The 57,671-nt window shown below is 45.8% G+C and carries 41 protein-coding genes (2 of these 41 cut by a window edge); 29 read left to right on the top strand and 12 right to left on the bottom strand.

From position 1 onward, the window contains the following. Together lpxK and sppA are read right to left on the bottom strand one after the other, a co-directional pair. A protein-coding gene (gene lpxK / locus CIK89_RS03965; protein ID WP_094390141.1) for a tetraacyldisaccharide 4'-kinase crosses the window boundary here: on the bottom strand, positions 1–654 show its 5' portion. 534 nt of this gene lie to the left of the window's left edge; only the first 654 of its 1,188 coding nucleotides appear in the window; the start codon lies at positions 652–654; the stop codon falls past the left edge of the window. 18 nt (positions 655–672) lie between these two features. Next, complete coding sequence (gene sppA, locus CIK89_RS03960) at positions 673–2,451, bottom strand: signal peptide peptidase SppA (protein WP_094390140.1); 1,779 nt, start codon at positions 2,449–2,451, stop codon at positions 673–675. A gap of 496 nt (positions 2,452–2,947) precedes the next feature. On the opposite strand from sppA, the gene CIK89_RS13460 reads away from it, so the two are divergent. The 7 genes from CIK89_RS13460 (at position 2,948) to CIK89_RS03930 (ending at position 11,095) form a co-directional block, all read left to right on the top strand. Continuing rightward, on the top strand, positions 2,948–3,109 hold the full coding sequence (locus CIK89_RS13460; protein WP_158214967.1) for a hypothetical protein: 162 nt from the start codon (positions 2,948–2,950) through the stop codon (positions 3,107–3,109). A gap of 85 nt (positions 3,110–3,194) precedes the next feature. Beyond that, on the top strand, positions 3,195–3,467 hold the full coding sequence (locus tag CIK89_RS03955) for a co-chaperone GroES (protein WP_094390191.1): 273 nt from the start codon (positions 3,195–3,197) through the stop codon (positions 3,465–3,467). A 37-nt stretch (positions 3,468–3,504) separates the two neighbouring features. After that, entirely contained in the window at positions 3,505–5,136 is a 1,632-nt protein-coding gene (gene groL, locus CIK89_RS03950; RefSeq protein WP_094390139.1) for a chaperonin GroEL, read from the top strand. 345 nt (positions 5,137–5,481) lie between these two features. Further along, positions 5,482–5,688 carry a hypothetical protein gene (locus CIK89_RS03945; RefSeq protein WP_094390138.1) on the top strand — a complete coding sequence of 69 codons (207 nt, stop codon included), beginning with the start codon at positions 5,482–5,484 and terminating at the stop codon, positions 5,686–5,688. Next, positions 5,678–8,527 (top strand): DUF4450 domain-containing protein, encoded by a 2,850-nt coding sequence (locus CIK89_RS03940; protein ID WP_094390190.1) that lies wholly within the window; start codon positions 5,678–5,680, stop codon positions 8,525–8,527. The genes CIK89_RS03945 and CIK89_RS03940 overlap by 11 nt, the downstream gene beginning before the upstream one ends. Before the next feature lie 20 nt (positions 8,528–8,547). Then, positions 8,548–10,080 (top strand): phosphotransferase, encoded by a 1,533-nt coding sequence (locus tag CIK89_RS03935; RefSeq protein ID WP_094390137.1) that lies wholly within the window; start codon positions 8,548–8,550, stop codon positions 10,078–10,080. A 49-nt stretch (positions 10,081–10,129) separates the two neighbouring features. Then, positions 10,130–11,095 (top strand): YitT family protein, encoded by a 966-nt coding sequence (locus CIK89_RS03930; protein WP_094390136.1) that lies wholly within the window; start codon positions 10,130–10,132, stop codon positions 11,093–11,095. A 1,096-nt stretch (positions 11,096–12,191) separates the two neighbouring features. On the opposite strand, the gene CIK89_RS03925 is transcribed toward CIK89_RS03930, so the two are convergent. The 3 genes from CIK89_RS03925 to CIK89_RS03915 are packed head-to-tail and all read right to left on the bottom strand — an operon-like array spanning position 12,192 to position 16,911. Beyond that, positions 12,192–13,634, bottom strand: coding sequence for a glycoside hydrolase family 57 protein (locus CIK89_RS03925; RefSeq protein WP_094390135.1), 1,443 nt, complete (start codon positions 13,632–13,634; stop codon positions 12,192–12,194). Positions 13,635–13,673: 39 nt separating this feature from the next. Beyond that, positions 13,674–14,942 carry a glycosyltransferase family 4 protein gene (locus CIK89_RS03920; RefSeq protein ID WP_094390134.1) on the bottom strand — a complete coding sequence of 423 codons (1,269 nt, stop codon included), beginning with the start codon at positions 14,940–14,942 and terminating at the stop codon, positions 13,674–13,676. 19 nt (positions 14,943–14,961) lie between these two features. Next, positions 14,962–16,911 (bottom strand): glycogen debranching enzyme N-terminal domain-containing protein, encoded by a 1,950-nt coding sequence (locus CIK89_RS03915; RefSeq protein WP_094390133.1) that lies wholly within the window; start codon positions 16,909–16,911, stop codon positions 14,962–14,964. A gap of 270 nt (positions 16,912–17,181) precedes the next feature. Between CIK89_RS03915 and CIK89_RS03910 the strand changes: the two genes are divergently transcribed. Further along, a complete protein-coding gene (locus CIK89_RS03910) occupies positions 17,182–17,889 on the top strand; it encodes a Crp/Fnr family transcriptional regulator (RefSeq protein WP_371593226.1) in 708 nt (235 codons plus the stop codon). 37 nt (positions 17,890–17,926) lie between these two features. On the opposite strand, the gene CIK89_RS03905 is transcribed toward CIK89_RS03910, so the two are convergent. The 3 genes from CIK89_RS03905 to gap form a co-directional block, all read right to left on the bottom strand. Then, positions 17,927–18,853, bottom strand: coding sequence for a diacylglycerol kinase family protein (locus tag CIK89_RS03905; protein ID WP_094390132.1), 927 nt, complete (start codon positions 18,851–18,853; stop codon positions 17,927–17,929). A 44-nt stretch (positions 18,854–18,897) separates the two neighbouring features. Next, positions 18,898–19,821, bottom strand: coding sequence for a tRNA (adenosine(37)-N6)-dimethylallyltransferase MiaA (gene miaA / locus CIK89_RS03900; RefSeq protein ID WP_094390188.1), 924 nt, complete (start codon positions 19,819–19,821; stop codon positions 18,898–18,900). 130 nt (positions 19,822–19,951) lie between these two features. Beyond that, entirely contained in the window at positions 19,952–20,980 is a 1,029-nt protein-coding gene (gene gap / locus CIK89_RS03895; protein ID WP_094390131.1) for a type I glyceraldehyde-3-phosphate dehydrogenase, read from the bottom strand. Between the two features lie 270 nt (positions 20,981–21,250). Between gap and mscL the strand changes: the two genes are divergently transcribed. From mscL to xyl3A, 8 genes are all read left to right on the top strand, one after another. Continuing rightward, the gene (mscL, locus tag CIK89_RS03890; protein ID WP_094390130.1) at positions 21,251–21,634 is read left to right on the top strand and encodes a large-conductance mechanosensitive channel protein MscL; all 384 of its coding nucleotides are present in this window, start codon (positions 21,251–21,253) and stop codon (positions 21,632–21,634) included. An 80-nt stretch (positions 21,635–21,714) separates the two neighbouring features. Beyond that, the gene (locus CIK89_RS03885; protein WP_094390187.1) at positions 21,715–23,391 is read left to right on the top strand and encodes a SulP family inorganic anion transporter; all 1,677 of its coding nucleotides are present in this window, start codon (positions 21,715–21,717) and stop codon (positions 23,389–23,391) included. Between the two features lie 99 nt (positions 23,392–23,490). Beyond that, positions 23,491–24,834 carry a D-alanyl-D-alanine carboxypeptidase gene (locus CIK89_RS03880; RefSeq protein WP_094390129.1) on the top strand — a complete coding sequence of 448 codons (1,344 nt, stop codon included), beginning with the start codon at positions 23,491–23,493 and terminating at the stop codon, positions 24,832–24,834. A 1,559-nt stretch (positions 24,835–26,393) separates the two neighbouring features. Next, a complete protein-coding gene (locus CIK89_RS03875) occupies positions 26,394–29,690 on the top strand; it encodes a TonB-dependent receptor (protein ID WP_254046609.1) in 3,297 nt (1,098 codons plus the stop codon). Positions 29,691–29,719: 29 nt separating this feature from the next. After that, the gene (locus tag CIK89_RS03870) at positions 29,720–31,852 is read left to right on the top strand and encodes a RagB/SusD family nutrient uptake outer membrane protein (RefSeq protein ID WP_094390127.1); all 2,133 of its coding nucleotides are present in this window, start codon (positions 29,720–29,722) and stop codon (positions 31,850–31,852) included. Between the two features lie 39 nt (positions 31,853–31,891). Further along, complete coding sequence (locus tag CIK89_RS03865; RefSeq protein ID WP_094390126.1) at positions 31,892–34,210, top strand: hypothetical protein; 2,319 nt, start codon at positions 31,892–31,894, stop codon at positions 34,208–34,210. A gap of 26 nt (positions 34,211–34,236) precedes the next feature. Beyond that, a complete protein-coding gene (locus CIK89_RS03860; protein WP_144007300.1) occupies positions 34,237–34,701 on the top strand; it encodes a hypothetical protein in 465 nt (154 codons plus the stop codon). 222 nt (positions 34,702–34,923) lie between these two features. Further along, positions 34,924–37,506 carry a xylan 1,4-beta-xylosidase gene (gene xyl3A / locus CIK89_RS03855; protein WP_094390124.1) on the top strand — a complete coding sequence of 861 codons (2,583 nt, stop codon included), beginning with the start codon at positions 34,924–34,926 and terminating at the stop codon, positions 37,504–37,506. A gap of 34 nt (positions 37,507–37,540) precedes the next feature. Here xyl3A and CIK89_RS13905 read toward each other — a convergent pair whose 3' ends face one another. Next, the gene (locus CIK89_RS13905) at positions 37,541–37,675 is read right to left on the bottom strand and encodes a hypothetical protein (RefSeq protein WP_256387815.1); all 135 of its coding nucleotides are present in this window, start codon (positions 37,673–37,675) and stop codon (positions 37,541–37,543) included. 217 nt (positions 37,676–37,892) lie between these two features. Here CIK89_RS13905 and CIK89_RS13455 point away from each other — a divergent pair, with 217 nt between their 5' ends. The 4 genes from CIK89_RS13455 to ettA all read left to right on the top strand — a co-directional run bounded on the left by CIK89_RS13455 (position 37,893) and on the right by ettA (position 42,303). Continuing rightward, on the top strand, positions 37,893–38,084 hold the full coding sequence (locus CIK89_RS13455) for a hypothetical protein (RefSeq protein ID WP_094390123.1): 192 nt from the start codon (positions 37,893–37,895) through the stop codon (positions 38,082–38,084). A gap of 94 nt (positions 38,085–38,178) precedes the next feature. Continuing rightward, positions 38,179–38,937, top strand: coding sequence for a nucleotidyltransferase family protein (locus tag CIK89_RS03845; protein WP_094390122.1), 759 nt, complete (start codon positions 38,179–38,181; stop codon positions 38,935–38,937). Positions 38,938–38,943: 6 nt separating this feature from the next. Further along, the gene (gene guaA, locus CIK89_RS03840) at positions 38,944–40,584 is read left to right on the top strand and encodes a glutamine-hydrolyzing GMP synthase (RefSeq protein WP_094390121.1); all 1,641 of its coding nucleotides are present in this window, start codon (positions 38,944–38,946) and stop codon (positions 40,582–40,584) included. 21 nt (positions 40,585–40,605) lie between these two features. Beyond that, entirely contained in the window at positions 40,606–42,303 is a 1,698-nt protein-coding gene (gene ettA / locus CIK89_RS03835; RefSeq protein ID WP_094390120.1) for an energy-dependent translational throttle protein EttA, read from the top strand. A gap of 157 nt (positions 42,304–42,460) precedes the next feature. Here ettA and CIK89_RS03830 read toward each other — a convergent pair whose 3' ends face one another. Further along, a complete protein-coding gene (locus tag CIK89_RS03830; RefSeq protein ID WP_094390119.1) occupies positions 42,461–43,492 on the bottom strand; it encodes a TerC/Alx family metal homeostasis membrane protein in 1,032 nt (343 codons plus the stop codon). Between the two features lie 566 nt (positions 43,493–44,058). Between CIK89_RS03830 and CIK89_RS03825 the strand changes: the two genes are divergently transcribed. The 4 genes from CIK89_RS03825 (at position 44,059) to CIK89_RS03810 (ending at position 47,548) form a co-directional block, all read left to right on the top strand. Continuing rightward, positions 44,059–45,135 carry an adenine-specific methyltransferase EcoRI family protein gene (locus CIK89_RS03825; RefSeq protein WP_094390118.1) on the top strand — a complete coding sequence of 359 codons (1,077 nt, stop codon included), beginning with the start codon at positions 44,059–44,061 and terminating at the stop codon, positions 45,133–45,135. Beyond that, positions 45,132–46,256 carry a DUF262 domain-containing protein gene (locus tag CIK89_RS03820; RefSeq protein ID WP_254046608.1) on the top strand — a complete coding sequence of 375 codons (1,125 nt, stop codon included), beginning with the start codon at positions 45,132–45,134 and terminating at the stop codon, positions 46,254–46,256. The genes CIK89_RS03825 and CIK89_RS03820 overlap by 4 nt, the downstream gene beginning before the upstream one ends. Positions 46,257–46,357: 101 nt before the next feature. Continuing rightward, a complete protein-coding gene (locus CIK89_RS03815; RefSeq protein WP_094390117.1) occupies positions 46,358–46,786 on the top strand; it encodes a hypothetical protein in 429 nt (142 codons plus the stop codon). 33 nt (positions 46,787–46,819) lie between these two features. After that, entirely contained in the window at positions 46,820–47,548 is a 729-nt protein-coding gene (locus tag CIK89_RS03810; protein ID WP_094390116.1) for a hypothetical protein, read from the top strand. Between the two features lie 1,203 nt (positions 47,549–48,751). Here the strand turns inward: CIK89_RS03810 and CIK89_RS14015 are convergent. Continuing rightward, a complete protein-coding gene (locus CIK89_RS14015; protein ID WP_094390115.1) occupies positions 48,752–53,425 on the bottom strand; it encodes a glycoside hydrolase family 88 protein in 4,674 nt (1,557 codons plus the stop codon). Between the two features lie 101 nt (positions 53,426–53,526). Here CIK89_RS14015 and CIK89_RS03800 point away from each other — a divergent pair, with 101 nt between their 5' ends. Next, the gene (locus tag CIK89_RS03800; RefSeq protein ID WP_094390114.1) at positions 53,527–53,934 is read left to right on the top strand and encodes a PaaI family thioesterase; all 408 of its coding nucleotides are present in this window, start codon (positions 53,527–53,529) and stop codon (positions 53,932–53,934) included. A gap of 14 nt (positions 53,935–53,948) precedes the next feature. On the opposite strand, the gene CIK89_RS03795 is transcribed toward CIK89_RS03800, so the two are convergent. Next, positions 53,949–54,500: a DUF6359 domain-containing protein gene (locus CIK89_RS03795; RefSeq protein ID WP_094390113.1), complete on the bottom strand. Its 552-nt coding sequence runs from the start codon at positions 54,498–54,500 to the stop codon at positions 53,949–53,951. 327 nt (positions 54,501–54,827) lie between these two features. On the opposite strand from CIK89_RS03795, the gene CIK89_RS03790 reads away from it, so the two are divergent. The 4 genes from CIK89_RS03790 to rny all read left to right on the top strand — a co-directional run. Then, entirely contained in the window at positions 54,828–55,457 is a 630-nt protein-coding gene (locus CIK89_RS03790) for a hypothetical protein (protein WP_094390112.1), read from the top strand. Between the two features lie 151 nt (positions 55,458–55,608). Further along, complete coding sequence (locus tag CIK89_RS03785) at positions 55,609–55,908, top strand: hypothetical protein (protein ID WP_094390111.1); 300 nt, start codon at positions 55,609–55,611, stop codon at positions 55,906–55,908. Between the two features lie 13 nt (positions 55,909–55,921). Further along, positions 55,922–56,227 (top strand): cell division protein ZapA, encoded by a 306-nt coding sequence (locus CIK89_RS03780; protein ID WP_094390110.1) that lies wholly within the window; start codon positions 55,922–55,924, stop codon positions 56,225–56,227. Positions 56,228–56,271: 44 nt separating this feature from the next. Continuing rightward, positions 56,272–57,671, top strand: partial view of a ribonuclease Y gene (gene rny / locus CIK89_RS03775; protein ID WP_094390109.1) — the 5' portion only. It continues 139 nt past the right edge of the window; only the first 1,400 of its 1,539 coding nucleotides appear in the window; its start codon is at positions 56,272–56,274; its stop codon lies off the right edge, out of view.

The raw sequence follows: 57,671 nt of genomic DNA, 5'->3' as shown, positions 1-57,671 counted from the left end.
CGACTGGTAGGCATAGAGCTGCATCATCTTGTTGGTCACGCGATACTCCATCGGTTTCATGTCTTTAGGACATTTTGTCACGATGACAACATCAGCGCGGTCTTTGGCAGACAACGGTTCGCGCAGTCTGCCTGCAGGCAAGAGGCAGTCGTCGATAATCAGACGATGGTAATCCACCAAGAGGATATTGATGCCTGGTTGCACGTAACGGTGCTGGAACGCATCGTCGAGCAGGATGACATCAGCCTTGTTGAGCTCTGTCAGTTGGTCGATGCCGTGGCAACGCTTTTTGTCAACTGCCACGGTGATGTCGGGATATTTCCTTTTCATCTGAAACGGTTCGTCGCCGATGCGCTTCATCGGTGTGTCGTTGTCTGCCAAGACAAATCCTTTGCTCTTACGCTTGTATCCACGACTGAGTACTGCCACCTTGCAATGGTCTTTCAGCAGTTCGATAAGATATTCCACGTGAGGGGTTTTTCCTGTACCGCCAACAGTGATATTGCCCACCGAGATGACGGGTATGTCAAACGATCGGCTTTTCAGCAGATTCATCTCAAAGGCCATGTTGCGAAGCTTCACACCGAGTCCGTAAAGCCAGCTCAGCGGAAGTAGCCATTTGTTGATGCGGATGAAATTCCCTCTTGCGTTCATATATTATATTAGGTGTAATTATCGAATAGTAAGGAAATAGGGCAGACGAGCCTGTATCTTACTCATGTTTTCCACCTGCTTGATGTAGCGGAGCGGCTCGTAGAGTTCGCCGAAAGTGGCTTGCATTTGTTCGTCGAGATAGCTGCCGCTATTGCCACTTGCCGATGCCAGAAGGGTTTCATACCAACTGCTTGGAGTCTGATACTCGCTGGCGTAATATTCGTCGAGCTTTGCCAGTTGGGCGGCTTTCTTGACAGCGTCGTCGAGCGAACCGATTCCATCTACGAGATGAATCTTCAGGGCGTCGTTGCCCAGCCATACACGGCCTTGTGCAATCTGCTCCACTTGGGCTACGGACATCTTGCGTCCGTCAGCCACACGTTTGCGGAAGAGTTCGTAGCCTTTGCCGATATATTTGTCGAGGATAGCCATCTCTTCTGCGTTAAAGAATCGTGAACGTGTGCCGAAGTTGGCATGTTTGTTGGTTTTTACCTCGTCAAACTTGATGCCGAGCTTGTCTTTCATCAGTTCGCTATAGTTGAGGAACATGCCGAAGATACCGATAGAGCCGGTAATGGTAGTGGGATCGGAGTAGATATAGTTGGCTGCACAACTGATGTAATAGCCTCCCGATGCTGCGTATCCGCCCATGGAAACCACTACGGGTTTCTTGGCTTTCAACTTGGTAACTGCGTGCCAGATTTGTTCTGAAGCATAGGCAGAACCACCAGGTGAGTTGACTCGGAGCACTACTGCTTTCACATCGTCGTCGTCGGCCAGTTCTTCCAAGTCCTTACACATATCTTTTCCCACGATACAGGTTTGTGGATTCATGGGATTGCTGTTGTCTTCATCTACAATATCTCCATAAGCATAATAGACAGCAACCTTGTCGCCACGATTTTTCTTATCCTCCACATTGAGCATATCGCCCAGGCTGAGTTGTGGAATGTCGGTGTCGGTATCGATGTCGAGGCGTTTCTTGATGACGTTTTTCACTTCATCAGCATACATGGTCTTGTCGATGAGGCGCAGTTTGATGAGCTCCTGTGCATCGGCCAAATCCATGAAACGATCGGCGTATGCGTTGAGCGAGTCGGTAGAAATCTTACGGCTGGCAGATACGTCTTTGAGCATTACCTTCCATATGCCTGTCACATAGGCAGTCACCTGTTCGCGGTTAGCTTCGCTCATGCCGTCGGCAGTCACTTGCTCTGGTGCGCTCTTGTATTTACCTACTTTGCAGAGTTCAAACTTAACGCCAAACTTAGCGAGCAAATCTTTGTAGAATACGGGTTCGGCAGCCAGTCCGTGCCAACCAATCTGACCTTGTGGGTTGAGCAGAATCTGGTCAGCCACCGAGCAGAGGTAGTATTCGCTCTGGCTGTATCCGTCGGAGTAACTGATGATCCATTTACCACTCTTCTTGAAGTCGAGTAATGCCTCGCGAATGGCATGGAGTGATGCTGGCGAGTCTGTTGCCATTCCGTCTGCCTGAATGTAGATACCTTTGATGTTCTCGTTGTCTTTTGCTTTATGGATAGCACTTATAATGTCGTTGAGTCCGTCGATAGTGGTATCGCTGCCATTCAGAAATCCTATCGGATTGTCTGTGCCGCGTTCATCAATGTTGTTCTTGAGCACAAGGGTGAATACTGAACCGTCTTTCACCTGAACGGTTGATGCGGTGCTTGCGGCAAGGCCGACCAGCGAGATAACACCCAATATGCCTACGATAACAGAAAGCATGACGATTCCGGTTATGGTTGCGCCTACGTATTTAATAAAATCTTTCATAATTTATTGTTTTGATATGGTTTGTTGTCTTTTGAATAAAATCCGATAGTACACATTTCGTTGCAAAGGTAGTGCAAACCGAGCGAAATACAAAGAAAAACCCCGTTTTTCTTTTATTTCCGAGGTGCCGCCTACCTAAGGTGCTTTGCATCAAAGGTAGTGCAAACCGAGCGAAATACAAAGAAAAACCCCGTTTTTCTTTTATTTCCGAGGTGCCGCCTACCTAAGGTGCTTTGCATCAAAGGTAGTGCAAACCGAGCGAAATACAAAGAAAAACCCCGTTTTTCTTTTATTTCCGAGGTGCCGCCTACCTAAGGTGCTTTGCATCAAAGGTAGTGCAAACCGAGCGAAATACAAAGAAAAACCCCGTTTTTCTTTTATTTCCCCTTTTGTTCTCCCATCTATTTCCCATTATTGTCTGTCAGTTTTGGGGACTCACTTGAGACTTACTTGGGACTTACATCGGACTTACTTAATAATCTCGCTACATATAAAGATGGCAACATCCCGAACGCATCCCGAACGCATCCCGAACATCAAAAATGTCATAAGCATCATTAAAAATTGTGGCAGAAGTTGTGCTCACATCAGTCTTACACCTTATTTATATATGATTCCCTGCTTCTTTGTGGCAGTCATACACGGAGTGGAAGTGTGACAATGTGTCAGTCTTTGACGAATGGCACACTTTTGGCATATTGACTGACAGAAGAAATTTAACTTTAAAACAGATAAAGATTATGATGAACATTAAACCATTAGGTGACCGCGTGCTGGTATTGCCCGCACCCGCAGAAGAAAAGATTGGTGGAATTATCATTCCTGATACAGCTAAAGAGAAACCTCTCCACGGTAAAATTGTTGCTGCTGGACAAGGCACTAAGGACGAAGAGATGATTCTGAAAGCCGGCGACGAAGTGCTTTATGGCAAATATAGTGGTACCGAACTTGAGTTTGAAGGTGAAAAATATCTGATGATGCGCCAGAGCGATGTGCTCGCCATTATCGAAAAATAAGCAATTGATAATAATAAAAGAATAAGGAATAAACATTATGGCAAAAGATATTAAATTCAATATTGAAGCTCGTGACCTGTTGAAAAACGGTGTCGATCAGTTGGCTAATGCAGTAAAGGTAACCCTCGGTCCTAAAGGACGCAACGTGGTTATCGAGAAGAAGTTTGGCGCTCCACAGATCACCAAGGACGGTGTTACGGTAGCTAAGGAAATCGAACTCGAAGATAAATTTGAGAACACAGGTGCTCAGCTGGTAAAGAGTGTTGCTTCTAAGACTGGTGACGATGCCGGTGATGGAACAACTACTGCCACCATTCTCACTCAGGCTATTGTGACCGAAGGTCTGAAAAACGTGACCGCAGGTGCCAATCCTATGGATTTGAAACGCGGTATTGACAAGGCTGTGAAAGCCGTGGTTGACCACATCAAGGAGAGCGCTGAGCAGGTTGGCGACAACTACGACAAGATTGAACAGGTTGCCACAGTAAGTGCTAACAACGATGAGGAAATCGGTAAACTCCTTGCCGACGCTATGCGCAAAGTATCTAAAGATGGTGTCATCACCATTGAAGAGTCTAAGAGTCGCGATACCCACATCGGTGTTGTAGAGGGAATGCAGTTCGACCGCGGTTACCTCTCAGGCTATTTCGTAACCGATTCAGACAAGATGGAGTGTATCATGGAGAATCCTTACGTGCTCATCTACGATAAGAAGATCAGCAATATCAAGGATTTCTTGCCCATCCTGCAGCCTGCTGCTGAAAGCGGACGACCCTTGCTCGTTATTGCCGAGGATGTCGATTCAGAGGCTTTGACCACATTGGTTGTAAACCGTCTGCGTGGTGGCTTGAAGATTTGCGCTGTCAAGGCTCCTGGCTTTGGCGACCGTCGTAAGGCTATGCTCGAAGATATTGCCATTCTGACAGGTGGTGTCGTTATCAGCGAAGAGAAAGGTTTGAAACTGGAGCAGGCTACCCTCGACATGCTGGGTACTTGCGATAAGGTTACCGTATCTAAAGACAATACAACTATTGTCAATGGTGCTGGCGACAAAGAGAATATCAAGGATCGTATTGCACAGATCAAAAAAGAAATCGAACTCACTACCAGCAGCTACGATAAAGAGAAACTGCAGGAGCGTCTGGCCAAATTGGCAGGTGGCGTAGCCGTTCTTTACGTCGGCGCTAATAGTGAAGTTGAGATGAAAGAGAAGAAAGACCGTGTTGACGATGCACTCTGCGCTACACGTGCTGCCATTGAGGAAGGCGTTGTAGTGGGTGGCGGTACTACCTACATCCGTGCACTCGACGTACTGAAAGACGTGAAGGGTGTGAATGCCGACGAGCAGACCGGTATCAATATTGTAGAGCGTGCCATCGAAGAACCACTTCGCCAGATTGTACGCAATGCAGGCGGTGAAGGTGCTGTGGTTGTTCAGAAAGTACGCGAAGGCAAGGGCGACTTCGGTTACAATGCCCGTACTGACAAGTATGAAGACCTGCGTGCTGCCGGTATTGTTGACCCAGCCAAGGTTGCTCGCGTAGCTTTGGAGAATGCAGCCTCTATCGCTGGCATGTTCCTGACTACTGAGTGTCTTATCGTTGACAAACCAGAAGAGCATCCTGCTATGCCAATGGGCGGCAACCCAGGAATGGGCGGAATGATGTAATAATTTGTAAACCAAACATATCAAAAATCGGGAGATTGAACGTTGTTTCAGTCTCCCGGTTTGATTTATATCAATTTAAAGTGTTTTTTTATCTAAATAATTTGCATCGTGTTTATAAAACACTTATCTTTGCAACGTTGAAAGTTAAAATCAACGCAAAATGATATGATTATTAGAAAATAAGAGATATTTTTTTGATTTGTTTTAGTAGATTAGTTTTTAAGTAGTTTGTTTTGAAACCGGCTGTCGAGATGACAGCCGGTTTTTTAATGTCATCAGGTGGGGTTAAAATAAAACGGCTTTTATTTTGTTTTTCGCCCACTTCATAGTATCTTTGTACCCAATATGAATAAGAGTAATTGGCTAATATGGATACTCAAGGCTATAGTAGCCTATGGTATATATCTCATAGTGTATGGACAGACCACTTCACGTCTGTCGGCTTTCTGCATGTCGCTTGGCATTATGATATTGCTGGTGTTTGCGGAATATGCCGTAGAACAATGGGTGGAGCGTCGTCGTGAACGTAAAGAGAAAGAAAATGAGGAATAGATGGTTGGCGCTTGTCGCATCTTGGTTGTGCCTGTTGCCGATGGTTGCCCAACAAAACTATCGGCCCGAAGGACGTGCCTTTGTCTGCGAGAATGGCAACAACCGTTATACTCGTGCCCTATATGGTGGCCCTACCGACTATCGCATAGAGACCAGCGATCGCCCTGTCTTTGCTATTGCCAAGAAGGGGCATCATCGCCATGTGGCTTTCAAAGTCAATGGTATCGACCTTGAAAATGTTGCTTATTGCAAAGCATGGTATGTTGATGGTATGCGCAGTTATCGCTTGCGCGACAAGAGGTTAGGAAAAACTGATGTGCTGGTGGATGTTGTGGCGCTACACAACCGAGAGGGTGCCGTGTGGCGACTGATGTCTGGCGACAATTCTCTTGATGTGACTTGTACGCTGAGCGGCGTGAAACAACCGAAGCTGCATCGTAACGGCGACCTGGGTGTGGATAGTCGTGACTGCTTCGATGCAGCCCAGAATGATGCCGACCGACAGGTGGTGAAATGTCCCAATTCCTCTCCCGTATATGTTGTGGTGATGCTTGACAAAGTGGTCAACATGTCGCCCGACCAACAAGCACAACTCTTTGCCGAAGCCGTAGCTTATAATCAGAAGATGGCTTCGCGTGTGACGTTCGACACTCCTGATCCTTATATCAATACTTTGGGTGGCGCACTTGTGATGGCTGCCGATGGTGATTGGGATGGACAAACATGGTTGCATGGCTGTGTAGGCTGGCGAATGCCGCTGGCAGGATGGCGTGCCGGATACCTCGGCGATGTGCTGGGATGGAATGATCGTGCACGCTCACATTTTGATGCTTATGCCCGTAGTCAGGTTAACAAAGTATCAGCAACGCAATCGCACCCTGCACAAGATGAGAAACAACATCTTGCACGTGCAGAAAAACGATGGGGAACACCCATGTATAGCAATGGTTACATCTGTCGGAATCCGAATCGCAACGATCAGATGCACCATTATGACATGAATCTTAACTATATCGACGAACTGCTCTGGCACTTCCAATATAATGCCGATATAGCCTATATACGAAAGATGTGGCCTGTGGTGGAACGACATCTCGAATGGGAGAAACGCAACTTTGACCCCGACGGAGACCACCTCTATGATGCCTATTGCTGCATCTGGGCTTCAGATGCCTTATATTATAATGGTGGTGCAGTCACCCATTCCTCGGCCTATAACTATCGCGCCAACCTATTGGCTGCCCGTATGGCAGAACTCATAGGGCGCGATCCAAAACCGTATCAGCAGGAAGCGGCTGCCATTCTCGATGCCATGAACAGTCGCCTTTGGCTTGAAGACAAAGGACATTGGGCTGAATATGAAGACTTGATGGGACTGAAGCGCAAGCATGAGAGTGCTGCCGTATGGTCCATCTATACACCTATCGACTGTGGCGCATGCTCGCCCGAACAAGCCTATCGGGCCACTCGCTATGTGGATCATGCCATTCCACATATTCCTGTGCGTGGTGATTATGCTACTATTGCCACCACCAACTGGCAACCTTACGACTGGAGTATCAATAATGTAGCGGCTGCCGAGGTGATGCATACGGCGTTGGCCTACTATCAAGCCGGCAGGACAGATGCTGCCTATCGACTGATGATGGGCAATATTATCGACCAAATGTACGAGGGACAAAGTCCTGCCAACTTCGGACAAATCAGTAAATATGATGCTGCACGAGGTGAGTGTTACCGCGATTTCGGCGATTGTATCGGTATTTCCTCGCGCACGCTGTTACAGGGACTTTTCGGCATACAGCCACAAGCTCTCTTCGGAAAATGTATCATCCGTCCGGGCTTTCCCTCATCGTGGGATCATGCTTCGGTCAATACACCTTATCTCTCCTATACCTACCGCCGTATGGGTAGAAAAGTGATGATAGAGGTTGATCAGCATTTCAGCAAACCCTTGAAGATTGTGCTGCGAGTGAATATGGGTGGGGGGCTCTATCGCGATGTAGAGGGCACTACCGAACAGCATCAGGTGCTGACCGTGGAAGAACCGGTTCGGTTGCCCGATGTAGAACTTCATGAAGCAGTCACAATTCCCGATGCAACACCCATTGACGAACCAACCTTTGACCGTAAGTTTGTCAAGCAGCGGCTGACTCCATATTATAATGCCAATGTCACAGACATATTCCGTCAGGAGTATCGCACACCTCGTCCGCCATATACTACCTTGCAGATACCTGTGCAGGGAGTGGGAGAGTGGTGTCATCCAGATTATTGTCCGGAAATAGTAGATACCGCCTTCCGTGCAAGTATTGTTAATGACGAATTTGTGATGATGGGCGTACCTTTTGCCACTCCTGCCGAAGGACAGAACATCGTGTTTACTTCGCTTTGGGACAACTATCCTGATAGTGTCACCATTCCGTTGAAGGGACGTGCAGCCAAGGCATGGTTGCTGATGGCAGGTTCGACCAATCACATGCAATCCCATATCACCAATGCAGAGATAGTGGTGCATTATGCAGATGGTACGACCGACACGCTGCCGCTGGTCAATCCCGACAACTGGTGTCCTATAGATCAGGACTATTATATCGACGGTAAGGCCTTCCGTGCTCCCATGCCGCGACCATATCGCGTTTCACTTGCCACAGGTACTGTGAGTCGCAACCTGGGCAAGGCTCTACATCTCGGAGGTCCCGCCCAACGTAACATTCCCGGAGGGGCTGCCCAAATGCTCTGCATGCCGCTGAAATCCCACAAACCGCTGGCTTCCATCACGCTCCGCACTTGTTCTAATGATGTGGTTGTCGGACTGATGGGCCTCACCTTGCAATAATATTTATCTATTGAATCATCATGCAACAACTCATATCTCTCTATAGTAAATGGTGCGGAGAAGAACCCGCACAGGTGGAAAAACTGCCCGGTGCAGGCAGCAATCGCGAGTATTACCGTATGACAGCTGCCGACGGCACATCGGTGGTGGGATGCATCGGCACCAGTCGCGATGAGAATCATGCCTTCGTTTATCTTTGCCAGCACTTTACCCAGCGCCAATTGCCAGTACCTAAACTTCTGGCAGTTAGCGATGACGAACTCCGATACTTGCAGTCCGACTTAGGTAGTGTGTCGCTTTTCGATGCCGTTCGTGGCGGACGTGAGGCTGGTGGCAGATATACGTTGAAGGAGCAGGAACTGCTGAAACGTACCATTCGACAGTTGCCCAACATCCAAATGCGGGGTGCCAGAGGACTCGATTTCACCAATTGTTATCCTCAGGCAGAATTCAATGTGGATAGTGTGTTGTTTGATCTCAATTATTTCAAGTATTGTTTTCTCAAGGCTACCGAACTGGATTTTCATGAGTTAAAGCTTGAGGCTGACTTCCGTCTGCTTGCCAAAGACCTGACAGCTGAGCGTTGTGATGCATTCCTTTATCGTGATTTCCAGGCACGCAACGTGATGCTCGACAGCGAGGGCAATCCTTATTTTATTGATTTCCAGGGCGGACGTCGTGGACCGTATTATTATGATTTGGCATCGTTTCTGTGGCAGGCGTCAGCCAAATATCCCTATAAGCTGCGCCGCGAAATGGTCTATGAATACTACAACGCGCTGAAGCAGTTTACCGAGGTACCCACACCACACCACTTTGTAGAGCGACTCTCTCTCTTCGTGCTGTTCCGCATTCTGCAAGTGTTGGGAGCCTATGGATTCCGCGGCTATTTTGAGCGCAAACAGCATTTCATCAGTAGCATACCGCCCGCTATACAGAATCTTCGAGAACTGTTGGAAGTGGCACATTTCCCCTATCCCTATCTCATCGACCTGCTCCAGCGCCTGATAGAATTGCCGCAGTTCCAGCAGATAGAACTTACAGCCAGTAGAGCCGATGGCTACAAGACTACTGCGCATAACCCTTACCGCCAGCATCCACAAGACGGTCCTGCCACTTTCTCCAAATACGATTCTCAGGGACCATTGGTGGTCAAGGTCTATAGTTTCTCTTACCGCAAAGGCATACCAGAAGACGAGAGTGGCAATGGTGGCGGCTATGTGTTTGACTGTAGAAGTACTCACAATCCCGGTCGCTATGAACCCTACAAACAGTTGACAGGACTCGACGAACCGGTCATCCGTTTCTTGGAAGACGATGGTGAGATACTGACATTCCTCGACTCCGTCTATCGGCTTGCCGATGCCCATGTGCGCCGTTACATGCAGCGTGGCTTCACATCATTGATGTTTTGTTTCGGTTGCACAGGTGGACAGCACCGTAGTGTATATTCAGCACAACATCTGGCTGAGCATCTTCACGACAAGTTTGGCATAGAGGTGCGCATCTGTCATCGTGAGCAGCACATCACGCAAACCTTGCCAGCGCGTTGAGGCATGCGAGTAAAAAAAGCATAACCAATCTAAAAAACTGCTATTGCTTATGTATTCTAAAAGTAATAAAGGGAAATTCTTGCGCCAACTGCGCGACTATTGTGTGCTCACCCTTGCTATGATATTGGGAGCCGTTGGTGTGGAACTCTTTCTGTTGCCTAATGAAATCACAACAGGTGGTATCATTGGTGTAGCATCGATTGTTTATTGGGGGACGGGTATTCCAGCCCACGAAACATTCTTTGTGCTTAATGCCTTGTTGCTCGTTGTGGCGCTGAAGATCTTGGGATGGCGTTTCTGTGCTAAAACGATCTATGGTGTTGTAATCTTTACCGTGGCCTCTACGGTATTGCAAAATATCATGCCACCCGATTTTCATCTGCTTGCCGATCAGAAGTTTATGGCCTGTATGGTGGGAGCCGTATTCCTTGGCACATGTGTGGGATTGGGACTTTCTGCCGGAGGTTCTACTGGAGGATCGGATGTGATAGCCGCCATGATACATAAGTATCGTGATGTGTCGCTTGGACAAATCATCTTGTTCTGCGACCTCACCATCATCACATCTTCCTATGTGGTGTTGCAAGACTGGGAAAAGGTACTCTATGGCTATGTATTACTCTTTGTCATATCGTTTGTTGTTGACCACATGGTCAACTCACTACGTCAGAGTGTGCAGTTTTTCATCATTTCCGACAAGTATCAAGAGATTGGTGAGGCTATCAATCAGATAGCCGACCGCGGATGCTCGGTGCTCAACGGTAGTGGTTTCTTTACGAAGAAAGACATCAAGGTGATTTTTTGTATCGCTAAAAAGAGCGAGTCGCGTTTCATTTTCGACCTCATCGATGAGATAGATCCCAATGCCTTTGTGGCTCAATCGGCTGTGGTTGGTGTATATGGCCAGGGCTTTGACCGAGTGAAATCACACCACAAAATCAATCTCACGGAACTTCGTGAGAAGTTGGCAAAAGAGCGTGAATTATATCCAGAAACTACTTCGTCTGGACATTAATTTCCGGTTGGTTGCTTGATAGAACAGGTGGGGACTTACTAAAGAGATGGTTCAAAGAACATACTAAACCCAAATCGATTATTAAGGTTTGGGTGGAATTTGGATTTGTATTTGGTATTTCTTATAAAACTGGATTTGTAATACTTTGAATGAAACATCATGGACTATGGCGATTTGAAACGCAGAAATTTTTGACTGATCAAAAAAAGACTCAAACCGCGGTAAATGATATTTACAGACCATTCGGTAATAGATTCTGCCTTATTAACGGCAAAAGATATGTTGTCTTATTGATCGATTATTGATTTCTCATCAAAAGTGTTTAGTGTGACTGCGTACAGAATTTGTATAAAAAGTATATAAATGAGTTAAATAAAATTAAAAAATAGCTCAAAGAGTGACAAAGAGTGACAAAGATGGACATTTGGGTTTTGTGATGTTGTATCTTTGCAGCCCTACCTGAGGATGATTTCCTAAACAAGATGGTAGCTTTGCAACAAACCATTTAACGAATAACCAAAACTGCGCATTTATGTTTACAAACAGTACATTCAGCAACCCCAACTGGTTACAACAGAAGGATCATGAGTCTTCATTTGACACCCGACCCGTTATCGTTCGGTTCTCGTTAACTTCTCGTTCGGTTCTCGTTAGGTCCTCGTTCGTCTCTCGTTCGTCTCTCGTTGGTTATTCGTTAGTCTATCGAAGACCGAACGAGGACCGAACGAGGAACAAGCAAAAAACGAACGAAAGAGCAACGAACGTCGATCGAGAAGCCGACGGGAAACTATCGAAGTCACGACGAGAAACTGCCAAACTTGATGAGAATGGCAGACTTCGGTTGATTTATCCCATGGCGAGAAAAGTTGCCATGTAATGGAGCTAACGAAACACGAACTGTCAGCGGTGATGCTTGAAAAGTGCGTATGAAAGCGTTGTGCCTTACGAAGGATGAAGCAAATGCTAATGACCGATTTGTGTTTATCTATAGCAACAAGAAAAACTCGTTGCACATCACGATCTGTACGTGCAACGAGTTTGGCTTTTTATGAGTTAGAATACACCAACTATGTGGGAAATATAATCCCTCACGCTATTACTTCTTTGATGTAGTCTTTGTGGCTGCCTTTTTAGCGGTAGCGGTTTTTGCTTTAGAAGTCTTCTTTGCAGTAGTCTTAGCAGCCGGCTTTTTAGCTGGTGCCTTTTTGGCAGCTGGCTTAGCAGCAGGCTTTTCGCTACCATCTTCATACTTTGCGAGCAGTGTGTGCAAGCGTGCAATCTCCTTGTCTTTATATACGATTTCATCTCCTTGATTGCGGATGGTGGTCAACAAAGCATTCAATTCCTCATTGTCGATTTCGGCAGGATAGAGTGCATTGACGCGGTTGATGAAGTCGCCAAGTATATTCATATAGTTGGTGAAAGCATCAAATGGTCCGCTATAGAAACCACGGTCCAGTCCAACGTTGGATGGTTTGGTGGTCATGAAACGGAAGTTGTTGCTTGCCTGGAGGTAGTCCCAGTCCTGATTGATGCCTGGATCGTCGGCAATGCGCAGGCGGTCTGCCACGCTATAGAGCTTATTGAAGGCTTCGCGCTGCAAAGCGTTGCCAAGCCATGAGCTTACATCGCGCTCTTCATCTACCCATGAGAGCGTATCGGGTACATCGAGTGCACCAACACTCTTCACCTTCATGCAGATTTCTGTAGGTGTAGAGAAGGTGATGCCTTTGTCTTTCGCACAGGCGGGCAATGCCTTGATGAACTCCAGAATGTTGCTTGACAGTGGTTGTGCGATGCCAAGTGCCGAGAGTTCCATGAAGATATTGATGATTTGTTCCTCTTCTGGGAAACGAGCAATGCGGTCTATATATGAATCGGCAAAGAGCGGATATCCTTCCCAGTCAGAATTGTTGAAACGCAGTGAAATATCGTCAGAGAGTTCCACGTCGCGCAGCAGCAATTTGAGGTTGGGGGCCATGGCGCAATGATATACGTAGTGTGGCGATTTCCATCCGAGCACGTGCTTAGCACCTTCGGTGAGCATACCTTTGAATCCCATAGCAGCAGCCTGTGCGCCGATATCGTCGCTGTAGATGAGTGATGAATTGCGCAATACGGTTGGGCGTTTGCCGAAGTATTCTTCAATTTTCTGGCACTGCTTCTTGACGTCGAGGGCAAATGTCTCTTCGTTGGCAAGTGATGACAATCCGTGTGAATAAGGCTCAGCGAGAAACTCTACACATCCTGTGTTGTTCAGTTCCTGTAGTTTCTCCAATACCTGTGGGGCGTGCATTTCCAATTGCTCCATGCCGACTCCAGAAAGGGAGAATGCCACTTTAAACATCTGTCCGTTGTCGCGAATCATCTCGCCAATGGCATTGAGGGCGGGCATGTAACTGCGTTCTGCAATGTCGCAGATGGTACGCTCGTTCTCGTAGTCATCATAATAATAGTGATCGGTACCGATATCAAAGAAACGGTAACGTTTCAGATGTGTGATCTGATGTATTTCAAAATATAAACAAATGGTTTTCATAATCTATTCATTGTTTGTTGTTGTGTTATTGATAAGTAACTATTCCCAGCCTAAAGTGCGGAGGTAGAGGGTGCGGATCCATGCGCCAACCTTCTCCCAGGTGATTTGGTCAACTTCCTTCTTGCCTTCCTCTTTGAGGTAGTTGAAGAGTGAATCGTTGGCACAGATGCTGTAGATGGCATCTGCCAGAGCGTGGATGTCCCAGTAATCAACTTTGATACAGTTGTCGAGAATCTCTGCACAGCCCGACTGCTTACTGATGATAGTCGGAGTGCCACACTGCATGGCTTCGAGTGGCGATATGCCAAACGGCTCGGAAACAGAAGGCATGACATATACGTCGGAGTCTTTCAGACACTCATAAACCTGTTTACCGCGCATGAAACCAGGGAAGTGGAAACGGTCGGCGATGCCGCGTTCGGCAGCCAATTGAATCATGGCATCCATCATGTCGCCAGATCCTGCCATACAGAAGCGCACGTTGCGGGTGCGTTGAATGACCATGTTGGCAGCTTCAACGAAGTATTCCGGACCCTTTTGCATGGTGATACGTCCCAAGAAGGTTACCACCTTGTCGCGACCAGTATGGTCGGGACGTGGGATGGCATCGTATTCTTGTGGCAGAGGATATACGGCATTGTGCACCGTGAAGCACTTGCGTGGATCCTGATGATACTGGTTGATGACAGTCTGACGAGTCAGTTCTGATACACACATGATGCAGTCTGCCTGATCCATACCGTTCTTTTCGATAGAATAGACGGTGGGGTTCACTTTTCCGCGTGATCGGTCAAAGTCAGTGGCATGTACGTGAATGCACAAAGGTTTACCGCTCACTTGCTTGGCATGTATGCCGGCAGGATAAGTCAGCCAGTCGTGTGCATGTATGATATCGTAATCGAGTGTGCGTGCCACTACACCGGCAATAATCGAGTAGTTATTGATTTCCTCGTGCAGATTGCCGGGATAGCCTCCTGCAAACTCCATTGCACCGAGGTCGTTGACGTGCATATAGTTGAAGTCGGCATACAGATGGTCACGGAAACGATAGTAGAGATCGGGATCCATGATATTGCCTACACGCTGGCTTACATAGTCGCGATTGACGTCGCGCCATGCAATAGGCACAGCATTCATAGCTACAATGTTGCATGCCGAGCGGTCTTCATCGCCGAAAGGTTTTGGCAAACATAGTGTGATGTCCATATCGCCCTGAGCATGCAAGCCCTGCGATATGCCATAGTTAGCAGTGGCGAGTCCACCATACACGTGAGGAGGATACTCCCATCCAAACATTAATACTTTCATAGTTCTGTCCTCCTGTTAGTTACTTTTGGTATGTGTATTTCTCCAACAACTTGAGTGTGCGCAGAATTTCAGCCACATTCATGGCAAAAGCCATAGCGCCACGTCCACTGAAAGGTGGGTTGCCGTCGAAGAGTTCGCTGATGGTGCCGACGGCATGATAGTTCATTTCGTCTTCATAGCTTACCATCTGTCGCTCAATGAAACTGAGACGGCTACGCTTGTAGATTTTCAAACAGGCTTCCATATAGAATCCTTCAAGCCATGGCCATGCTGTGCCCTGGTGGTAAGCATAGTCGCGTTGTGCCTGTGGACCAACATACATGGGGTTGTATCCACCGCTTTTGGGCGATAGCGAGCGCAGTCCCTTTGGAGTGAGCAGTTCGCGAGTGCATATGTCGAGCACATTCTTCTTCTGATTCTGGTCAAGCGGAGAGTAGTCGAAAGCTACAGGGAAGATCATATTCGGGCGTACGCTCCAGTCCATCATATTGCCATCAACATAGTCGAGCAGATAGCCATATTCGTTGAGGAATGTGTCAACGAATGATTTTTTGCAGCGTTCTGCCAATTCTTCGAGCTGTTCGGCAAATTTAGCATCGCCAAATTCGGCTTCGAGTGAAGCGCAGAAGCGGAGCGCGTTGTACCACAGCGCGTTGAACTCAACAATATATCCAGAGCGTGGCACTACTGGGCGACCGTTGGCGGTAGAGTTCATCCAGGTGATGGCCTTGTCACGTCCGTTGGCGAACAGCAGTCCGTTGTCATCGAGGTGCATATTCTCATGACCGTCTTCCATCACATATTTTACAATGTCATGTACCAGTTTGCCATACATCTTATAGCCTTGTTCGCGGCCGGCATCCTTGGCATACTGCTGGATGGTCCATACACACCATAGGGGGACATCGGGATGTTCTATCTCGTAGAGCTTCACTGTCAGTGGTTTGCCCTCCATATATTCGCGAAGTCCTTTTTCTGAAGTCTTCATCACCAACTCAAAGTAGTCGCGTTCGCCTATGGCAAGGGTGAGTCCCGGCAGCGCTATAAATGTATCGCGTGCACGTGCCTTAAACCAAGGATAACCTGCCAGCAGGTAACGGTCATCATTGGGCTGGCGATTGCGGAACTGATGGGCTGATGCCACGAGGCAATGGTAGAAGTTGTCGCGAGGTTGGCGGATAGCTATTTCCTTTTCAAAAAGACTCTTCAGTTTGCTGGTCTTAATGGCCGATGTAGATGCAGAGAACACAATGCTCTCGCCTTTCTTGATGGGTAACTCAAAATAGCCAGGCACGTAGAGGTCTTCGTTGGAAGCGTAACCGCGCTCCTGTTCCTTCGGATATTCTACACCGCGATACCAGTCGGGCTTGAAGATAAACTCGTTTTTCTTATCAAACTGCATGTAAAGGTCGGGGTATCCGGCATACATACAGGTGCTGATGCCGTTCTCCACCTCTTGATAAGCTCTGCTTGCAACAGAGTTCTCGTGAGTAAACTGGCGTACCGAGCGGAACGCAAGGAATGGGCGGAAGCGCAAAGTAGTGGCACTGTGGGCATCAACAAGCGTATAGCGGATGAGGATGCGGTCTTCGTAACACTGGAAAATAGTTTCGCGCTTCAGAATCACACCGCCTACGCGGTAGATCATGGTAGGCACTACATCACAAGTAAATTCGCGGATGTACTTGTGACCGTTGGGGCTGTAATTGTTTCCCTGATACTTGTGGAGTCCGAGATTGAACTCAGCACCGTGCTGGATTACCGTACAGTCGAATGAAGAGAGCAACACATGGTTCTCATCGTCAAGTTCTGGTACGGGAACAACGAGCAGACCGTGGTATTTGCGCGTATTGCAGTCGGCAATAGTCGAACTGCTATAGGCACCCGAACGGTTAGTTCGCAGCAATTCACGGTGCAGTGACTCCTGCAGGTTTGTCATTACTGCTTTTTCAAATCGTAAATAACTCATAGTTCCTATTTAGGTTTTGTTAGTTTTGTATGTTATATAGGCGTCCATCATATATGCGATGGAGTTTTATTTCTCCAAAGTTACTGAATTTAGTTGTCTCTACAAAATAAAAGATAGTTTTTTTTGCAAATTCATAGAATTTTAACCCATATCATCGGTAAAAGTACCTATTAGTATTCGTTTTTCTTTATATTCTTTTTGTTTTTTCCATGATTTCAATTAACTTTGCATGCAAAGGACAATGTTTCGATCACGATAAACAACACTAACATGATTATAGAGGGAAAAAATATAGATGACCCTGTTATAGCCAAAGTCCTCACGGATCTTTGGGCACCACTTACTGATGAACAACGTCAGTATCTCATAGATCATATCACGTTGAAGGACTACAAGCGAAACGAAATGATCTATACCGAAGGTGAGAATCCAACGTCTTTGTTTTGTCTCATCAAAGGAAAAGTGAAGATATTCAAAGAGGGAATTGGTGGACGTCATCAGATAGTTCGCATGGTGAAACCGCATAGTTATTTCGGTTATCGTGCTGGATTTATGGATGAAGCCTATACCACATCGGCATCAGCTATCGAAGCTTCGCAACTTGGTCTTATTCCTATATCCGTTGTCAAATATCTTATTACGGAAAATAATCAGTTGGCGATATGTTTTATCAAACATCTGGCCAATCTCTTAGGACGTGCCGATGAACAGACTGTCAACTTGACACAAAAGCATATACGTGGCAGATTGGCTGAAGCATTATTGCGCCTAAAGGAAAAATACGGTACAGAGAGCGACGGGAAAACCCTCAATATCCGGGTGAGTCGAGAAGATCTTGCCAGTATGTCAAGTATGGCAACATGTAATGCCATCCGTACTTTGTCTGCTTTTGCAGAGGAGGAATTGGTGATTCTTGATGGTCGCCGTATTGCCATCAATGATGAGGAAAAGCTGAAAAGCATTTCGGTTTGTGGATAAGATGCGTCTTTTCCTTTGACTTATAATAGATAGAAGTTTAATCTGGAATAAGGAAACGTATCACTTCCTGCTCTACATTGATGCGATAGGAACCTACAGGAGTTCCCATCGGACGTCCGTCAACAGATACCAAGGCTTTACCACCATCTTCTATAACGATTTCTTGTGTGCGATAGGGGTGCACCATGCGATGGTTGAGCAGACGACCTGTCAGCATCATCCATAGTCCGTGGAATATCTGTACTATTTTGGCTTGATATACCAGCGATACATCCAAAAGTCCATTGTAAGGCACAGCGTTAGGTGTCAATCCGTAACCAGGACCACTACCTATACATAGCGTCATCACTCGGCGTTGTATGGTTTCGGCATTGATTTTGATGCTCATCTTATAATCCATGCGGTGGAAGATGAGTAATATGGCGGACAGAATAATAGAAAGAAAGCGAGAACCCAATATGGCGCGCGTTTGCTGACGCAGGTTCATCACGTCTGCCACCATGCCGATATTGATGCAGTTGAGGAAATAGCGATGGCATTGTTCGCCTTTCTTATTAGTATAGCGCACGCAACCAAGGTCGATGGGGCGTACACGATACTTTTTCAGCCAACTGATAGTCTGGTCAAGATTGCCTTCACGAAAGTTCCAATAGCGTGCAAAATCGTTCATCAAACCGTTGGGAATGAGTCCCAAGGCAATGGTGTCGCGCATTTGTTTCTCTACTTTCATCAGACAGTTTACCGCATCATTGAGTGCCGAGTCACCACCGGCAATGATAATGGTCTTGTAGCCGTTGTGAATCAACATATTTATCAAGCGTTCTACGCTGCCTGCAGTCTCGCTTTGCACAAAGTCGTAATCCACACCATGCTCATTGAGTGCACGCTGAATACGTTCGCGCTGCTTGCCCGAACGGTGCTTGGGACAATATAGGATGCCCCACTTCTTATCATCTACTGCCACCTTATATATTTTTTTTAATGTTGAATACTGATAGTTGGTTGTGATTATTCCGATTTGGAAATGCGCAGAATCTCCTCCACTTTTTTATCCATTGGTAGGAGAGCGTCAATCCAATGGATGGTAAATCCGCGACGTTCCATGCCTCGAAACCATGTCATCTGTCGCTTGGCAAACTGGTGAATGGCTATCTCCAACCGTTTGAACATCTCTTCGTAACTGAGTTTACCTATAAGATATTCAGTCACAAACTTGTATTCCAGTCCGTAATAAATCAGGTCTTCTGCAGGGATTCCCCTGTCAAGTAGGGCTTTCACCTCATCAGTCATGCCTTCTTCAAGACGCGATTTGAGTCTTTCGGTGATCTTGTTGCGTCGTGCTTCGCGGTCGATATCTACTCCGATGATAAGTGAATGGACGGGCGGCACCTGTCGCAGTTCTGTCGGTGTGTGGAGATTGTAGGTCTCTATTTCTATAGCACGTATGGCACGTTGTGCAGAATCAACATCGGTCGTGTTGTGCATGACAGAGCCGTTTTGTGCTTTCAATTCTTGAAGCATAGCCGTAAGTTGTTCCAGCGACTTGCCTTCAAGGTCTTTGCGCAGTTGCTCGTTTTGTGGAACGGGTGATAGGGAATATCCTTTCAATACAGCTTCGATATAAAGTCCAGTGCCACCACATAGGATGGGTATCTTGCCTCTGTTCTTGATATCGTTGTATGCCTGTTGGAAATCCTGCTGATATTGGAAAAGGTTATATTTCGTGCCAGGTTCGCAGATGTCTATCAAGTGATAAGGCACTGCCGTACCATTAACCACATAGTCCTTCAAGTCTTTTCCGGTTCCGATGTCCATGTGTTTATAAACCTGTCGGCTATCTGCACTGATGATTTCACAGTTTCTCAAGCTTACTGCCAAATGGGCGGCAAGGTCGGTCTTTCCCGATGCAGTAGGACCAAGAATGGTTATCATATCGAATGGCATAAGCGGTTAGAAGTGTATTGAAGGATAGCTATAATTTTGTCAAATTAGAAAAATAGCCGCCCAAGGCACATGCCAAGGGCGGCTTTTATCAATGTTGCCTTTTTGGGGACAATGCTAATTAGCAGTTCTCTGAGAAGTACTTGATAGTACGAACCATCTGAGAGGTGTAGCTGTTCTCGTTGTCGTACCAAGAAACAACCTGTACCTGATAGGTGTCGTCGTCGATCTTGCTAACCATGGTCTGGGTAGCGTCGAAGAGAGAACCGAACTTCATACCGATGATATCGCTTGATACAATCTGATCCTCGTTGTAACCGAAGCTCTCAGTCTGAGCAGCCTTCATAGCAGCGTTGATGCCCTCAACGGTAACGTCCTTACCCTTAACAACAGCAACCAAGATAGTGGTTGAACCAGTAGGAGTTGGAACGCGCTGAGCAGAACCAATCAGTTTGCCGTTCAGCTCGGGGATAACGAGACCGATAGCCTTAGCAGCACCAGTTGAGTTAGGAACGATGTTCTGAGCACCTGCACGTGAACGACGGAGGTCGCCCTTGCGCTGAGGACCGTCAAGAATCATCTGGTCGCCAGTGTAAGCGTGGATGGTTGACATGATACCGCTGGCGATAGGAGCGTACTTGTTCAGAGCAGCAGCCATAGGAGCCAAGCAGTTAGTGGTGCAAGAAGCAGCGCTGATAACGTTGTCGTCCTTGGTCAGAGTGGTGTGGTTTACATTGTAAACGATAGTGGGAAGGTCGTTACCTGCAGGAGCAGAGATAACGCACTTGCGGGCACCAGCCTTGATGTGTGCAGAAGCTTTCTCCTTTGAAGTGTAGAAACCTGTGCACTCGAGAACTACGTCAACACCCAGCTCACCCCAAGGAAGCTCAGCTGCGTTTGGTTTAGCGTAGATGGTGATTTTCTTACCGTCAACAACGATGTAGTCTTCACCAGCCTCTACGGTGTGTTTGCCTTCGCCGTACTTTCCAGCGAAACCACCCTGAGCAGTGTCATACTTCAGAAGGTGAGCCAACATTTTAGGACTTGTCAGGTCGTTGATGGCAACAACCTCGTAACCATCTGCTTCAAACATCTGACGGAAAGCCAGACGACCAATACGGCCAAAACCGTTAATTGCTACTTTTGTCATTTTCTTAAAATATTTAAAAGGTTTGTTATAATTTGTCCCATTAATATTGAAAAATGTGGCACAAAAGTCACTTTTTCCTGTTTTCGGGCACAAAGTTACAAAAAAATATCTAATTTTGCAGAAGAAATGGAAGTTAATTCTTTTAATAAAGTTAAAAGATGAGACTTTAACACAATTACAGGTGACAAAAGTGTGGTGTTTGCCACTTGGAGTTTGCAGAATGAATATTTAAATCACTCGTGTAACATATAATTAAAAAAAGAAACAGTTATGAGTTTTATTAGTGAATTCAAAGAGTTTGCCATGAAGGGTAACGTGTTGGACATGGCTGTCGGCGTTATCATCGGCGGTGCATTCGGAAAGATCGTTTCAAGTCTGGTTGACAATGTGTTGATGCCTATCATTGGTGTGCTCACTGGTGGTGTTGATTTCTCTGCACTGTCGATTAAGGTTGTTGATGCTGAGGTGAAGTATGGCATGTTTGTACAGAATGTCATTGACTTCTTGATTATTGCTTTCTGTATCTTCCTGATGCTTAAAGGTATCAATAAGTTCAACCGCAAAAAGGCAGAGCCCGAACAGCCTGCAGCTCCTGCTGGTCCTACTCAGGAAGAACTTCTTGCTGAGATACGTGATTTGCTCAAAAACAAGTAACTTTAAGTATAACTTATTTATTAATAAGGTGACACCCGTCACGGCGTCACCTTATTATTTTTGTTTTCAGTATAATAATGATAAAAACATTGGATTTTAAGCCGAAGTTCTTTTCGGCTATTGCACATTACGACAAAAAGACGTTTGTCGCCGACGTTATGGCGGGACTAATAGTTGGTATAGTAGCTTTGCCATTGGCGATTGCTTTTGGTATAGCCAGTGGTGTCTCACCAGAGAAGGGTATCATCACTGCCATTGTTGCCGGACTGTTCTGCTCGCTTTTCGGTGGTAGCAAGGTTCAGATTGGCGGTCCTACAGGTGCTTTCATCATCATCGTCTATGGCATCATTCAGCAATATGGTATGCAGGGTCTGACCATTGCCACACTGATGGCAGGTGTGTTTCTGATACTTCTCGGTGTATTGCGATTGGGAACCATCATCAAATATATACCTTATCCTATTGTTGTGGGCTTCACCAGTGGTATCGCCGTTACCATTTTCACCACTCAGGTAAAGGATTTGTTGGGTATGCAGATGACTACTGTACCTGCCGACTTCATGGAAAAATGGGTGGCATATATTAATAATATAGCGAATATCGACCTTTGGAGCACCGTGATGGGTGTGGCAAGTGTCATTATCATCGCACTCACACCGCGTGTGAGCAAGAAGGTGCCGGGTTCGTTGGTGGCAATTATTATCATCACTGTGGCAGCCTTGTTGCTCAAACAGTATGCCGGTGTGACCACCATAGAAACTATTGGCGACCGCTTTAGCATCCATTCCGAACTGCCCGAAGCCACGTTGCCCGCCCTTTCATGGGAAACCATTAAGGGATTGGTAGGTCCGGCAGTGACAATCGCTGTGTTGGGAGCCATCGAATCGTTGCTGTCTGCTACAGTGGCAGATGGTGTGATAGGTGATCATCATAACTCCAATACCGAATTGATAGGTCAGGGATTGGCTAATATTGCATCGCCACTCTTTGGCGGTATTCCCGCTACTGGTGCCATTGCACGCACGATGACCAACATCAACAACGGTGGACGTACTCCCGTAGCCGGTATTGTACATGCCGTAGTGTTGTTGCTCATCTTCCTTTTCCTCATGCCCTTGGCACAATACATTCCGATGGCTTGTTTGGCAGGAGTATTGGTGGTGGTATCCTATAATATGAGTGGTTGGCGTTCCTTCCTTGCTATGTTGCGCAATCCGAAGAGCGATGTTACCGTATTGTTGCTCACATTCTTCCTTACCATCATATTCGATCTTACCGTTGCTATTGAATTTGGCCTTATCTGTGCATGTCTGCTCTTTATGAAACGTGTGTCAGAAGCTACCGATGTGACAGCTATCTACGATGAAATCGACCTCAACGAGGATGCAGACATGGAGCGTGGCGACCTTATCCACCTGACTATTCCTGAAGGAGTGGAGGTGTATGAGATTAACGGTCCCTACTTCTTCGGTGCAGGTAACCGCTTCGAGGATATCATGTCGAGCTATAACGACCGACCCAAAGTGCGCATCATCCGCATGCGTAAGGTGCCGTTTATCGACTCTACCGGTCTTCACAACTTGGAGAACATGTGTTTGATGAGCCAGAAGGAAGGTATCACTGTCGTGTTGTCGGGCGTCAATCCCAAGGTTGAAGCCGTGTTGCGCCGCAACAATTTTGAGAAATTGTTGGGCAAGGAGAATATCTGCAGCCATATCGACTTGGCACTTGCTCGTGCCAACGAGATTATTTCTTGAACACCAGAATTATATTGAAATGAATGAACGATTCCCCTTTACCCCTGTGGGGTGGGGGAATCATAGCTAAAGACCGCACTTAGGTGGGGCTTATACAAGATGGAAAAAAAACGTAGAAGACGCATTCGCAAAGGAAGGGTAGCATTGTTGTTGCTCTTCCTTGCTGCGGTTATCACAGTCATTTATTATATCATAGTAGCGCTTGTTGCATTCTTTAGTTGGTTAAGTGCAGACGAGCCAGTACAGGAAGAGAAGCCTACGCTGCATGTGACACCAGAGATGCTTGCATGTGACGAAAGGATGCAACACCGTTTGGACAGTCTGATGCACAAACCGTTGCGACTAGACACCAACAAGATTGCCGTCTCTGTTTTTGACGCCACCACCCAACGCTATGTCTATAGATATCATGATACGGAAAGCTTTATACCTGCCTCATGTATGAAGATTTCCACCGCTATTGCTGCGCTCAAGACTTTAGGCATGAACCACCAATATCGTGAACACATCCTCGCCATGGGAGAGATGAAGCGTGACACCCTTGTGGGCAATCTCCTTCTGATGGCCGATGATGACCCACTCATGGAGAGTTTTGATCCACTCATCAAGAAGATGCAGAGTAGGGGAATCCGTCATGTTCGTGGCAATGTGTATATCACTTTGGCACGAGAAGATACGCTGCGTCCGCATCCTACGGCGAAAGCATGGGATATACCTTACAACCGGACTCCACTTCTTCTCCGTGGCAAGCGCTATGTGGATCGCACCTTCCGAGCCTCTCTGCGTATGAATGGAGTGACCGTACGCAATGATAAAACGGTCAATGCAAGACGTTCAAAGGGTCGTTTCGGTGGTGGCAAGTATCATTATGTTGCCACCTCATCCCATCTGCTTCGCGATGTCATCACTCCCATGCTCATCCATAGCAGCAATATTAAGGCAGATGCTGTGTTCTATCATCTTGACTGGAAGCAGGGATTGATGCCCAACCGTCGTATGAATTGGGATGCAAAACATTATGCCGAAACTTTCTGGAGAGAGAAAACACAAGTGCTCGATAGTGTTTCAACGCGTCTTGTCTTTCACGACGGTTCAGGACTGTCACCCGAAAATCGTCTGTCAGCCTCTGTTCTTGTTGATATGCTGCGCTATGCTTATGGTGACAAGCAGTTGAAGGATTTCTTTATTGATGAGGCTTTGGCATCCACTGTAGGTGGCGAGCGACGCGGTTCGCTTCTTACCCGTATGAGCCATCCCGACTACAAAGGTCGTTTATTTTGTAAAACAGGCACTATGACCACCTATGGTGCATCGTCACTTTGCGGTTATCTTCTTGCTGCTGATGACCATTGGTACATTTTCTCCATCATTAATGTTGACTCTCCAGTAGCCGAGTCTCGCCTCTTCCAAGATCGTATTTGTAAGATGATGATGAAAGAATAATTCAGTTTGCTACAACACAATTCTCGGATGGCAAACATAAAATATAGTTTTAAGAAAATTTCGACCACACGACCACAGATGAGTGTATCATGTTGTCGGTCAGTGCTTTATACTGTGGTCGAAACTGAAGTGTCGACCATCAATCGACCACCAAATTGCGTTATTTGGCTTAACGAAAATGCTTATCATAAACTGATCGATATTTAGGAGAAAGTGTTTTGTCAAGGTATTACCCAACGTTTGGCAAAAGTGTTACCCAACGTTTGGCAAAAGTGTTACCCAACGTTTGGCAAAAGTGTTGCCCAACGTTTGGTAAAAGTGTTTTCAACGTTTGATAAAGGTATTATCCAGCGTTTGATAAAGGTATTATCCAGCGTTTGATAATGGTATTATCCAGCGTTTGATAAAAGTGTTATCTAATATTTGATAAAGGTGTTATCCAATATTTGATAAAGGTGTTATCAATGCTTGTCAAAGTGCTGATAAACGATAGTATTTTATAAGGAAAATAGGATCACGCTTTACTTTTGTCCTTACAGGACGTAGGCTAAATAAAATCATACACCCCAGGGTGTTACCCTGGGCTATGAAGATTTTGCCCCATTCGGGGCGTTAGTAACCCAACAACTAAAGACGGGCTAATACCCAACAACTAAAGATGTGTTAATAACCAAACAAGCAAAGGCGGGCTGAAAGCCCAATGGTTTCCTTAGCCCAGGGCATCGCCCTGCGGATATGAATGCACATAATCAACCACGTCCTGAAAGGACAAAAGTAACTCAGCTCTGCTCTTTTGCCGAAAACAATAGTAATTCCACATTGAAAAGCATCATTCTTTAGGCTGATTCGTGTACATTACATCGTTGCACTGGTGGTCGAAATGTGGTCGCAAATCCCGATTTTTAGGAATTGACCACACCTGTAAGATGTTGAAGGATAGCGTGATGCGGATATCTGTGGTCGTGTGGTCGAAATTTTCTTGAAAACTAAAATAACTTTAGGATGGTGCCATATTGGTGTTCGGTGTTAACAATTTAAGAGATTCGCGTGTGCGCGTGTGCGTGCGTATACAATAATATATATAAAGAACACGAATGATCCTTTTTGTAATACCTCCTATAAAACTACTTCAAGCACAGCCTGTACCTGCAACAATTAGCGAAAACGTTTACGTGTAATAATGCGATGAATATTTATCAGCAAAGAAAAGAAAGTAGTATCTTTGCATCATCAAACTACTGACAATTATATACACATCAACAGCATCTATGGGAAAATCCTTTTGCCCTCAAATCCCATCAAGTCTCTGGAGCGAAACTCATCGCTCCAGAGTGCTGATGGGGGACCAATACAGAAACCGACTTCCACCCAATATCATTGGAAGCAACAATTCCAATGTAAACGTTTACGTGGAACATTTCACCTTTTTTAGGTGGGTTTTAATAAATTTTAAGTAACTTTGCAAACAAACAACATCAAAAATATTACTAATTTTCAAAACTACTAATTTTATGTCTGTTTATTTTAAGAGTATTTCACGCACGGTACTTGTTCTGTGTATGCTCTTGATCGTCGGTAATGCTTATGCACAGACCGTCGCTAAGGGTACAGTCACAGACTCCAATGGCGAAGCCGTTATTGGTGCAACCGTAGTAGAAAAGGGAAATCCTAAGAATGCAGCCGTAACTGACTTCGACGGTAACTTCACCATCAAGGTGCCTGCCTCGAAGAAGCTGGTCATCTCATACATCGGTATGGTGACTCAGGAAGTTGCAGCAGGTAGCAATCTGAAAATCGTCCTCCAGGACGACAACGCCGCCCTTGATGAGGTGGTCGTTGTGGGTTACACCAGTAAAGCACGTAAAGACCTGACCGGTTCGGTCGGTTCGGTAAGCGGTGCGAAACTGGCAGTGGTTCCTGTATCATCAGCAGCCGAAGCCCTTCAGGGTAAGATTGCCGGTGTGCAGATTACAACAGTCGATGGTCAGCCAGGTGCCGACATCAACATCCGCGTTCGTGGAGCCACGTCTGTAACTCAGAGCAACCAGCCACTCTTCATCGTCGATGGTTTCCAGGTTGACAACATCAATGATATTCCTCCCACGGATATCGCTTCAATCGACGTGTTGAAAGATGCTTCTCTGACCGCTATCTATGGTGCGAAGGGTGGTAACGGTGTTGTTGTAGTTACTACTAAATCTGCTAAGACTGGTAAGGTTCAGGTGTCGTTCAACGGACGTCTCAGCGTATCTTCATTGGCACGCTCTATGAGCCAGATGAACACCTTCGAATTTGTTGACTATCAGTATGACCGTGCTGCTGCTAACGGCAACCGCTCTTCATGGGCTAAGCCTTTCCGTGGCAACTTCGGTAACCCTAAGGACATTTCTCTCTATCGCAACGAGGCTACACGCGACTGGCAGGATGAGGTTTTGGGCAACCACCCCGTCAACTACTCCAGCAACGTGACCATCGGTGGTGGTAACGAGACTACACGTTTCAACCTCTCACTGACTCAGTCAGAAGATAAGGGTATTATCCTCGGTTCAGGCGTACGTCGTACCAACATCAACCTCAAGCTCAATACCAAGATTACCAAGAACCTTGAGTTCACCTACAATCCTAAGATCAGCTATCGTCGTGACGAAGGTGCAGGTGGTGACAACATCGGTTCAGGTGGTCTGATCGACGTATTGCGCTACCGTCCTACAGCTGGTCTGCGTGAGTGGGGTTCATACGAAGAGATGGAAAATGAGGCTGATGCCAGCAACTTCCGTCTGACAAACCCAGTCAACGATATCCAAACCAACACCCAGAAGAAGCATGGTTACACCATCACCAACCAGTTTGCACTGAAGTGGTCTCCCATCAAGGGTCTCGTTCTGCGCAGTGAGGGTAACTACACACTCGGATTCAGCGATACTGAACGTTTCTATGGCTGGCAGACCGGTATGGCAAAAGCTGCCATCAACAACAATAAGCCTGTTGCTGTGCTCAATAAGAAGAACTCTGAGTCATACACTTGGACTAATACCGCTTCTTACGACTTGACTCTCCAGGATAAGCACAACTTGTCGTTCCTCTTGGGTCAGGAGATCTATCACTCACAGTATAAGGCAAACCAGCAGGCTGCCCACCTCTTCGATCAAAACATCGATGCAGAAACAGCCCTCAACAACATGGCACTCGGACAGCCCTATGCTGAACAGACCTACACCAAGCGTTCTACTGCCAACCGCACAGCATCGTTCTTCGGTCAGGTTTCATACAACTACCAGCACAAATATCTGATCTCAGGTACCTTCCGTGCTGACGGTTCTACCAAGTTTGCTCCCGGCAACCAGTGGGGTTACTTCCCCTCTATCTCTGGTGCATGGGTGATCAACAAGGAGAAATTCCTGAAAGATGTGAAATGGATTGATCAGTTGAAACTCCGCGCTGCCTTCGGTCTCGCCGGTAACAACAACATCGCTGACGATCTCTGGCGCTATCTCTACACCACCAATGCTACTGGCGGTCCCGCTTTCGGTGAGGCTACTGTAGGTGGTGAACTCTACTATGGTGCTCCAGGTAACTATCCTAACAAGGACATCAAGTGGGAAACTACGATCACCCGCAACCTTGCTATGGACATTTCACTCTTCGGTGGACGTCTGAGCATCACTCCCGAAATCTATTGGAATACCACACGTGACCTGCTCTACAATTCTACTATTCCTGGCGTATCAGGATACCAGAAGCAGATGCAGAACATCGGTAAGGTAGCCAACAACGGTTGGGAACTCACCGTCAACGGCGACATCGTACGTGGTAAAGACTATGTGGTAAGCGGTAACTTCACTCTCGGTCACAACAAGATGACCATCAAGAAGCTGAATGCTTCTGACGGTAACACTCCGCTTTATAATACTGCTGGTAAATGGAAGTCATCTATCGAAAATGACTACGTGATGCAGGTAGGTGGTGAACTCGGTCTGTTCTACGGTTTCGTATATGACGGACTCTACAACTGGGATGAATTTACCTATCCTGAAACAGCCTCTTACGAGGCCACTCCTAACAACAAAGCTACACTCAACGGCATGCTCATCGGCGGTACTGTTACCGACGGTTACGAGAATAACACCGGTAACGGTATCTTCAGCTCATCTAACTCAGGTTACTCTACTCTGCCCGGTAAGATCAAGCTGAAAGACCTCAATGGTGACGGTCAGATCGACCAGAAGGATATGACCGTAATCGGTAACACCAACCCCAAATGGCAAGGTGGTTTCGGTTTGTCAGGTCAGTGGAAGAGCTTCGACTTCACAGCCAACTTCACTTACATGCTCGACTTTGATGTATATAATGCCACAGCATTCGCTATGTCATCATCATCATCAAGCCAGTACAACTTCTTCAACGTAGATTCTAAGTTTGCTGACAAGCGTTGGCGTTATACCGCCCCAGAGGGATTTGTTAACAACGATGGTCACAACATCACCGGTGAGACACTCTACAAAAACGTCTATATCAACGGTGCACTGGGACTCTACAAGAATCTGAATGCTAATGCAAGCCTGTGGAACCCTGCAGACGTAGTCAACAACGTGATGTTCTCATACTTCGTAGAAGATGGTTCATTCCTCCGTTGCACCGACGTTACCGTAGGTTACACCCTGCCGAACCTCATCACCAAGAAGTTTGGTATCGAGAAAGTCCGTGCTTACGTTTCTGCTTCAAACCTCTTCATCCTCACCAGCTACTCTGGTTACGACCCCGAGGTTGACGTGCAGTCTGGTCTGACTCCTTCTATGGACTACAACCGCTACCCACGTTCACGCACCTTCTCTTTCGGTCTCAACGTAACATTCTAAAGATACAAACCTAAGAAACTGAAATCAATATGAAACTCAATAAGATATTTATCAGTGGAATGGCCATGTTGTCGCTGACAGCATGCGACGATTTCCTTGATGTAGATCCAGACTCAACATCAGCAAACACTGAGTTCATCTACAACAACGAAGGCGAGATTTCTACTGCACTGAATGGTGTTTATGCACAGATTCTCTCTGGAAACACCTTCGGTAATAATCTGTACAAGGATTTCCAGCTGAACAGCGATGTTGACTTCTCTACCAACACCAGCGAAACTGCATCGGGCAACAAACCCGCACGTTTCGATACGCGTTCGGATGCCGGCAACATCAACAGCCTCTGGAATGCACTTTACAAAGGCGTAGAAACTGCCAACGAATTCATCTTCAACCTGAAGAACAGCAAGCTCTATGAAGAGAAGATGAAAACTGAAATTGCCGATGGCGAAGATAATGGCGGTGTGGTAACCGAGGAAGTACCCAACGTGACCAAACTGACCCAGATGATGGGTGAAGCCAAGGTTATGCGTGCAATGTTCTATCACGAACTGCTCTCCTACTGGGGCGATATCCCCTTCACCTTCAAGGCTACCTATGAGACCAACAATCTCTATCCTGAAGTAACAGACCGTCAGGTTGTCAGCGATTCGCTGATTGCCGACCTCCGTCACGCTGCAGAATGGATGCAGTCTGACAAGGACGCAACCCTCGACGCTCCCGAGCGCATCTCGAAGGAAGCTGCCTATGCCATGATTGCACGTCTCGCCTTGCAGGCTGGTGGTTACTCATTGAACCACGATGCCAACGACGTGAATGGTTACAAGATGACTCGTCCTTCTAACTATAAGGAATACTATCAGATTGCACGCGACTATGCCAAGAAGGTTATTGATGCCGGCGGTCACTCACTCAACAAGAGCTTCCGCGATGTATTCGTTGACGAGTGCAACCACATTGCAACTAAGGGTGACGATGCAATCTTCGAAATTCCCTTCGGTAAGGACTACTCTGGTGCATGGGGTTATGCTCAAGGTCCAAAGAGCGAAGTTGACGCTAACAACGAAACCGACTTTTCTAACCAAGCATGGGGTTCTACAAGCGGTAACGTTCGCACCACTCGTTTCTATCGCCACATGTTCAAAGAGGGTGACGCCCGTCGCGACTATGTTTGCGGTACATGGGGTTACTCAAACCAGGGTCTGCCCGCTATCAACTTCAGCTACACCATGTATAACAACAAGTGGTCTAAGCTGTGGAACACTGTAGGTCTCGGTAAGGCTTCTACCGGAAACACCGGTATCAACTTTGCCTACATCCGCTATGCTGACGTGTTGCTGATGTTTGCTGAGGCTGACAACGAAGTGAACGGAGCTCCTACACAGGAAGCTATCGACGCTGTAAACCAGGTTCGCCGTCGTGCATACAATGGTGTTAACTATGAACTGACCTCTGCTCAGACTGCTACCAAGGAAGACTTCCTCAAGGCTGTGCTCGACGAGCGTAAGTTTGAGTTTGCTGGTGAGAACATGCGTTGGAAGGATCTTGTCCGCAACAACCTCTACTCAGAGCAGATTTTCTACACCTTCTTGGCTTACTACGGTGTAGCAGAAGACCAGTCAACAGGTTCACCTTACATTGATATGATCAGCGAGCACGATGGTATTGACTATGCCAATATCTCGGCTATGACCAACATCTATTATGTATATGTGAAGAATACTGGCGACGCCAACTTCCCCAACAGCAACCTCTACATGCTGTACATCGTCAATCCTTGGACGCCAGACGTACAGCCCAGCAGCAAACCTGAAGACTATTTCGCAAACCTCGGTCTGCCTTACGAGCCTGTTTCGGCAAGAGCTATCACGGGTCAGACATCATCAGCCAATGATGTGGCTTGGGGTAACAGCGAAAACATCTGGTCGAAAGAAGGTGTGCTCAAGAACGAAGTACTCTACTCCCTCTTCGGTTACATCCGTGGCGATGAGGATGGAAGCATCAAGATTGTGAACAACGGTGCTGTGGTCAACTTCGATATTGATACCCAGAATCCTGAGGCTACCGTACAGCAGTTGCCCGCAGTACGCTACTTGCTCCCTTATCCACAGGAAGCCATTGCTCGCTCTGACGGACGCTACAAGAACTATTACGGTTTCTAAGCAGTAATTCCTTATTAACATAAGAAAGACTAAAAGACAATGAAAAAATTATTCATATATTCAATGATGCTGATGGCTACGCTGTCCATATTCTCTTGTAAGGACGATGACATCAGCGAATCGGCAAACCGTGATAAGCTGTTCCGTCCGGCATTCCGCACGGACAACAACACCGGTAAGGGTTCTACCGATCCCTACAACTGCGCGATTACCGATTTGAACACAGCACACCTCTACTGGTACACCGTAGATGATGCTGTGGCCTATGAAATCAAATGGGCGATTCAGAACTATGTGGCAAATGGTGAACAGGCATGGATCGACACCGAGGCTGGTGTTGACGGCAAGGAACTGGCAGGTCACGTGGTAGTGACTGATCCTAAGCAGTTTGATTTGGTGATCAAGAACCTGAGCTATCAGACCGACTACCGTTTCGCTATCCGTGCACTCCACTCATACGATGCTAACAACGACAGTTGGAAGACTGACCCTAAAAACTCTGACTGGTATGGTTATGGTCACGGTACAGAATGGGCTGATTACTTCGGCATGCAGACTGGTGTCCGTTATGATGTACCTTTCGTTATCCAGACATTAAACATCACCAAGACTTCTATGGTGGTACGTCTGGACCGCAACATCAGCAAGTATTCTGATGATAAGAAGAAAATCTTCCGTGATCATTTCAACTTTGTAGATGCTGACCAGAATGTTCTGAAGATTGACTATCTGACCTTCACCGCTTCGAAGTCAACTCCTAATGCTACAACCAACCCCACTTATCTGCACTTCGATATTCCTGAGTCAGCATGGGTAAACGACGTAGCTGAGTTTACTATCGACGGTCTGTCTGAGAACTCGGTTTATAACATCGACGCATGGGATAGCTCGATCGAGGCAAAGGTTGACGCTTGCTACAACTCTGTAATGAAGAGTACCAAGGGTACTCCAGGCGCTCCTATCCTCATCAAGCACGTGCCTACTGCTAAGGATACTATCGGTACTGGCGAGAACATGAACATCTATGACATCTCGTCATACAACTCCATGAAGCTCGACAACATCATCTCTAACTACAATAGCGATGTAACAGTAGCAGAGAACCAGGTGTTCTATCTGGAAGGTGGTAAGGCTTACCACTTCACCAGCAACCCCAACATCTACAAGGGTATGACACTCCGCACCAACCCAGAGGATGTTGCACAGGGTAAGCGCGCTAAAGTATATCTCGGCGGTATGACCAAGACTGGTGCTAATGTCAATACCTGTAACTTCATGTTGGGTCGTCAGCCTAATGCTGGTGAGAACAGTACCATTACCCTTGACATCGACTCTATTCGTTTCATGGATCTCGACTTTGACGTTCCTATGGCTACCAACTATGGTCATGCTCAGGAAGGAAACGGAAAAGCTGTAGGTAACTACTTCATGAACATGTACTCTAACGGTATGGGTATCAATGTAACCCTCCTTGAATGGAACAACTGTACGTTCCAGGGACTTATCCGCGGATTCTTCCGTATTCAGGGTTCTAACGACTTCTATATCCACAACCTGAAGATGATTGACTGCAGCCACTATAACAGTGGATTCTACGACAACAACGGTGGTGGTTACAACTACATCCATGCTGACCACAACGGTAAGCCGAAGTCAAACATTCTGGAGAATGTAGAAATCAGCGGCAACGTATTCTACGATAGTCCAAAGGGTAGCTTGATTACTGACTCTAACCGCAACCTGAAATGGGATGCTTCTGTACGTTGGAATCTCAACATCCACCACAACACCTTCGTGAACTTCATGACTCGTTCTACAAAGGCTGCTTGGATGAATACTCGCTATATCCCTGGAGGCTCTGAAGCCAGCATTCACGACAACATCTGGATTAACACCAAGGATGCTGACGACGTGAACCGTGCTATGAATGCACTCGGTTGGGATGCTCGTAACATTCAGGGTGGTGACGGAAGTGGCAAGGTTGTATTCAACATCTACAACAACTGGACCACAAACGATCCTTATCTGAAGGGCGGACAGCCATTCAACAACAATGCCTTCAACGCTACTTCTAACTCACCAGGTAAGTGGCAGAAGACTTGGAAGGACGAACTCGACACCTACTATCCTGCAGGACTTGACGAGCTGAAGGTTCACTGCGATCCCGAACTGAAGGCCACAGACTTGATGGTATCGCCAAACCCACAGCACTTCGTAGGCGCTAAGCCAAGTCACCTTGACCACCATACCGATAAGGGTATCGACGGTCTCTACTATCAGCAGACTGAGAAAGTGCTCAACTCAGCTATCTATAAGAGCGGCGCTGGTGCACCTCGTCTGAGAAACGGTAAGAAATAATAAAGCATTAAAACATACATACGACTATGAAAATTATGAAATATGTAGCCGCAGCATTCGCTGCCGTAGCTATGACTCTCTCTTTCAGCAGCTGTTCAAGAGACCTTGATCCAGATGTTGACTCAATGGGCTGGTATCGTTGCGAGGTAACCCTCGACAACCAGGGTAGCCTGAGCGAGGAAGGTGTTGCAGCATTCGAAGATGCTGTCAACGCAGCCTATGGTCTGGAGCATGGTGCAACACACTATTTCTCTCATTGCACCAAGGCTTACATGGAGAGTAACTACAACGCAACTGTAGCTCTGTCTAACGATAAGAACGAAATCTTTACCAAGATTATCGCTCCTGTTGTTGCCTCTCAGGGCGTGAGCGACTTCACCGTGAAGTTTGCTTTCGAAGAGCAAATCACCAGTAAAAATGCTGAGGGCGAAGAGGTGAAAACCGTGAAAGAGCTGAAGTCTGTCATCTACAAGGCTTCTGACTTGAAATAACAGACATACTTAATATCTCTATGCCACAGGGGCAGGTCGAAAGGTCTGCCCCTGTTTTTTCATTAAGACGCTATCGTCTAAGCAACAGCATATAATAGGATTATACAACAACAAGGACGAACATAGATTATAGCAAATACTAACAAACAGAAAATTAACATAGGTTCAACAACATTACTCATGAGGGGCTGGTAACAGACCTTAAACTAAAAACATAACAACATGATGAAAAAGACATTACTGACACTAACAGCAATGCTGAGTCTGCATGCAACAGCACAGACTTTACCATATCAGAATCCTGCACTTACTGCAGAAGTTCGTGCCGATGATTTGTTAGGACGCCTGACTCTTGAAGAGAAGGCTAAACTAATGATGGACACGTCACCTGCTATTGCGCGATTGGGCATTCCGGCGTTCCAATGGTGGAACGAAGCACTTCATGGCATAGGCCGTAACGGCTTTGTTACGGTATTTCCAATCACCACCATGATGGCTGCGTCATGGGATGATGCATTGCTCTACCAAGTTTTTACTGCTGTGAGCGACGAAGCACGTGCTAAAAATCAAGAAGCGAAACACAGCGGTAAAGTGTCGCGTTATCAAGGATTGTCATTCTGGACTCCCAATATTAATATTTATCGCGACCCTCGTTGGGGACGTGGACAGGAAACCTATGGTGAGGATCCATACCTGACAGAACGTATGGGACTTGCTGTTGTGAATGGACTGCAAGGTCAAAGCTTCGACGGAAAACCATCGAAAGAACGTTATGCAAAACTGTTGGCATGTGCCAAACACTTTGCTGTGCATAGTGGTCCGGAATGGAATCGACACACGTTCGATATTCAGCAGTTGCCAGAACGTGACCTCTGGGAAACCTATCTCCCAGCTTTCAAGGCTTTGGTACAGAAAGGTAAGGTGGCTGAAGTGATGTGTGCCTACCAACGTATCGACGGTCAGCCTTGTTGTGGTAATGCCCGTTATGAGCGACAAATCCTTCGCGACGAATGGGGATTCGATGGTCTCATCACCAGCGACTGTGGTGCCATCCGCGACTTCCTGCCAGGATTTCATGGTGTATCAGCCGACCGTCCGGCTGCTGTAGCACAGGCTGTTGAGTCTGGTACCGACTTGGAATGTGGTTCTGAATACCGCAATCTGCCTGAAGCCGTAAAACGAGGAGACATTAGCGAAGAGCGTATCAATACCAGTTTGCGCCGACTGTTGGTGGCACGTTTCAGATTGGGAGACTTTGATGCCGACTCTTTGGTGAGTTGGACCAAGATTCCTTCAAGCGTTATTGCCTCGAAAGAACATAAGCAACTCGCTTTGCAAATGGCACGTGAAGGAACTATTCTGCTGAAGAACAACGGTATTCTGCCCTTGAAGAAAGAGAATGCTAAACGCATCGTAGTCATGGGACCGAATGCTAACGACTCTATCATGATGTGGGGAAACTATAGTGGTTCCGCCACAAAGACCGTCACCATGCTGCAGGGACTGCGCCAAAAGTTGGGCGATGTGCGTTATGTGCAAGGTTGCGGTCTGACTCGTGCAGAAGTCTATGAGAGTCGTTTCGACCACATGAAGGCTCCATTGGGCAATAGGGGAATGCAAGCCACATATTGGAATAATACCGAGATGGAAGGTACACCCGTCAATACCGTAACGATTACTTCACCCATCAATCTGAGCAATGGCGGCAATACGGTCTTTGCGCCAGGTGTCAATCTGGAGCAGTTCTCTGCTCGTTACGACGGACAGTTTGTTGCTGATACCGATGAAACGCTTACGCTGCGTGTCGGAGCAGATGATAAAGTGCGCGTCATGGTCAATGGCGATACGCTGGTCAATATTTGGAAGGTGCGTCAACGTATTCAGGAAGCTGCCCCACAACTTGAAGTCAAAGCCGGACACCACTATCGCATACAGATAGACTATGTGCAGGAAGGCGGAATGGCAGCCATGCAGTTTGACATCTGTAAAAAGCAAACACCTACTGCTGACGAGATTCTGGCACAGGTGGGCGATGCTGAAACGGTCGTCTTCGTTGGTGGAATCTCTCCGCGAGTTGAAGGCGAAGAGATGAAAGTGAGCGACCCAGGTTTCAAGGGTGGCGACCGTACAGACATCAATCTGCCTACCGTTCAGCGCCAGATATTGCAACTGTTGCACAAAGCTGGTAAACGTGTGGTCTTTATCAACTGTTCGGGCGGCGCCATCGCTCTAACAGAAGAAGCGCCACTCTGCGATGCGATTGTTCAAGGATGGTATGGTGGAGAACGTGGTGGTGAAGCCATGGCAGAGATTCTGATGGGCGAAGTGAATCCTTCAGGAAAACTGCCCATAACGTTCTACCGCAGTACCGATGATCTGCCCGACTTCCTTGACTATCGTATGACTGGTCGTACTTACCGCTATTTCAAAGGTGAAGTGCTCTATCCCTTCGGCTATGGACTGAGTTATACGTCTTTTGAAGTGGGCAAACCACAATATAAGAACGGCGTGGTAACGGTAAATGTGAAGAATACCGGCAAGATGGATGGAACGGAAGTGGTTCAGGTTTATCTGCGCCGTACTGCCGACACAGAAGGTCCGCTCAAAACGTTGCGTGCTTATAGCCGAATATCGGTCAAGGCTGGTCAGAGTCAAAAGGTCAGCATTCCGTTGCCCCGTGATCAGTTTGAAGGTTGGGATGCGAAGAGCAATAGTATGCGTGTAGTACCTGGTCAATACGAATTGATGGTAGGTACGTCAAGTGCTGATAAAGATCTGAAGACCATTAAGGTCAATATGAAATAAATGAAAAAGGGAATCAGTATTCCCTACCTTCTATTTAAAGATGCTGAAACATGCGGTCTGCCATCTGCTGATGGGCTGGATGTTTCAGCGTCTTTTGTATAAATACACAGCTGTCAAAATAGACAAACATCTTCTTGCCTCCCCATTCCGTCCTTTGACCTCCCATCATATTCCCATTATTGTCTGTTTGTTTTTGGGAGTTAGTTGGGACTTACTTGGGAGTTTCTTGGGATTTATTTGGAAAATATAATGCACATATTACGTTGATCATAATTCGAAGACATCCCGAATGCATCCCGAAGACATCCCGAATGCATCCCGAAGACATCCCGAATGAATACTATATAAAAAACATGTATTGGATTTTTGCCAACGTGGAAAAGTAAATGAAACCACTCTTGGCGAAAGCAGAAGAATACGGCATGACCAACATCTACTACCAGACCATTACAAATAAAGCACTTTACCACCTGCGTGAACACCGATACTTAGATGCCATTGCTTTCATAGATAAAGAGATCGAGCATGCCCGAAAGCGTTTTTTTCTTTGTATTACGCTCGCTTATTCGTACCTCTGACGCTTTGCGTCGAAGGTACTTGCGCTCGGTAATAAAAGAAAAATCGAGTTTTTTCTTTGTATTACGCTCGCTTATTCGTACCTTTGTAGGCAGAATGAAGCAGGCTATGATATTTGCAGCGGGACTGGGAACCCGACTGAAGCCCTTGACCGACACGATGCCTAAGGCATTGGTGCCAGTAAATGGTGTGCCTTTACTCGATCTTATTATCCGCCGACTGATGACCCAAGGCTACGAACGCTTTGTGGTCAACGTGCATCATTTTGCACAAATGATAATAGATCATGTGGCGCAACAGGACTATGCTCCGCTGGTTCGCATCAGCGATGAAAGCGACATGTTGCTCGATACAGGAGGCGGACTGAAAAAGGCTGCTACATGTTTCGACGATGAGCAATCGCCCATCCTTATTCATAACGTAGATATCCTTGACAATGTCTGTTACGACTGGTTTGCCCGGCAACACAACGACGAAGACGATGCAGTATTGCTGGTAAGTGAACGCAAAACCAAGCGTTACCTGCTCTTCGACAATGCCATGCGCCTGATGGGATGGAAGAATATAGAGACTGGCGAAATCAAAAGTCCCTACGAATATATCCGTCGCACAGGACTCTCACAGCATGGCGAACCGCTCAATATGTATGCCTTCTCTGGCATTCATTCTTTCTCTCCCAGACTGTTCCGATTGATGGAACGCTTCCCCGATAAATTCAGCATTATCGATTTCTATCTCAGCATATGCCACCGTGCACATATATATGGATGCGTCAAGTCTGACTTGAAAGTGCTCGACGTAGGCAAACTCAATGCGCTGGATGAAGCAGAGAAATTTCTAAACAATAATAAATAATACTGTATGCAACAGAAAATCATTATCCTCGACTTCGGAAGTCAGACGACACAGCTCATCGCTCGCCGTCTGCGCGAACTCGACACGTTCTGTGAGATTTTGCCATACAACAAGTTTCCACAGGATGACAAAGAAGTCATCGGAGTGATTCTTGCCGGCAGCCCCTACAGCGTGTACGATCCCGAAGCTTTCAAGGTCGATCTCACACAGTTCCTGGGACGCCTTCCGGTGCTCGGCATCTGCTATGGTGCACAGTTCATTTCCTACAACAACGGTGGAAATGTAGAGCCAGCAGGAAGTCGCGAGTATGGCCGACAGAATCTTACCACCATCAACAAGGAGTGTCCGCTCTTCCGAGGCTTCGACAACAACTCTCAGGTATGGATGAGTCATGGCGATACCATTACCGCCATCCCAACAGGTTCAGAGGTAGTTGCCTCTACCGAAACTGTAGAGAATGCAGCATATTACTGTCCCGATGCCACATTGATGGGATCATACGATGGTCATCAGCCTGTGATGGGTGTGCAGTTCCACCCCGAAGTATTCCATTCGGTTCAGGGCACCCAGTTGCTCAAAAACTTCGTGGTTGATATTTGCGGTGGCCGTCAGGACTGGAGTGCCGACAACTACATCGAGACAACAGTTAAGGAACTGAAAGAGCAGATTGGCAACGACCGTGTCATCCTCGGTCTCTCTGGCGGTGTTGATTCATCCGTTGCTGCCGTACTTCTCAATCGTGCCATTGGCAATCAGCTGACCTGCATCTTTGTCGATCATGGTATGCTCCGCAAAAATGAGTTCTCTCAGGTGATGGAAGACTACAAGGTGCTTGGCTTGAATGTGATTGGTGTAGATGCCAGCGAGAAGTTCTTTGCTGATTTGGCAGGCGTTACCGATCCCGAACAAAAGCGCAAAATCATCGGTCGCGACTTCGTTGAGGTGTTCAATGCCGAAGCTAAGAAGATTACCGATGCCAAATGGCTTGCACAAGGCACTATCTATCCCGACCGCATCGAATCGCTCAACATCACCGGTAAGGTCATCAAGAGTCACCATAACGTGGGTGGACTGCCCGAAGAGATGCACCTCTCACTCTGCGAACCGCTGAAATGGCTCTTCAAGGACGAAGTACGCCGTGTCGGACGCTCGTTGGGAATGCCCGAACACCTGATCACCCGACATCCTTTCCCTGGTCCCGGACTGGCTGTGCGCATACTGGGCGACATCACTCCCGAACGTGTACGCGTCTTGCAAGATGCCGACGATATCTTCATCCGCGGTCTGCGCGACTATAAGGTCAAACTCTCTGGTGATGAAGCACGCCGTGTGCTTGCAGCAGGAGTACCTGCCGAAATGACCGATGGCGAGATAGAAGTATCACTCTACGACCAAGTATGGCAGGCAGGTGCCGTTCTCCTTGCCACGGTTCGTTCCGTAGGAGTAATGGGCGATGAGCGCACCTATGAGCATCCTGTTGCTCTGCGTGCCGTGACATCTACCGATGCCATGACCGCCGACTGGGCACATCTGCCTTACGACTTCATGGCCAAAGTATCTACCGAGATTATCAATAAGGTGAAGGGCGTAAACCGCGTTTGCTACGATATCTCGTCAAAACCACCCGCAACAATCGAGTGGGAATAACCCTAATAACACGACATCAATATGGCAACAGTTGACGACAAGAAGATAATCTTTTCGATGGTGGGAGTGTCGAAAATCATCCCACAAAACCAAAAACAAATACTGAAGGACATCTACTTATCGTTCTTCTATGGCGCAAAGATTGGCATCATCGGTCTGAATGGTGCTGGTAAATCTACGCTGATGAAAATCATTGCCGGACTCGAACAGCCTTCACGTGGTGAAGTGGTATGGAGTCCTGGTTATTCGGTAGGCTATCTGCCACAGGATCCTCCCCTTGACGAACAGAAGACGGTGAAGGAAAATGTGATGGAAGGTGTACAGCACATCTATGATGCGCTCGCTGAATATGAGGATATCAACAATAAGTTCGGGCTGGAAGAGTACTATGGCGACCCCGACAAGATGGACCAGCTGATGCAACGACAAGCCGAGGTGCAGGACATCATCGACTCTACAGATGCTTGGAACATCGACTCCAAACTGGAACGCGCTATGGATGCTTTACATTGTCCGCCGGGCGATTGGGCTGTTACCAACCTCTCTGGTGGTGAGCGCCGCCGTGTGGCGCTCTGCCGTTTGCTACTCCAAAAACCCGATGTATTGTTGCTCGACGAGCCTACCAACCATCTTGACGCCGAGAGCATCGATTGGCTCGAACAGCATTTGCAGCAATATGAGGGTACTGTGATAGCAGTAACCCACGACCGCTACTTCCTTGACGACGTGAGCGAATGGATTCTTGAACTTGACCGTGGCGAAGGTATTCCCTGGAAGGGTAACTATTCTTCATGGCTTGACCAGAAGACTAAGCGCATGGAGCAGGAAGAAAAGACTGCTTCCAAGCGTCGCAAGACTCTGGAACGCGAATTGGAATGGGTGCGTATGGCCCCGAAGGCACGACAGGCTAAGGGTAAGGCACGTCTGAACTCTTATGAGCAGATGCTGAACCAAGAGCAGAAAGAGCGTGAAGACAAGTTGGAGATATTCATTCCCAATGGTCCCCGTTTGGGCAATAAGGTGATAGAGGCTGTGCATGTGAAGAAGGCTTTCGGTGAGAAAGTGCTCTTCAACGACCTCAATTTCATGTTGCCTCCCAACGGCATTGTGGGCGTCATCGGTCCTAACGGCGCCGGCAAGACCACCTTGTTCCGTTTGATTATGGGGCTCGACCAAGCAGATGGCGGCACCTTTGAAGTGGGCGATACCGTGAAGTTGGCTTACGTTGACCAGCAACACAAGGATATCGATCCGAAAAAGACCGTCTATGAGGTTATCTCGCAAGGCAACGAAACGTTGCGTCTGGGCGGTCGCGATGTGAATGCACGAGCTTATATTTCCCGTTTCAACTTCTCTGGTACTGACCAGAGCAAGCTGTGTAGCGTATTGTCTGGTGGTGAACGCAACCGTCTGCAATTGGCTTTGGCATTGAAACAAGAGGGTAACGTGCTGTTGCTCGACGAGCCTACCAACGATATCGATGTGAACACACTCCGTGCTTTGGAGGAAGGTTTGGAGACATTTGCAGGTTGTGCCGTAGTTATCAGCCACGACCGTTGGTTCCTGGACCGTATCTGTACACACATTTTGGCCTTTGAGGGCAATGGCGAAGTATTCTTCTTTGAGGGCAGTTATTCGGAATACGAAATCAACAAAGCCTGCCGCTTGGGTGACACCGAAATCAAGAAAGGCCGTTACCGCAAGTTGATGGAAGAGTAAACAGCCCGTTGTCAACAACATTCTGACAAGTCCACAGGCGTTATTCAGTAACGTAACAATATCCAGCCCGACCGTTGTTCTGTCTATAGGAGCAGTATCAACGGTCGGGCTGAATCTTTATAATCAGACGATTTATACCTGACGTTTTTGGTGACTACTATGACTTCTTCGCAAAAAGTGAAGCACCTATACTTATTCCCAATACTCCCAGTATGAACACAAGAGATGCCACGGCATCTATCTCCACATACTCATGGATAAGCATTTTTACACCAATAAACACCAAGAGCACACATACTCCCAATTTCAGGTATCTGAATTTATCGGATATGGCTGCCAGTAGGAAAAACATGGCACGCAATCCAAGTATGGCAAAAATATTAGAGAAGAACACCACGTAGGGATCAAGCGATACAGAGAATATAGCAGGAATGCTGTCGAAAGCAAATATCAAGTCGCTAAACTCAATAACGAGTACCGTGACAAACAGCGGAGTGAGCAAGAGTCGTCCTGCTCGTCGCACAAAGAACTTATCTCCTTCAAACTGAGTATGTATGCGTCCGGTCTTTGACAGCAGACGAACGAGCGGATGCTTTTCCACGTTCATTTCCGCCTTGTTGTTCCGATTGAGATACATCTTCACACCACTATACACAAGCACTACGCCAAAGACGAGCAATACCCAGTCGAAGCGACTGATAATGGCAGAACCGAGGAAGATAAACACAAAGCGCAATACAATGGCACCGAGTATTCCCCAGTTTAATACATGCTGATACTCATTTTTCCCAACTCCAAACGATGTGAATATCATCATCATGACAAACAGGTTGTCAACAGATAGCGTCTTTTCTATCAGATAACCAGAAATGTATGATACCGTCATGTAATGTCGGTATTGCTGCAAACTCATTTCAAAATCGTCGGGATGGAGTTTCAGGTGTGATGCATACTTCGAAGCAACCGTCTGTAGGTCATTAAAATTCTCTATGCCATGCACCATGTCGCCATGAAACCACAAAAACACAGCGAACAAAAGTGCCAAACCAATCCACACAAAAGTCCATACTGTTGCCTCGCGAATAGATACCACATGAGCTTTTCTGTCGATTACAAACATATCAAGCAGGAGAATAGCGGCTATGAATGCCACGAATCCTACCAAGAACATAGTTTCTGTCATTACCATTTGTTTCTCATTTTATCATTTAGAAAGCGCAAAGTTACTCATTGCATATTACAAACCTGTTACATCAGAGCTTATCATGCTCAATATTTAGTGTTTTTTAAGTACATTTGTCCATACTTCCGTGGTCAATAAAAGAAGTGCTATTTTTATAACATCAGATATCAAACATTATTAAACTGAACGTTGAGTAAACATTTTCCTTTAATTTCTTTGCATTTTCGACACTTATTTGTACCTTTACAACGGATTTCTGCTAGATAGTAGATTTCCAATATCATCGTGGGTATAACAAAGCATTCGCTATTATTTCGCGTTCAGCCAAAAGCGTAGGAAACTATTTGGAAATAAAAACAAGAAATAATTGTGATAAAGGTATTTCGTATAGAATACCTTAATCAGTCAGATATTAGCAATGCATTAACGCAATAGGCGTGATGCATTCTTGTTTGACTGATTGGGGTTTCCTTCCTACGCTGCCTCAAAGCTGAACGCAAAAAGGTGCATCGCGCTCTTTTTGTGTCTTGGCGTGATTGATAGTTAATGCTATTTAATAACTATCAATAACAATGGCAAATAAGAATTTAAGCGATGCAAAAAAAGCAAAGAAGGATGAGTTCTACACTCAACTAACAGACATTGAGTGCGAATTGAAACACTATTGGAAACATTTCCAAGGCAAGGTTGTGCTATGCAATTGTGATGATCCTTACGAAAGTAATTTCTTTAAATACTTTGCTCTTCGATTCAATCAACTGGGCTTGAAAAAGTTAATATGTACATGCTACAATGGATCTCCGATACAAGGAAACGAATTGATGATACATTTCGATTTTCCAGAGGACGAGCCTAAAAAAGTGGCATATAAAGTTGAAATAACAGAAGTAAAAGATTTAAATGGTGACGGAGCTGTAGATCTTGCAGATGTTCGATATCTACTACTAAACGACAAGAATATAATGAATGTTCTTGAGTCTGGGGATTTTCGTTCGCAAGAATGTATAGAACTTCTAAAAGAAGCAGACATCGTTGTAACAAACCCACCTTTCTCTTTATTTCGAGAGTATATTGGTCAGTTAATGGAGTTTAGAAAAAAGTTCATCATAGTTGGACATCAAAATGCTATAACCTACAAAGAGGTTTTTCCTTTATTACGTGACAACTTAGTATGGTTAGGATATGGATTTAAAGGAGCTGCTGCACATTTCTACTCACCATATGATGACGTTGCAACAGCCGGAAATCACAAAGAAAACATGATTCGTGTTTCAGGAGTGAAATGGTTTACTAATTTAGATATTCCTAAAAGGAATGAACAAATGGACCTTGTTTGTCGTTATACTCCAGAAGAGTATCCTACATACGATAACTATAACGCCATAAATATTGGAAGAACCCAAGATATTCCATACGATTACACAGGAATGATGGGAGTTCCTATTACTTTCTTAGACAAATATAATCCTGAACAATTTGAAATAATATGGCAAGCTAGCGGAAATACAAGGGCATCTGCCCCTAAGGAAGTTTTGAAATTACTTGGCTATCGCCCGCATTTAGAAGACAGGGGCGGTTGTGGAGTTGTTAAAGGAAAAAGACAATATAGTAGAATCATTATTCGCAATAAATACCCCCACACATTATGATGACTATAAAACAAATAAATGTAACCGTTGGAGAAATAACAAAAGGTTATACCAACAACGACGAACAAGGAATACGTGGTTATAATGGACTCCTTGATATTCGTCCTCCTTATCAGCGTGAATTTATCTACAGCGAAAAAGAACAACAAGCAGTAATAACTACAGTATTAAACGGTTATCCATTAAACGTAATGTATTGGGTCAAACGAAACGACGATGCTGAATGTCCCTATGAAGTAATGGACGGACAACAACGTACATTATCTTTGTGTGAATACGTGGATGGACAATTCGCATACGATTTTAAGAATTTCTTCAACCTATTACCCGATATTCAGCAAAAGATACTCAACTATCCGCTAACTATTTATGTTTGTGAAGGTGAAGCATCTGAAAAATTAGAATGGTTTAAAACTATCAATATTGCAGGCAAACCACTCAATGAACAAGAAATAAACAATGCGGTCTTTGCAGGACCATTTGTCAGCGATGCTAAACGTCATTTCTCAAAAATAAATTGTGCCGCATACCGTTTAGGAAAAGACTTATTAAATGGGAATACCATCCGGCAAGATTTTCTGAAAAAAGCATTGGAATGGATGGCTGACCACGAAACAAGAAATGGAAAACGCCAAACTCTTGTGGGATATATGGCTGCTCATCAACACGATACGAATGCGAACAACCTATGGTCATATTTCCAAAATGTTTTGAATTGGGCCATCACAAACTTCGATATCAAGAAATACCATAAAATCATGAAAGGGTTAGATTGGGCTTTCTTCTATGATAAATATAGTAACGAAACCTTAGATTGTGCATCAATAAATAAACGAATATCCGAATTATTACGTGATAGTGAGATACAGAAGCAGCAAGGCATCATTCCTTATATTTTAACTGGAGATGAACATTATCTCGACTTGCGGGCATTTCCAGAAGATATTAAATTCTCTGTTTGGGAGAAACAAGACCATAAATGCCGCATCTGCGGTAAAGAGTTCGACTTTGAATTCATGGAAGGTGACCATATCACTCCTTGGAAAGATCATGGTCGTACAAATATCGATAACTGTCAAATGCTTTGTCGTGAATGCAATAGAAGGAAAGGGAGTAAATAAAAAGACATCACCACAAGCCTTGTGTGTTATCTTTTTGTTATGTTATTCATATAAAGTTACTAAATTTGCAAACGATATAGAAATTTCAAAACACTTTTATTATGAAGAAAACATTATTTTTATCCTTTGTTTTTTGTTTGCTCACAACAACAGTTCAGGGGCAAGTTTATCCTGGTGATACTTGGGCACAGTTGCCAACAAGAAACTTGTATGATACTAACATGATGGCTATGTATCTACAAGCATGGGAAGAAACCTCCAGCAGAAGATTAGAACTGTATAATGATTATAAAAATCAAGCTATTGAGGCATATAATGAAGGAGAGTGGGAAGATGCCATTTATTATGTTAACAAAGCACTGAATACGCAATATTATTCTGGACAACTTTATTTTATTCGTGGCTATTCTTATGAACAATTAGGTTATTTTTCTAATGCAAAAAAAGATTATAAGATTGCTAAGAAATGTAATTACCAAGATGCTGCTACAGCTTTAGAGAATCTTAAGGCTAAAAGGAAAAGACGTTAAATAAAATAATATTAGAATTATAAACCAAGTACAATGATTATTAATCTATTATCTAATAATACAAAGAAATTCTGTGTCTTACTAATCGCGTTGTTTGTATCTTCTTATGTGCATGCGCTATCACGAAACTATACATACAATACAATTGAAGAATTAAACAACACAGTTTTCGATATTATTGGGGGGTTCGTTGCAAATCCATGGAATAGTGAAAACAATATGGCTGCCTATAGGGAATTAGGTAAGGCAAAAGACATCTACTCTGATATACTGAACGAGCAGTTTAGCAGTTCTTATTATGGTTCAGATATGAATAGGGAGTTAATCACCGAAATCAAGAAAATGAAGGTCATTACACAAGTGGTACATGACTTCATAAATCCATTAGCTGGATATGCAGGTGGAGGTGTTGATGCTACGTCATTTGAAGCGATACTAAAGCCTTTGCTTATAAAGGCGGGATGGTCATGTAAAATAGTTCCTGTACATTGTCAAGACATTGTGTTTTATGAATTCTCATACAAAGAATTTAAAATATTATTAGCACATAATACAAGACCCAAAGCTAGTCAGCAACAAGAATTTCAAGGTAAGTACCATGACAATGAAGTCAGTTGTAGCGCATATTCAAAAAATAGAAGCCGACGTATTTATGTAGATACAGTTGTTAGAGGCGGAAATTACAAAACTGTGTTTTTTAAGGATGATACCCAAAAAAGCTACGAAAGGCTGTTTAATGCGACTTCCAAAAGATTAGATTAATTTAATCTTCTACAATGCCTCTGTGTATCCTCCCTATTAGTTAGATGTTCTATCGTCTCTCAGTCCGCTATATGAACAGAATGATTCAGTATGAAAATGAGGAATATAATAATATAAGGTTCACGCGTACATACGCGCGCACGCGACATTCGGAATTTGTTAACATCGAACACCAATATGGCATAAACCACTGTTGGATAAACTATTATGCTGGTGTTCGATGCTGAAAACGTTAGGTTATCGAACACCACTTTGCCATCAACCTATTGCAAATGCATGTTTTCTTGAAATATTCTGCTACGCTGCGTAGCATATTGTGAATAGTGTATAGTTGTGCAATATTCCAAAAACGAAAAATTGATGGATATTGAGTAAATACGGTTAGCGCATCAGCATATAGTTATTTGAGTTTTTATAAAATTTCGACCACACGACCACAGATGTCTGCATCATGTTATCAGTCAAACTCTTACACGTGTGGTCGATTCCTCTGATTTGGAATTTACGACCACACTTCGACCACATTTATTGTTAAATGTCATCAACGTGAAACAGCAATGTGAATAAGCTATATCGATGCCTAAATGGGGGTGTGGTGATTATCACAACTTTTTCAAACCTTGATAATATTTTTATCTAACGTTGGATAATACTCTTATCTAACGTTGGATAACACTCTTGTCAAACGTTGGATAACACTCTTATCAAACGTTGGATAATACTCTTGTCAAACGTTGGATAACACTCTTATCAAACGTTGAATAATACTCTTGTCAAACGTTGAAAATACTTTTGTCAAGCGTCAGACAATAGTTTTGCCAAATGTTAGTCAATAGTTTTGCCAACCGTTAGACAATAGTTTTGCTAATCGTTGGACAAACCTTGGCAAAACGTTATCAAAAAATATCGCTCAGTATTATTTCTGAGCGATATTCTTTATATTTTGATAATCATATATGAGTATCGTGGATGCGCTTACAATTTGGTGGTCGATTGGTGGTCGATTGGTGGTCGATGTCTTTATAATCGACCACCGTTTAATGTGTTGATGGATAGCGGGATACATATGTCTGTGGTCGAGTGGTCGAATTTTTCTGAAAACTAAAATAACTGTATGCGACTCTCGCGTGTTATCCTTGTGATGTAATCCACAAAGGCTGTTCCCTGCCTATCTATCATTCGTTTTCAATTATCTATAGCAACTTATTGCATGCGGTTGAAGCCTTCCCAACGCACATTCCATTTGCCATTTTTTGGGAAACCGGGGTTGAGCGGCTGTTGACATCCGTCCCATCCGCAACACATCATGGCAATGGCTGTGAGCAAAGATCCGTTGCCTGGCAGATAAAGTCGCAGACGATCTGGAGTCTGGAAGTTGTGACCATTGGGCAGATAAGTATTCTTCTGTGTATCGATCAGCAATGCCTGAAGTGCGGTTTCGGGTTCTCCCAATCGGGCAGCAGTCATGGCTATCATGCCATAATCCCATCCCCAAGTGGTCCCCCAATGCCAGTTGTGCATCACGGCGTCAAGTGTGTGTCTCATCTTGATGCTGTCGATACCCTGAGTGGGGATGAGGCCGAAAGCACCCAGCACGGCAGGATGGTCGCTGTAGCAATGTTCGTCAAAGCGCGGTTCTTCCTTTGATGGAAGACCTGCCTGATAGATGCCGTTCTTCTCAGGCAATGGTGCAAGTCGCTTGATGATGTTGTCCCAGTCAGCATTACGGCTTTTGCCCATGCGCTCACGCCACTTTTGTGCTACTGTGAGTCCATAGCGCCAGTAACTGAGTTCGAAGGGATGGTTGTAGGAAAAGTCCTTGCGCATACATTCCTGCATGGCAGTGGCGCCAGTGAGTGGAATGTACTGCCCGCCGCGATCGCAGGCTTTGGCAAAGTCTGCCATAAATTCAGCAGTCTGTTCCACATGTTCAGCATAGGTCTTAAGCGTTTGGTCTGATGGGTTGGCACGATACATTTCTTCTGCGAGATAGATGTAATGGGGTTGTTGCCAGAGCAGAAACGAACCAACGTTTGACGGTGCTTCGCCAGCCCAAGGGTCGGTCATCTTCATCCAGCGCAGTCCTTTGAATCCTTGGCGCTTAGCTATATTGCGTGCAACGGGAGCTGCCACATCGTCGTACCAGCGTAACATGCGAGCCACTACGTCGGGTTGATTCCACAGACAGAAATCTACTGCGTGCCACCAAGTCATCTCCAGATGCGGACGACCAAACCAACTGTTGTAGGTCAAACCAGTTTCCTGTGGGGGCATGTTGCCTGCGCAGTTGATATAGGTGAGATATTGTGATAGGACCACGCGACGCTCCAGTTCCTTGGCTCTTGGGTCGGTGCATTGCCCGAAATCAACAAATGCACCTGCTGACCAATGGCGGTGCCAGAATTTCTGGTTGCGCTTCATGTGGTCGGCAAAGGTTTCAGAGGTGGGACGGTCGATGGGGTTAAGGCTGTATTCTGCCGAAAACTCCAACACATCGTCGGTGGTTGACAGGGCATACTGATGGTTGCCCATGGGCTTCAGGTCGGCAATGCCGTTCCATCTCACATATATATAATAGGTGGTGGAGTCGAGTTGATGTTGAATCAGAGCAGATTGTGCATCCTGTTTGACGATTGATGAGGTGTGACGGTCTGTTTTGCTCCAGTCGGCTGCATGGTCGGCATGCTTTCCTGTGGGATAGGGGAGTCGTATGGCAACCTTTGCTTGCTGGTTTTTGAGTAGTGGACTCTTGACGCGTGCTACCAACTGGTCGCGGTCTGGACGGCAGAAAGTGATGACATCAACCGGTTTTCCGTCTGCCAGGAAATGAGAATCAATCTGAGCATCCCAGAGGTGAAGCTCCTGATGAATATCGGTGAGCTGGTTGAGGGCGATGGGATTTGACTGGTTGTCGGTGAGTTGAAGACCGATGGCGCCGAGGTTGAGCCGATGTGGGTTGACGCGGAAATATTCTGTTGCCTGTTTGTTGCGTCCGTTCTGTTTATATTCTACAGCATACACTTCCTGATGACCATGTCCTAAGTCGTAGGATTTTTCAGTATCAGCAGGTGTCAGTTTCTCGGTGTTGGGAAATGAGTGCCAACCCCAATCGGACATGGTGGTGAGGGGGATGCCTTGCTCATAATCGGTGGTGTAACTTTGCAGTCCGGTCACATCGACGGTGGCGGCAAAATGGCCGTTGCCTACTGTGAGCGATGCGAGATTGTCGACTTTGGTGATGATGGGGTTGTTACGAAAAAGAACAGCCTCGCGATTAATCGAGGCTGTTGTATTGTCGGTATCGAAACCAAGCATTTCCATTTCAAGTGATGCCCATATAAATGGTCCTACACCCTTGGCATCGTTGTCTCTGACTGGTTCGCTAAGGTAATATTGGAACGAACCATCGCGCCGTTTGTTCTCTTTGACCTTTGGAGCAGCCTTCAACACTTTGGCGCTGATGCCCGGACCGAGGCCCGCTACCGCACAGCATTGTGTCAGCGAAATGGTCTTGTCGGCATTGACGCGGATGAAGTTGTTGATGATGCCCTTATAGGCTTTGATACCAGCATCACGGTATTTTTCTCCGAGATACCCCTTGCGGTAGGCTTTCAACAGTGCATAAGCAAACATCGACGAACAAGTAGATTCGAGATAGTTGCCTTCACGTTCGGGTGAATCCATTACCTGATACCACACACCAGTCTTTTTGTCTTGCCACTTGATAACAGCATCGAGGTCTTTGCGCAACAGCTCGATGACTTCGCCACGGCGACTGTAGTTCTCAGGTAGAGCATCAAGCAGTTCGATCAGTGCCATGGTGTACCATCCTTGCGCACGTCCCCAGCAATGCTGTGAGAGTCCGGTTTCCTTGTCCGCCCAGAACATCTCGTGTGTTTCGTCCCAAGCATGACGGTTGAGTCCGGTCTTGGGGTCGAATGTGCGCTGGTAGGTTATGCTGATTTGGTTGACCGCATCGTCGTAAATCTTCTGTGCATCTTTCTGCTTCAGCAGGTCGCGAGCGGTAAGTGTGTAGAATGGCAATCCCATGAAGATACCGTCGAGCCATACCTGATAGCTGTAGATGGCCTTGTGCCAATATACTTTGTCGGCAATGGTGCGTGGTTGTTTTTTCAACTGCTTCATCATGAGTTGCATGGCGAGCAGATTCTTTTTCTCTGGTTGGAGTTGGTACATACGTGTTACGAAATGGCCGGTACGTATGTTGTCGAGGTTATAGTCTTCCATACGAAAACCTCGAATTGCTCCGTTTGGGGCAATCATCGTGTCGGTATATTCGCGGCAGTAGGCGAGAATGTCATCGCCGCCGTATTTCAGATATGTATCAAGCATGGCTTCCAGTTCGATACCCATTACATAACTCCATTTGGGTTTGCTGGAAAAATCGAGCAGGTAGGATTTGGGTACACGCTTCATTTCAGAATAAGTGAGCCATTGGCTGTAGTTTTTGAAAGGTTTCTCCTGAAGCGCAAGCGAACCGTTGATGAAGAGATTGTCGAAGCGCACGTCGCGTGTCATGCCTTTGATACTGTTTCCATCGCGTACACCGTTGAAACGGCAGTTCTTTACATTGATGTCATATACATAGCAGGCAGTGTCGAGTGCGATAATCTGCACACCGTATTGTGATTTCTCACAAGTGATGTTTTCGATATTGATATTGCGTACGGTGGGGATGTATCCACGACAGCAAATCTCGTTGTGCTCGTAGTCGAGGTTGATTTTCAGTACGCTTTCCTTGCAGACACCCACTTTGATGTTGCGGGCATTGATGTTTTCGATGATACCGCCACGGCAAGTATTGGTCTTGATGCGTACCACACGCTCCAGTTCGGGCGAGTCCATCACGTTGTTCTCGGCATAGACGTTGCGGCATCCGCCCGATATTTCAGAACCGATAACCACACCACCGTGACCGTTTTTCATCTCACAGTTGCGGATGATAATGTTCTCACTGGGGCGATCCCAAAGGCGTCCGTCACGGTTGCGCCCACTCTTAATGGCAATACAGTCGTCGCCAGTATTGAAATAACAGTTTTCTATCAGCACGCCATCGCACGACTCAGGGTCGCATCCATCGCCGTTAGGACCGTCGTTGATAATCTTCATACCACGTACGGTGATGTTTTTCGATAGCAGGGGATGAATCACCCAGAATGGAGAACGCAGCAGGGTGAGGTCTTCCAAGAGGATGTTCTCACACTGGTTGAAGTTGATAAGCTGTGGGCGCAGACCGTCATTCTTGGTGAAAATGCGCTCGTTCATATCAACACCGTCTTCTGCTTGCTTCAGCAATCGGGCACGGGTGCCACTGCGCTGGTTGGGCAGTTTGTCGGGTGCACCTCCGAAGTAGGGTACGCCCGTCCATTGCCACCATGTTTCTTTCGAGCCGCCACCATCGATAGTACCTTCACCAGTCACAGCAATGTTCTGCTGCTTGTAGGCATAGATGCATGGACTGACGTTGTGGCAATCGAGACCTTCCCAACGTGTAGGCACCACGGGGTAGAGGTCTGGTTCAAACACAAACTGCAACTTGGCGTCTTTCTCCACTACGAGATTGACGTTTGACAACAAGGTGATGGCACCTGTGAGATAGGTACCTGCCGGTACGATGACGCGGCCACCACCTTTCTTAGAACAAGCCAGAATGGCCTTGTTGATGGCTTTCTGGTTCTTGGCAGCTGTGTTTCCTGTCTTTGCACCATATTTGGTGATGACAAAATCACGTTCTGGGAATGTCGGAGCCTTAATGCTCTGTTCGATGCGCTTATACTCATTGTCGTCCCAGGCTTTGGCCTGTGCGGCGATGGGTACAATGATGGCTACGAACAATAATTGTAGTAGTCTTTTCATTATTTTGAGTGTTTTAGTAGATTTTTCGGTGCAAAGATAAGCATTTTATTTGGAAATAAGTCAAATATGTATTACTTTTGTGTGATATAAATGTGAAGATTATGACTAAGATAGCAGATTTTCTAAACAAGAACGACCGCTTTGCTGCAGACGCAGGGTGTCGTATCGTGGAAATGGAAGAGGGAAGGGCTGTTGCAGAAATGACGGTTACACCCCATCATCTCAATGGCGGCGGAGTCTGTCAGGGCGGTGCACTGTTTACACTTGCCGACTTGGCATTGGCTGCCGTGATGAACAGTAGGGGGCAATTGACCTTCGGTATAGAGAACAATATCATGTTTATGGCATCGGCGCGTGTAGGCGATAGACTGCGTGCAGAAGCCCGAGAGGTGGCAGACCATCCGAAGATTCCAACCGTAGAAGCCCGTATTACGAATCAGAATGGACAACTCTTGTGTGTGGTGACAGGTGTGGCTTATCGTAAGAAAGAGGCACTGGTAATGGAATAATCCCTATTCCATAGCTACTCCTTTGCCTTCACTATCTCATATTCCAAAACTTTTTTCAATCCCAACACGTTCATATAGTAATCTCGCGTACCTATTATATATACTTGATGGTTCCACAGTTCGGGGTTGTCCTTGAGGTTGAGTTTCTTGCGTATTGATGCTCTGTCGGTCAAGCAGACAGGTAGAAAACTGTTTTTGTCAATTGTCTCGTCTGTCTGACTGTCGGTTACAATCGGAGTATCTGACAGTAGGATAGAGGTGCTCGAAGTGAAGGGAGGCCATAGAAGTATGTTGTTTAGACTCTTGTAGGCTGTGCCGACAATGTATGCCTTGACGCAGATTTGACGGTCCACATCTGTCAATTGCGCTTCTGCCACTGTCAATGCGTTCTGCTTGATAGTGGGATCAATGCCCGTTACTGGTACTATTGTACCGGTAGAGTCGGTTGCTGTAGTGTCACGGTCTTCTTTCGCAGGTGGATCTTCTACCATATCCAACTGCTTTTCACATCCGGTGGAACATGTCAGTATTGCCACCAAGAACCATATAAAATAGTGCTGCTTCATGGGGCAAAGATAATGAAAATGCTTGAAAATGAGAAAAAAACACGTGAAAATTTGCTCTTTTCTGAAATAAATGCTATATTTGCCACCGATAAGCCTATGTCGGCTGTTGCCGAACTATCTTATCATTCATAGTTAGGGGTTGGTAGCGTCCTGCACCAACCCCATTTTGTTGAACCTTCAATGCATATCATGTGGTTCATGTTGCCGTTGAACAAGTCGGAAATATATGATGACAGCGTTAAACTTGCAAAATCAGTTTGACATTTCAACTTTTATTCGTAAATTTGCAAGTCATTAGTAAATATCTATTAAAAGAATACATAAAACATGGGAATTTTATCTAAAATATTCGGACGTAACACCGATGAACAGCAGAAAACAGGAGGCATGGAAGACTTCATGACTCTCATTCGCGTTTATTTCCAGGCCGTAATGGCAGCAGACTTGGGCATTACCAATCTGGCTGCATTGCCCGATTTACGCGTGTTTAAACAAACACTCCACGTGCCAACTCAAAACAATAAGCTCGGTGTGGGAGAAAAGTCACGCTGCAAGAAAATGCTGAAAGAGATATATGGCATGAGCGATGACTTCACTAAAGAGATAGACCAAAGCATTCGTCGTCGCTGCAAGAAACCGCAGGATGTGCAAACCTATATGATTCAGTTTTCTGCGTTCTCACAAGACTTGATGATGCTTACCGGAAACCTGATGAAGTTCAAACTTCGCTTGCCCGGATTCTTCAAAAAGGCTCTTTATACCATGACCGAAAAGACTATCAATGACATCTTCAATAAAAACGATTATAGTGATGCAGGTGTTCTGAAGTCTATCGTGGCAATCCGTCAATACAACCAGAAACTTGGTTTCTCACAGCGATGGGTAACCGATTTCGTATATCATGTAGTGATGCTTGCTAAAAAAGAAAAGCAGCCAGCACAACAAGAAACGAAATAAAAAAAGTTAAATATATTACAGAAAAGGTTGCACTTTGTATAAAAAATGTTACCTTTGTAGAGATTAAGGGTGTGTCTTTAATGTTTTGCAGCCAAGGTCATGATTGGCATAACCAAACAGCTCAAGGCAAAGAAGACAAAAATAAGTATCAATGACGCCTAACGAGAAAACTATAGCAACGTTTGAAACCCGCATGAGGCAGATGATTCTCCGATTTCAAGAACTGAAAAAGGAGAACAATGACCTATACGCCCAAATCGAAGAGGACGAAAAGCAAATGGAAACGCTGCGACAACAGTTGGATCAAAAGCAGAAAGACTACGAGGCCCTTAAGATGGCACGCATGATCAGTATTACCGATGGCGACTTGCAAAGCGCTAAAGACAGACTGGCGAAGCTCATCAGAGAAGTGAATAAGTGTATTGGAATCCTTAGCGATGAAAACGAATAGAGGAGACCGAACCATGGCAGAAACAAACCGAGACAAGTTACATATCAAGCTGCACGTCTATGACGAGGAAATCGAAGTGGTAATCAACCGCGACGATGAGGAGTTCTATCGCTCGGCAGCAAAGCTCATCACTGAAAGATATAATGCATACGCTGCGGCATACAAAACCCGTAAAAGCGAACACATAATATCTTTGATGACACTTATAGATATAGCACTGCTCTATCAAAAGGAACGCGCCAACCATGACGCAGAGCCTTTCAAGAATATTCTCGATAAGTTGACAGCCGAAGTGGAACATGCACTGAAAGAAAAGTAATATACTGAAACGAGAATATTAATAATATATATCAAATTTAATCTATGGACATATTAGTCATCCTTGCTATCATTGCCGCCCTTCTAATTGGCGGACTCTGTGGCTTTATGATTTTCCGTCATGTCATCAAAGGAAAATATAATGAAATGGTAGAGGCTGCCAATAAGGAAGCCGAAGTTATCAAAGAGAAGAAACTGCTCGAGGTCAAAGAGAAGTTCCTCAATAAGAAAAGCGAACTGGAAAAGGAAGTGCAACAGCGAAACCAGCATATCCAGCAAAGCGAAAATAGACTGAAACAGCGTGAGATCTCGCTCAACCAACGTCAGGAGGAACTGGGTCGCAGAAAGAATGAACTCGACAACCTGCAAACGCGCATTGACAACGAAAAGAAGTTGCTGGTCCTGAAAAACGAAGAACTTGAGAAGATGCAATTGCAGGAGCGTGCTAAGCTGGAAGAACTCTCTGGACTGAGTGCAGACGAAGCAAAGGCCCGATTGGTTGAAGCCATGAAGGATGAAGCTAAGACAGATGCTGCTAGCTATATCAACGAAATTATGGATGAGGCCAAGCTGAATGCCAATGCTCAGGCTAAGAAAATTGTGATACAGACCATTCAGCGAGTGGCAACAGAAACTGCTGTAGAGAATGCTGTTTCTGTATTCCATATCGATAACGACGAAGTGAAAGGACGTATCATCGGACGTGAAGGTCGTAATATCCGTGCACTTGAAGCTGCCTGTGGCGTTGAAATCGTTGTAGATGATACTCCTGAGGCTATCGTTATTTCTGCGTTTGATCCTATCCGTCGTGAAACTTGCCGTTTGGCTCTCCATCAACTTGTCAGCGATGGACGTATCCATCCTGCGCGTATTGAAGAGGTTGTGACCAAAGTGAAAAAACAACTGGAGAACGAAATCATCGAAACAGGTAAACGTACGGCTATAGACCTCGGTATTCATGGATTACACCCAGAGTTGATTCGTATCATCGGTAAGATGAAATATCGCTCATCATACGGACAAAACCTATTGCAGCATGCACGCGAAACTGCCAACCTCTGTGCGGTTATGGCTTCCGAACTTGGATTGAATCCTAAGAAAGCTAAACGTGCCGGTCTGCTCCATGATATTGGTAAGGTGCCCGATGAGGAGAGTGAATTGCCACATGCACTCTATGGCGCAAAGATTGCTGAGAAATATAAAGAGAAACCCGATATCTGCAATGCTATCGGTGCTCACCACGACGAGATGGAGATGCAGACTTTGTTGGCTCCTATCGTACAGATTTGTGATGCTATCAGTGGCGCACGTCCAGGCGCTCGACGCGAAATCGTAGAAGCATATATCAAGCGTCTTAACGACCTTGAGGCTATTGCCATGAGTTATCCCGGTGTTACCAAGACCTATGCTATTCAAGCTGGTCGCGAACTGCGTGTCATCGTTGG

Source organism: Prevotella sp. P4-119 (assembly GCF_002251345.1).
GTDB lineage: Bacteria > Bacteroidota > Bacteroidia > Bacteroidales > Bacteroidaceae > Prevotella.
The sequence above is the reverse complement of the archived record's forward strand: the minus strand, read 5'-3'. Positions and strand labels throughout refer to the sequence as shown.

What these genes read in the sequence shown, in the direction of transcription:
- mscL (WP_094390130.1), top strand. Translation starts at nt 21,251, where the DNA reads ATGAGTTTTATTAGTGAATTCAAAGAGTTTGCCATGAAGGGTAACGTG.
- miaA (WP_094390188.1), bottom strand. Translation starts at nt 19,821, where the DNA reads ATGATAACCATTCTTGGTCCTACTGCATCGGGAAAGACCGACCTTGCC.
- CIK89_RS03810 (WP_094390116.1), top strand. Translation starts at nt 46,820, where the DNA reads ATGATTATTAATCTATTATCTAATAATACAAAGAAATTCTGTGTCTTA.
- sppA (WP_094390140.1), bottom strand. Translation starts at nt 2,451, where the DNA reads ATGAAAGATTTTATTAAATACGTAGGCGCAACCATAACCGGAATCGTC.
- CIK89_RS13460 (WP_158214967.1), top strand. Translation starts at nt 2,948, where the DNA reads ATGGCAACATCCCGAACGCATCCCGAACGCATCCCGAACATCAAAAAT.
- CIK89_RS13905 (WP_256387815.1), bottom strand. Translation starts at nt 37,675, where the DNA reads ATGATGGGAGGTCAAAGGACGGAATGGGGAGGCAAGAAGATGTTTGTC.
- CIK89_RS03800 (WP_094390114.1), top strand. Translation starts at nt 53,527, where the DNA reads ATGACTAAGATAGCAGATTTTCTAAACAAGAACGACCGCTTTGCTGCA.
- CIK89_RS03880 (WP_094390129.1), top strand. Translation starts at nt 23,491, where the DNA reads ATGGAAAAAAAACGTAGAAGACGCATTCGCAAAGGAAGGGTAGCATTG.
- xyl3A (WP_094390124.1), top strand. Translation starts at nt 34,924, where the DNA reads ATGATGAAAAAGACATTACTGACACTAACAGCAATGCTGAGTCTGCAT.
- CIK89_RS03955 (WP_094390191.1), top strand. Translation starts at nt 3,195, where the DNA reads ATGAACATTAAACCATTAGGTGACCGCGTGCTGGTATTGCCCGCACCC.
- CIK89_RS03825 (WP_094390118.1), top strand. Translation starts at nt 44,059, where the DNA reads ATGGCAAATAAGAATTTAAGCGATGCAAAAAAAGCAAAGAAGGATGAG.
- CIK89_RS03785 (WP_094390111.1), top strand. Translation starts at nt 55,609, where the DNA reads ATGACGCCTAACGAGAAAACTATAGCAACGTTTGAAACCCGCATGAGG.
- CIK89_RS03920 (WP_094390134.1), bottom strand. Translation starts at nt 14,942, where the DNA reads ATGAAAGTATTAATGTTTGGATGGGAGTATCCTCCTCACGTGTATGGT.
- CIK89_RS03945 (WP_094390138.1), top strand. Translation starts at nt 5,482, where the DNA reads ATGAATAAGAGTAATTGGCTAATATGGATACTCAAGGCTATAGTAGCC.
- CIK89_RS03845 (WP_094390122.1), top strand. Translation starts at nt 38,179, where the DNA reads ATGAAGCAGGCTATGATATTTGCAGCGGGACTGGGAACCCGACTGAAG.
- groL (WP_094390139.1), top strand. Translation starts at nt 3,505, where the DNA reads ATGGCAAAAGATATTAAATTCAATATTGAAGCTCGTGACCTGTTGAAA.
- gap (WP_094390131.1), bottom strand. Translation starts at nt 20,980, where the DNA reads ATGACAAAAGTAGCAATTAACGGTTTTGGCCGTATTGGTCGTCTGGCT.
- CIK89_RS03790 (WP_094390112.1), top strand. Translation starts at nt 54,828, where the DNA reads ATGGGAATTTTATCTAAAATATTCGGACGTAACACCGATGAACAGCAG.
- CIK89_RS03780 (WP_094390110.1), top strand. Translation starts at nt 55,922, where the DNA reads ATGGCAGAAACAAACCGAGACAAGTTACATATCAAGCTGCACGTCTAT.
- CIK89_RS03930 (WP_094390136.1), top strand. Translation starts at nt 10,130, where the DNA reads ATGTATTCTAAAAGTAATAAAGGGAAATTCTTGCGCCAACTGCGCGAC.
- CIK89_RS03860 (WP_144007300.1), top strand. Translation starts at nt 34,237, where the DNA reads ATGAAAATTATGAAATATGTAGCCGCAGCATTCGCTGCCGTAGCTATG.
- CIK89_RS14015 (WP_094390115.1), bottom strand. Translation starts at nt 53,425, where the DNA reads ATGAAAAGACTACTACAATTATTGTTCGTAGCCATCATTGTACCCATC.
- CIK89_RS03875 (WP_254046609.1), top strand. Translation starts at nt 26,394, where the DNA reads ATGCTCTTGATCGTCGGTAATGCTTATGCACAGACCGTCGCTAAGGGT.
- CIK89_RS03870 (WP_094390127.1), top strand. Translation starts at nt 29,720, where the DNA reads ATGAAACTCAATAAGATATTTATCAGTGGAATGGCCATGTTGTCGCTG.
- CIK89_RS03815 (WP_094390117.1), top strand. Translation starts at nt 46,358, where the DNA reads ATGAAGAAAACATTATTTTTATCCTTTGTTTTTTGTTTGCTCACAACA.
- CIK89_RS03820 (WP_254046608.1), top strand. Translation starts at nt 45,132, where the DNA reads ATGATGACTATAAAACAAATAAATGTAACCGTTGGAGAAATAACAAAA.
- CIK89_RS03830 (WP_094390119.1), bottom strand. Translation starts at nt 43,492, where the DNA reads ATGGTAATGACAGAAACTATGTTCTTGGTAGGATTCGTGGCATTCATA.
- CIK89_RS03910 (WP_371593226.1), top strand. Translation starts at nt 17,182, where the DNA reads ATGATTATAGAGGGAAAAAATATAGATGACCCTGTTATAGCCAAAGTC.
- CIK89_RS03795 (WP_094390113.1), bottom strand. Translation starts at nt 54,500, where the DNA reads ATGAAGCAGCACTATTTTATATGGTTCTTGGTGGCAATACTGACATGT.
- CIK89_RS13455 (WP_094390123.1), top strand. Translation starts at nt 37,893, where the DNA reads ATGAAACCACTCTTGGCGAAAGCAGAAGAATACGGCATGACCAACATC.
- CIK89_RS03940 (WP_094390190.1), top strand. Translation starts at nt 5,678, where the DNA reads ATGAGGAATAGATGGTTGGCGCTTGTCGCATCTTGGTTGTGCCTGTTG.
- CIK89_RS03865 (WP_094390126.1), top strand. Translation starts at nt 31,892, where the DNA reads ATGAAAAAATTATTCATATATTCAATGATGCTGATGGCTACGCTGTCC.
- ettA (WP_094390120.1), top strand. Translation starts at nt 40,606, where the DNA reads ATGGCAACAGTTGACGACAAGAAGATAATCTTTTCGATGGTGGGAGTG.
- CIK89_RS03925 (WP_094390135.1), bottom strand. Translation starts at nt 13,634, where the DNA reads ATGAAAACCATTTGTTTATATTTTGAAATACATCAGATCACACATCTG.
- CIK89_RS03935 (WP_094390137.1), top strand. Translation starts at nt 8,548, where the DNA reads ATGCAACAACTCATATCTCTCTATAGTAAATGGTGCGGAGAAGAACCC.
- CIK89_RS03915 (WP_094390133.1), bottom strand. Translation starts at nt 16,911, where the DNA reads ATGAGTTATTTACGATTTGAAAAAGCAGTAATGACAAACCTGCAGGAG.
- guaA (WP_094390121.1), top strand. Translation starts at nt 38,944, where the DNA reads ATGCAACAGAAAATCATTATCCTCGACTTCGGAAGTCAGACGACACAG.